Source organism: Pseudomonas sp. NFX98 (assembly GCF_047784845.1).
Classification (GTDB): domain Bacteria; phylum Pseudomonadota; class Gammaproteobacteria; order Pseudomonadales; family Pseudomonadaceae; genus Aquipseudomonas.
In genome coordinates this window covers 288,358-343,874 of the sequence record NZ_JBLNNF010000004.1, presented here as the reverse complement: position 1 = coordinate 343,874, position 55,517 = coordinate 288,358, and the positions used below count along the sequence as shown (strand labels likewise).

General features: G+C 60.0%; 55 protein-coding genes (2 of these 55 only partly in view). 22 read left to right on the top strand and 33 right to left on the bottom strand.

Going from position 1 to position 55,517, the window contains the following annotated elements:
- Positions 1–331, top strand: the final stretch of a protein-coding gene (locus tag ACM110_RS07645) for a glucarate dehydratase family protein (RefSeq protein ID WP_416127285.1). It extends 944 nt beyond the left edge of the window; 331 of the gene's 1,275 nt are visible here — the last part of the coding sequence; the start codon falls outside the window, past its left edge; it ends in the stop codon at positions 329–331.
- Between the two features lie 60 nt (positions 332–391).
- Here the strand turns inward: ACM110_RS07645 and ACM110_RS07640 are convergent, their stop codons facing one another.
- A complete protein-coding gene (locus ACM110_RS07640; RefSeq protein ID WP_416127284.1) occupies positions 392–1,180 on the bottom strand; it encodes an alpha/beta hydrolase in 789 nt (262 codons plus the stop codon).
- Positions 1,181–1,231: 51 nt separating this feature from the next.
- Between ACM110_RS07640 and ACM110_RS07635 the strand changes: the two genes are divergently transcribed.
- The 3 genes from ACM110_RS07635 (at position 1,232) to ACM110_RS07625 (ending at position 4,249) form a co-directional block, all read left to right on the top strand.
- A complete protein-coding gene (locus tag ACM110_RS07635) occupies positions 1,232–2,485 on the top strand; it encodes an NTP/NDP exchange transporter (protein ID WP_416127283.1) in 1,254 nt (417 codons plus the stop codon).
- Positions 2,486–2,506: 21 nt separating this feature from the next.
- Positions 2,507–3,451, top strand: a complete 945-nt coding sequence (locus ACM110_RS07630) for an aldo/keto reductase (protein ID WP_416127282.1) — start codon at positions 2,507–2,509, stop codon at positions 3,449–3,451.
- 144 nt (positions 3,452–3,595) lie between these two features.
- Positions 3,596–4,249, top strand: a complete 654-nt coding sequence (locus tag ACM110_RS07625) for a peroxiredoxin (RefSeq protein ID WP_416127281.1) — start codon at positions 3,596–3,598, stop codon at positions 4,247–4,249.
- 151 nt (positions 4,250–4,400) lie between these two features.
- Here ACM110_RS07625 and yghX read toward each other — a convergent pair whose 3' ends face one another.
- The 6 genes from yghX to ACM110_RS07595 form a co-directional block, all read right to left on the bottom strand.
- Entirely contained in the window at positions 4,401–5,288 is an 888-nt protein-coding gene (gene yghX / locus ACM110_RS07620; protein WP_416127280.1) for a YghX family hydrolase, read from the bottom strand.
- Positions 5,289–5,424: 136 nt separating this feature from the next.
- Complete coding sequence (locus ACM110_RS07615) at positions 5,425–5,826, bottom strand: heme-binding protein (RefSeq protein WP_416127279.1); 402 nt, start codon at positions 5,824–5,826, stop codon at positions 5,425–5,427.
- Between the two features lie 17 nt (positions 5,827–5,843).
- Entirely contained in the window at positions 5,844–7,064 is a 1,221-nt protein-coding gene (gene glcF / locus ACM110_RS07610; protein ID WP_416127278.1) for a glycolate oxidase subunit GlcF, read from the bottom strand.
- A 3-nt stretch (positions 7,065–7,067) separates the two neighbouring features.
- Positions 7,068–8,132 (bottom strand): glycolate oxidase subunit GlcE, encoded by a 1,065-nt coding sequence (gene glcE, locus ACM110_RS07605; RefSeq protein WP_416127277.1) that lies wholly within the window; start codon positions 8,130–8,132, stop codon positions 7,068–7,070.
- Complete coding sequence (glcD, locus tag ACM110_RS07600) at positions 8,132–9,631, bottom strand: glycolate oxidase subunit GlcD (RefSeq protein ID WP_416127276.1); 1,500 nt, start codon at positions 9,629–9,631, stop codon at positions 8,132–8,134. Before glcD ends, glcE begins: the two co-directional genes overlap by 1 nt.
- A 313-nt stretch (positions 9,632–9,944) precedes the next feature.
- Positions 9,945–11,708 (bottom strand): L-lactate permease, encoded by a 1,764-nt coding sequence (locus ACM110_RS07595; protein ID WP_416127275.1) that lies wholly within the window; start codon positions 11,706–11,708, stop codon positions 9,945–9,947.
- Positions 11,709–11,886: 178 nt separating this feature from the next.
- Here ACM110_RS07595 and ACM110_RS07590 point away from each other — a divergent pair, with 178 nt between their 5' ends.
- Positions 11,887–12,123: a hypothetical protein gene (locus ACM110_RS07590; protein ID WP_338586294.1), complete on the top strand. Its 237-nt coding sequence runs from the start codon at positions 11,887–11,889 to the stop codon at positions 12,121–12,123.
- Between the two features lie 123 nt (positions 12,124–12,246).
- Here ACM110_RS07590 and ACM110_RS07585 read toward each other — a convergent pair whose 3' ends face one another.
- The 8 genes from ACM110_RS07585 to ACM110_RS07550 all read right to left on the bottom strand — a co-directional run bounded on the left by ACM110_RS07585 (position 12,247) and on the right by ACM110_RS07550 (position 21,993).
- On the bottom strand, positions 12,247–13,671 hold the full coding sequence (locus ACM110_RS07585) for a gamma-aminobutyraldehyde dehydrogenase (protein ID WP_416127274.1): 1,425 nt from the start codon (positions 13,669–13,671) through the stop codon (positions 12,247–12,249).
- A gap of 148 nt (positions 13,672–13,819) precedes the next feature.
- The gene (locus tag ACM110_RS07580; RefSeq protein ID WP_338586296.1) at positions 13,820–15,343 is read right to left on the bottom strand and encodes an APC family permease; all 1,524 of its coding nucleotides are present in this window, start codon (positions 15,341–15,343) and stop codon (positions 13,820–13,822) included.
- Positions 15,344–15,520: 177 nt separating this feature from the next.
- Positions 15,521–16,561, bottom strand: a complete 1,041-nt coding sequence (locus ACM110_RS07575) for a heme-dependent oxidative N-demethylase family protein (RefSeq protein WP_416127273.1) — start codon at positions 16,559–16,561, stop codon at positions 15,521–15,523.
- A gap of 17 nt (positions 16,562–16,578) precedes the next feature.
- A complete protein-coding gene (locus tag ACM110_RS07570) occupies positions 16,579–17,547 on the bottom strand; it encodes a PDR/VanB family oxidoreductase (protein ID WP_416127272.1) in 969 nt (322 codons plus the stop codon).
- On the bottom strand, positions 17,544–18,149 hold the full coding sequence (locus ACM110_RS07565; protein WP_416127271.1) for a dimethylamine monooxygenase subunit DmmA family protein: 606 nt from the start codon (positions 18,147–18,149) through the stop codon (positions 17,544–17,546). The genes ACM110_RS07570 and ACM110_RS07565 overlap by 4 nt, the downstream gene beginning before the upstream one ends.
- Before the next feature lie 247 nt (positions 18,150–18,396).
- On the bottom strand, positions 18,397–19,833 hold the full coding sequence (locus tag ACM110_RS07560; RefSeq protein ID WP_416127270.1) for a sigma-54 interaction domain-containing protein: 1,437 nt from the start codon (positions 19,831–19,833) through the stop codon (positions 18,397–18,399).
- A complete protein-coding gene (locus ACM110_RS07555) occupies positions 19,830–20,960 on the bottom strand; it encodes a PAS domain-containing protein (protein ID WP_416127269.1) in 1,131 nt (376 codons plus the stop codon). Before ACM110_RS07555 ends, ACM110_RS07560 begins: the two co-directional genes overlap by 4 nt.
- A gap of 613 nt (positions 20,961–21,573) precedes the next feature.
- Positions 21,574–21,993, bottom strand: coding sequence for an organic hydroperoxide resistance protein (locus tag ACM110_RS07550; RefSeq protein ID WP_416127268.1), 420 nt, complete (start codon positions 21,991–21,993; stop codon positions 21,574–21,576).
- Between the two features lie 204 nt (positions 21,994–22,197).
- On the opposite strand from ACM110_RS07550, the gene ACM110_RS07545 reads away from it, so the two are divergent.
- Entirely contained in the window at positions 22,198–22,632 is a 435-nt protein-coding gene (locus ACM110_RS07545) for a GNAT family N-acetyltransferase (RefSeq protein ID WP_416127267.1), read from the top strand.
- 12 nt (positions 22,633–22,644) lie between these two features.
- Here the strand turns inward: ACM110_RS07545 and ACM110_RS07540 are convergent, their stop codons facing one another.
- From ACM110_RS07540 to ACM110_RS07530, 3 genes are all read right to left on the bottom strand, one after another.
- Positions 22,645–23,148, bottom strand: coding sequence for a cupin (locus ACM110_RS07540; protein WP_416127266.1), 504 nt, complete (start codon positions 23,146–23,148; stop codon positions 22,645–22,647).
- Between the two features lie 33 nt (positions 23,149–23,181).
- The gene (locus tag ACM110_RS07535; RefSeq protein WP_416127265.1) at positions 23,182–23,400 is read right to left on the bottom strand and encodes a PLD nuclease N-terminal domain-containing protein; all 219 of its coding nucleotides are present in this window, start codon (positions 23,398–23,400) and stop codon (positions 23,182–23,184) included.
- Between the two features lie 109 nt (positions 23,401–23,509).
- Positions 23,510–25,966 (bottom strand): TonB-dependent siderophore receptor, encoded by a 2,457-nt coding sequence (locus ACM110_RS07530; protein ID WP_416127264.1) that lies wholly within the window; start codon positions 25,964–25,966, stop codon positions 23,510–23,512.
- Positions 25,967–26,233: 267 nt separating this feature from the next.
- On the opposite strand from ACM110_RS07530, the gene ACM110_RS07525 reads away from it, so the two are divergent.
- On the top strand, positions 26,234–26,701 hold the full coding sequence (locus ACM110_RS07525) for a cupin domain-containing protein (RefSeq protein ID WP_416127263.1): 468 nt from the start codon (positions 26,234–26,236) through the stop codon (positions 26,699–26,701).
- A gap of 14 nt (positions 26,702–26,715) precedes the next feature.
- Here ACM110_RS07525 and ACM110_RS07520 read toward each other — a convergent pair whose 3' ends face one another.
- Positions 26,716–28,128, bottom strand: coding sequence for an MFS transporter (locus ACM110_RS07520; protein ID WP_416127262.1), 1,413 nt, complete (start codon positions 28,126–28,128; stop codon positions 26,716–26,718).
- Between the two features lie 133 nt (positions 28,129–28,261).
- On the opposite strand from ACM110_RS07520, the gene ACM110_RS07515 reads away from it, so the two are divergent.
- Positions 28,262–29,170, top strand: coding sequence for a LysR family transcriptional regulator (locus tag ACM110_RS07515; RefSeq protein WP_416127261.1), 909 nt, complete (start codon positions 28,262–28,264; stop codon positions 29,168–29,170).
- On the opposite strand, the gene ACM110_RS07510 is transcribed toward ACM110_RS07515, so the two are convergent.
- The gene (locus tag ACM110_RS07510) at positions 29,167–29,436 is read right to left on the bottom strand and encodes a hypothetical protein (protein ID WP_416127260.1); all 270 of its coding nucleotides are present in this window, start codon (positions 29,434–29,436) and stop codon (positions 29,167–29,169) included. The genes ACM110_RS07515 and ACM110_RS07510 overlap by 4 nt on opposite strands.
- A gap of 415 nt (positions 29,437–29,851) precedes the next feature.
- Between ACM110_RS07510 and ACM110_RS07505 the strand changes: the two genes are divergently transcribed.
- Both ACM110_RS07505 and ACM110_RS07500 read left to right on the top strand, forming a co-directional pair.
- The gene (locus ACM110_RS07505; protein ID WP_416127259.1) at positions 29,852–30,916 is read left to right on the top strand and encodes a hypothetical protein; all 1,065 of its coding nucleotides are present in this window, start codon (positions 29,852–29,854) and stop codon (positions 30,914–30,916) included.
- Positions 30,917–30,930: 14 nt separating this feature from the next.
- A complete protein-coding gene (locus ACM110_RS07500; protein ID WP_338586312.1) occupies positions 30,931–31,284 on the top strand; it encodes a DUF1428 domain-containing protein in 354 nt (117 codons plus the stop codon).
- 15 nt (positions 31,285–31,299) lie between these two features.
- Here ACM110_RS07500 and ACM110_RS07495 read toward each other — a convergent pair whose 3' ends face one another.
- Entirely contained in the window at positions 31,300–31,491 is a 192-nt protein-coding gene (locus tag ACM110_RS07495) for a hypothetical protein (RefSeq protein ID WP_416127258.1), read from the bottom strand.
- A gap of 108 nt (positions 31,492–31,599) precedes the next feature.
- Between ACM110_RS07495 and thpR the strand changes: the two genes are divergently transcribed.
- Complete coding sequence (gene thpR, locus ACM110_RS07490) at positions 31,600–32,139, top strand: RNA 2',3'-cyclic phosphodiesterase (RefSeq protein ID WP_416127257.1); 540 nt, start codon at positions 31,600–31,602, stop codon at positions 32,137–32,139.
- Between the two features lie 223 nt (positions 32,140–32,362).
- On the opposite strand, the gene ACM110_RS07485 is transcribed toward thpR, so the two are convergent.
- From ACM110_RS07485 to ACM110_RS07465, 5 genes are all read right to left on the bottom strand, one after another.
- Entirely contained in the window at positions 32,363–33,460 is a 1,098-nt protein-coding gene (locus ACM110_RS07485) for a polyamine ABC transporter substrate-binding protein (RefSeq protein ID WP_416127256.1), read from the bottom strand.
- A gap of 217 nt (positions 33,461–33,677) precedes the next feature.
- On the bottom strand, positions 33,678–34,562 hold the full coding sequence (locus ACM110_RS07480) for an ABC transporter permease subunit (protein WP_338586316.1): 885 nt from the start codon (positions 34,560–34,562) through the stop codon (positions 33,678–33,680).
- Positions 34,559–35,440 (bottom strand): ABC transporter permease subunit, encoded by an 882-nt coding sequence (locus ACM110_RS07475; protein ID WP_416127298.1) that lies wholly within the window; start codon positions 35,438–35,440, stop codon positions 34,559–34,561. Before ACM110_RS07475 ends, ACM110_RS07480 begins: the two co-directional genes overlap by 4 nt.
- A 29-nt stretch (positions 35,441–35,469) precedes the next feature.
- On the bottom strand, positions 35,470–36,612 hold the full coding sequence (gene potA, locus ACM110_RS07470) for a polyamine ABC transporter ATP-binding protein (RefSeq protein ID WP_416127255.1): 1,143 nt from the start codon (positions 36,610–36,612) through the stop codon (positions 35,470–35,472).
- A gap of 328 nt (positions 36,613–36,940) precedes the next feature.
- On the bottom strand, positions 36,941–37,702 hold the full coding sequence (locus ACM110_RS07465) for a gamma-glutamyl-gamma-aminobutyrate hydrolase family protein (RefSeq protein ID WP_416127254.1): 762 nt from the start codon (positions 37,700–37,702) through the stop codon (positions 36,941–36,943).
- Positions 37,703–37,983: 281 nt separating this feature from the next.
- On the opposite strand from ACM110_RS07465, the gene ACM110_RS07460 reads away from it, so the two are divergent.
- From ACM110_RS07460 to ACM110_RS07445, 4 genes are all read left to right on the top strand, one after another.
- Positions 37,984–39,360, top strand: a complete 1,377-nt coding sequence (locus ACM110_RS07460; protein ID WP_046042407.1) for a glutamine synthetase family protein — start codon at positions 37,984–37,986, stop codon at positions 39,358–39,360.
- Positions 39,361–39,448: 88 nt separating this feature from the next.
- On the top strand, positions 39,449–40,939 hold the full coding sequence (locus ACM110_RS07455; protein ID WP_416127253.1) for an aldehyde dehydrogenase: 1,491 nt from the start codon (positions 39,449–39,451) through the stop codon (positions 40,937–40,939).
- Positions 40,940–40,991: 52 nt separating this feature from the next.
- Positions 40,992–42,290 (top strand): NAD(P)/FAD-dependent oxidoreductase, encoded by a 1,299-nt coding sequence (locus ACM110_RS07450; protein ID WP_416127252.1) that lies wholly within the window; start codon positions 40,992–40,994, stop codon positions 42,288–42,290.
- Between the two features lie 269 nt (positions 42,291–42,559).
- Entirely contained in the window at positions 42,560–43,108 is a 549-nt protein-coding gene (locus ACM110_RS07445) for a cupin domain-containing protein (protein ID WP_150702563.1), read from the top strand.
- A gap of 30 nt (positions 43,109–43,138) precedes the next feature.
- Here the strand turns inward: ACM110_RS07445 and ACM110_RS07440 are convergent, their stop codons facing one another.
- A complete protein-coding gene (locus ACM110_RS07440; RefSeq protein WP_416127251.1) occupies positions 43,139–44,047 on the bottom strand; it encodes an alpha/beta fold hydrolase in 909 nt (302 codons plus the stop codon).
- A 129-nt stretch (positions 44,048–44,176) separates the two neighbouring features.
- Between ACM110_RS07440 and ACM110_RS07435 the strand changes: the two genes are divergently transcribed.
- On the top strand, positions 44,177–44,641 hold the full coding sequence (locus ACM110_RS07435) for an anti-virulence regulator CigR family protein (RefSeq protein WP_416127250.1): 465 nt from the start codon (positions 44,177–44,179) through the stop codon (positions 44,639–44,641).
- 51 nt (positions 44,642–44,692) lie between these two features.
- On the opposite strand, the gene ACM110_RS07430 is transcribed toward ACM110_RS07435, so the two are convergent.
- Positions 44,693–44,986 (bottom strand): fructose-bisphosphate aldolase, encoded by a 294-nt coding sequence (locus ACM110_RS07430; protein ID WP_416127249.1) that lies wholly within the window; start codon positions 44,984–44,986, stop codon positions 44,693–44,695.
- Between the two features lie 706 nt (positions 44,987–45,692).
- Between ACM110_RS07430 and ACM110_RS07425 the strand changes: the two genes are divergently transcribed.
- Positions 45,693–46,493 (top strand): hypothetical protein, encoded by an 801-nt coding sequence (locus tag ACM110_RS07425; protein WP_416127248.1) that lies wholly within the window; start codon positions 45,693–45,695, stop codon positions 46,491–46,493.
- Between the two features lie 34 nt (positions 46,494–46,527).
- Here ACM110_RS07425 and ACM110_RS07420 read toward each other — a convergent pair whose 3' ends face one another.
- Together ACM110_RS07420 and ACM110_RS07415 are read right to left on the bottom strand one after the other, a co-directional pair.
- Positions 46,528–47,265: a hypothetical protein gene (locus tag ACM110_RS07420; protein WP_416127247.1), complete on the bottom strand. Its 738-nt coding sequence runs from the start codon at positions 47,263–47,265 to the stop codon at positions 46,528–46,530.
- Between the two features lie 185 nt (positions 47,266–47,450).
- Positions 47,451–47,687, bottom strand: coding sequence for a hypothetical protein (locus tag ACM110_RS07415; protein ID WP_416127246.1), 237 nt, complete (start codon positions 47,685–47,687; stop codon positions 47,451–47,453).
- A 320-nt stretch (positions 47,688–48,007) separates the two neighbouring features.
- Here ACM110_RS07415 and ACM110_RS07410 point away from each other — a divergent pair, with 320 nt between their 5' ends.
- The 3 genes from ACM110_RS07410 (at position 48,008) to ACM110_RS07400 (ending at position 50,135) form a co-directional block, all read left to right on the top strand.
- A complete protein-coding gene (locus ACM110_RS07410) occupies positions 48,008–48,676 on the top strand; it encodes an ATPase (RefSeq protein ID WP_416127245.1) in 669 nt (222 codons plus the stop codon).
- Positions 48,677–48,803: 127 nt separating this feature from the next.
- Positions 48,804–49,172: a DUF3302 domain-containing protein gene (locus ACM110_RS07405; protein WP_416127244.1), complete on the top strand. Its 369-nt coding sequence runs from the start codon at positions 48,804–48,806 to the stop codon at positions 49,170–49,172.
- A gap of 3 nt (positions 49,173–49,175) precedes the next feature.
- Positions 49,176–50,135, top strand: coding sequence for an HlyD family secretion protein (locus ACM110_RS07400; RefSeq protein ID WP_416127243.1), 960 nt, complete (start codon positions 49,176–49,178; stop codon positions 50,133–50,135).
- Positions 50,136–50,145: 10 nt separating this feature from the next.
- Here the strand turns inward: ACM110_RS07400 and speF are convergent, their stop codons facing one another.
- Positions 50,146–52,329 (bottom strand): ornithine decarboxylase SpeF, encoded by a 2,184-nt coding sequence (gene speF / locus ACM110_RS07395; protein ID WP_416127242.1) that lies wholly within the window; start codon positions 52,327–52,329, stop codon positions 50,146–50,148.
- 148 nt (positions 52,330–52,477) lie between these two features.
- On the opposite strand from speF, the gene ACM110_RS07390 reads away from it, so the two are divergent.
- Together ACM110_RS07390 and ACM110_RS07385 are read left to right on the top strand one after the other, a co-directional pair.
- Positions 52,478–52,621 carry a hypothetical protein gene (locus ACM110_RS07390; RefSeq protein WP_416127241.1) on the top strand — a complete coding sequence of 48 codons (144 nt, stop codon included), beginning with the start codon at positions 52,478–52,480 and terminating at the stop codon, positions 52,619–52,621.
- A gap of 104 nt (positions 52,622–52,725) precedes the next feature.
- Entirely contained in the window at positions 52,726–53,511 is a 786-nt protein-coding gene (locus ACM110_RS07385; protein WP_416127240.1) for a DeoR/GlpR family DNA-binding transcription regulator, read from the top strand.
- Between the two features lie 120 nt (positions 53,512–53,631).
- Here ACM110_RS07385 and ACM110_RS07380 read toward each other — a convergent pair whose 3' ends face one another.
- Positions 53,632–54,918 carry an NAD(P)/FAD-dependent oxidoreductase gene (locus tag ACM110_RS07380; RefSeq protein ID WP_416127239.1) on the bottom strand — a complete coding sequence of 429 codons (1,287 nt, stop codon included), beginning with the start codon at positions 54,916–54,918 and terminating at the stop codon, positions 53,632–53,634.
- Positions 54,919–55,055: 137 nt separating this feature from the next.
- Positions 55,056–55,517, bottom strand: the 3' end of a protein-coding gene (locus ACM110_RS07375; protein ID WP_416127238.1) for a glutamine synthetase family protein. It continues 903 nt past the right edge of the window; only the last 462 of its 1,365 coding nucleotides appear in the window; its start codon lies off the right edge, out of view; its stop codon occupies positions 55,056–55,058.

Below are 55,517 nucleotides of genomic sequence, written 5' to 3'. Positions count from 1 at the left end.
CGGCGTGTCGATGCATTCCAACTCGCACCTGGGCATCAGCCTGATGGCCATGGCCCATGTCGCCGCCTCGGTGCCGAACCTCGATTACGCCTGCGACACCCATTATCCATGGCAGGAACCGGACGAAGAGGTGATCAAGGGCGGCAAGCTGCCGATCGTCGATGGCTGCGTGAAGATCACCCGGGCGCCGGGGCTGGGCCTGGAACTGGATCACGATCAACTGGGCAAGCTGCATGACCAATACCTGACCTGCGGCATTCGCCAGCGTGATGACGTGAAGCAGATGCAGCGTTACAAGCCGGAATGGAAAGCGGTTAAACCGAGATTCTGATTGCGTGTAGTCCTTTGGTCCGGGAAGCGTGGGCGCGCTGCCCGGACCGTTTTTTTGTCGCTACAACCCATCCCCCAGCGCCTTGAAATACTCAGGGCTGTCGCTGATTGAATTGTGTCCCGTGCCCTTGATCACCTGCATCGATGCCATGCCCTTGGCGAAATGGCCGTACAGCCGCTGCGTGCTTGAACCCGGAATCACCTCGTCATGTTCGGCAGCGATCAGCCGCGTCGGCACCGTGATATGCGAGGCGTAGCGCCAGGATTCGAATTTGTCCTTCAACAACCATTGCACCGGAAACCAGCGAAACTGGCGGGCGGCGAGTTCTTCGAGGCTGTTGTAAGGCGTGACCAGCAGCAGTCGCGTGGCCGGACGCGAGCTGGCCAGGCGCACGGCAACCCCTGAACCCAGACTGCGCCCGACCACGGTAATTTGCGGATGATCGGCGTAGACCTTGTCGAACAAGGTCATGGCATCACGGGCAATCGCCTCCTCGGAGGGCGAGCCGCTGCTGCCGCCATAGCCTCGGTAATGCATGAAGTACAGCGTATGATCAGGAAAGGCTTCGGCGAACCCCGGCAGGCTCCGCGAAACGTCCTCGGCATTGCCGCCAAAGTAAATCAGCGCCTTGGGGCCATCGTACGGTCTGACTGAAACCCGCACCTGCGCGTCATCGACGGGCAGCGTGAGCAACGTTTCGGCTGAGCCGATGGCGCGCGGTTGCGGGTAGTAGATGAGCGAACGCTGAAAGACGAACAGCGCAACGCAAAGCGCCAGGTACACCGCTGCGGGGATGACGACGAGTAACACCAGGATTCGAGACATTCGGCTAACGTTAGTGGGCGGCATTGACGGCTCCGGGTGCTGTCAGAGTGTAGCTGGCGGTATAGGAGGGCGCCGATGCCTAACGGTCTCAAGTGGCTCAATGTGTTGCCATCGGAAAGAGCGGCCCTGGCCTTGGGTTTTGCCTTCCATTTCTGTGTGCTCGCCAGTTATTACCTGGTACGACCGTTGCGCGATGCCCTGGGTCTTGAGGGCGGCGCCGACAAGTTGCAGTGGCTGTTTACCGCCACCTTCGTGGTGATGCTGCTGATGGTGCCGGTGTTTGGCGCGTTGGCCTCGCGGCTGCCGGCCACACGGTTTGTGCCGTTGATCTACCGCGTGATTGCCGTGTCGATGCTGGTGTTCGGCGTGCTGATCGCCAACCACGTCGCGCCGGTGACGGTCGGGCGAGTGTTCTTCGTCTGGATCAGCATCTACAACCTGTTCATCGTCTCGATTTTCTGGAGTGTGCTGGTCGACCGTTTTTCCAGCGAACAGGGCAGGCGCCTGTTCGGTTGCATCGCGGCGGGCGGCACCCTCGGCACGTTTATCGGGCCGTTGCTGGCGGCGACCATGGCCACCCGGCTGGGCCCAATGGCATTGACCGTCGCCGCAGCACTGTTGCTGGAAGTCGCCGTGCGTTGCTATCGGGCGTTGTTGCTGCGTACGCAATCGCAGTCGGGCAATCCACTACTCGACGAACGGCGCTTGGGCGGCGGCATGCTCGCCGGCATCACCCTGATCCTACGCTCTCCGTACCTGTTGGGGCTGGTGCTGTTCATGCTGCTGCACACCAGCGCCGCGACCTTGTTGTATTTCGAGCAGGGTCGGATTGTCGCTGGCAGCTACGCTGATACGGGTAGCCGGACGCAATTTTTCGCCGTCGTCGATTTGATCGTGTCGGCACTGACCTTGACGCTGCAACTGCTGCTGACGGCGCCGTTGATCCGTTTTGTGGGCATTGGCGGAGCCCTGATTGCGATGCCACTGGCGACCATCGTCGCGTTTGCCGCCATGGCACTGGCGCCGGTGCCGGCCACCGTGGCGCTGGCGCAAGGGCTGCGTCGCGCGGTGGAGTTCGCGATTGTGCGCCCGGCGCGGGAGGTGTTGTGGACGGTGGTCAGCCGCGAAGAGAAGTACAAGGCGAAGAACGTGATCGAGACCCTGGTCTATCGCGGAGGCGATGCCGCCAGTGGCTGGTTGTCCGCCGGTTTGACGACGATGGGCGCAGGGTTCGGCCTGGTGGCGCTGTTCATCGTGCCGTTTGCCGGGCTATGGGCCGGGTTATGTCTGTGGCTGGCCCGGCGACAGGCGCAACAAGTCGAAACCTGATTGGCGGGCGAGGGACGATTTATGAGCCATCCTGTGGGGTACACCCGTAGAGAAATACTCACGCTGGCTGCCGGTGTTTCGGCGGTCTTCACGTTCGGTCCGACCGGCGCGCAAACCCCGCCGTCGACGGGAACAGGAGGCAAGACCATGCAGACCCGCGTCATTCCTTCCAGCAAAGAGTCGCTGCCCATCGTCGGGCTGGGCACCTATCGCGGCTTTGATGTGGCCCCCGAAGATCCGGCCTACAAACAACTGCCCGCCGTGCTGCACGCGTTGTTCGAGAAGGGCGGGACGGTGATCGACAGCTCACCGATGTACGGCCGTGCCGAACAGACCACCGGTGAACTGCTGTCGATCCACGAGCCACGCTCGCCGGCGTTCCTGGCGACCAAGGTGTGGACCCGGGGCCGCGAAGAAGGCATCGCGCAGATGGAAGAGTCCTTCAGGCTGTTGCAGACCGACCGCATCGACCTGATGCAGATTCATAACCTGCTGGACTGGCAAATCCATTTGCCAACCCTGCGTCACTGGAAGGAAGAGGGCCGAATCCGCTACATCGGCATCACCCATTACACCGCGTCGGCGTATGAAGAAGTGGAAGCGGTACTCAAGGCCGAGCAACTGGACTTTCTGCAGATCAACTATGCGCTAGACGATCGCGGTGTCGAGAAACGCATCCTGCCGCTGTGCCGCGAGCGCGGCGTGGCGGTGATCTGCAACCGGCCATTCGGCGGCGGTGGCTTGCTCGGTCGATTGAAAGACAAACCGCTGCCGGGTTGGGCCGCGCAAGTCGGGGTCAAGAGCTGGCCGCAACTGGCGCTGAAATTCCTCTTATCGCATTCGGCGGTGACTTGCGTCATTCCCGGTACTGGCAACCCGCGCTACATGGCGGAAAACGCCGGGGCCGGTTTCGGCCCGATGCTCACCGATGCCCAGCGCCATCAGTTGATCGCATTGGTGGAGTAGCCCATCAATCCGGGGCTTTCATGCTGATTTCGCCGTTCGCCGGCGTGTCATGAAAGCTCTCCTATACTGTTTCGCGAAGATCAGTTCCTGACTGCCCGCAGCATGGCGCGGGCGCCCCTGTTCACTACTGCAAGGAGATCGATTATGGCAATTCGTATTGGCGACGAAGCTCCGGATTTCACCGCCGAGACCACCGAAGGCACACTCAATTTTCACCAGTGGATCGGTGATGGCTGGGCCATCCTGTTTTCCCATCCGAAGGATTTCACACCGGTTTGCACGACCGAACTCGGCTATCTGGCCAAACTCAAGCCAGAGTTCGACAAGCGCAACACCAAGATTCTCGGGCTGAGCATCGACCCGGTCAGCGACCACAACAAGTGGGTCGGTGACATCGAGGAAACCCAGGGCAACGCCGTGAATTATCCGCTGATCGGTGACGAAAACCTGGTGGTGGCCAAGCTCTACGACATGATTCACCCGAACGCCAGCGGCGGTTCGCGCACTGCCGTGGACAATGCCACGGTGCGTTCGGTGTTCCTGGTCGGCCCGGACAAGAAGATCAAGGCAATGCTGATCTACCCGATGAGCGCCGGGCGCAATTTCGATGAAGTGCTGCGTTTGCTTGACTCACTGCAACTCAATGCCAAGCACACCGTGGCCACGCCGGTGAACTGGCGTCCGGGTGAGGACGTGATTATTCCGACGTCGGTGTCGGATGAGGATGCGAAGAAGAAATATCCGGATGGGTTCAAGACTCACAAGCCGTATCTGCGCACCGTGGCGCAACCGAAGTAATCACCTTGTAGCAGCTGGCGCAGCCTGCGTTCGGCTGCGCAGCAGTCGCAAATTCGGACAATGCGGCCCTTCAGGAAAACCGCGTGCTCTGGTTTTACGACTGCTTCGCAGCCGAACGCAGGCTACGCCAGCTGCTACAACAGTCTCCCTCCTAAACCAGATACTTGCGAAACCACTCCACCGTCCGATCCCACGCCAGTTTCGCCGCCGCCTCGTCATAACGCGGTGTCGAATCATTATGAAAACCATGATTGGCGCCGGGGTAGATAAAGGCTTCATAGGTCTTGCCCCCGGCCTTCAACGCCTGCTCATAGGCCGGCCAGCCTTCGTTGATGCGCGTGTCCAGTTCGCCGTAGTGCAGCATCACCGGTGCCTTGATTCGCGGCACATCCTTGGCTTCTGGCTGACGCCCATAAAACGACACCGCTGCACCCAGCTCCGGATAGGCCACGGCGGCCGCGTTGGTGACGCCACCACCGTAGCAGAACCCGGTGATGCCCACTTTGCCGCTGCCGGCGGGGTGTTTCATCATGAATTCGACGGCGGCGAAGAAGTCATTCATGAGCTTTTGCGGGTCGACTTTTTCCTGAAGCGCGCGGCCCTTGTCGTCGTTGCCGGGATAGCCGCCGACCGAACTCAGCCCGTCCGGGGCGAGAGCGATGAAACCGGCCTTGGCCACGCGCCGGGCGACATCTTCGATGTATGGATTGAGCCCACGGTTTTCATGGACGACCACCACCGAGGCGACTTTGCCGGTGGTCTTGGCCGGACGCACCAGATAGGCACGAACCTCGCCGTGGCCCTTGGGCGAAGGGTAGGTGATGTACTCGGCGATGATGTCCGGGTCGGTGAACTCGACCTGCTCGGCGAGGGCATAGTTCGGGCCCAGGGAGGCCAGCAGCGCACTGGCCGTCAACCCGCCTAGCGTGAACAACGCCGCCCGGTCGAGAAACTCACGCCGGTTGATCAGGCCATGGGCGTAATAGTCGTAGAGCTCCAGCAATTCGGGGGCAAAGTCTTTCGCAGTGAGACGGGGCATCTGTGCGTTTCCTTTTCGACTGGTTTGACGCGGACCCTGTAGGAGTGAGCCTGCTCGCGATAGCGGCCTAAGATTCGAAATATCTTTACCTGATACACCGCCATCGCGAGCAGGCTCGCTCCTACAGGGGGTGATGTTAGTTCAAACCCTGCGCCCCGGCTTTCGCCACTTGCGCATCCTGCTCGGCCTTGACTCCGGACACCCCGACCGCACCAATCACCTGGCCGTCGACGATGATCGGTACGCCGCCTTCGAGCGACGTCAGCAACGGTGCCGAGACAAAAGCAGTGCGGCCGCTATTGATCATGTCCTCGTAACCTTTCGACTCGCGTCGTCCGAGGGCAGAGGTGCGCGCCTTTTCGGTGGCGATGTAGGCGCTGATGGGTGCGGCGCCGTCGAGGCGTTCGAGGGCCAGCGGGTGGCCGCCGTCATCGACGACTGCAATGGTCACCGGCCATTGGTTGTTTTGCGCTTCGGTCCGCGCCGCAGCGAGGATTTTGGTCACTTCGGTCTGGCTCAGCACGGCTTTGCTTTTCATGGGCGTTCTCCAGGGCGCTATTGCGACAATGCGGCTTCGACCACTTCGATCCAGTGCCGGACCGGCGTGCGGCCCGCGCCGTCGAGGTGGGACTGACAGCCAATGTTGGCCGTGACAATGACTTCGGGGTAACCGCTTTCCAGGGCATTCATCTTGTTGTCGCGTAGTTGCCGGGACAGTTCCGGCTGGGTCAGCGAGTAAGTGCCCGCCGAGCCACAGCACAGGTGACCGTCGGGCACGAAGGTCAGGTTGAAGCCCAGGCGCTCCAACACCGTTTCTACCGCGCCACCGAGTTTTTGCGCGTGCTGCAAGGTGCAGGGGCAGTGGAAGGCCAGACGCTGGGCACTGTGAATGCCGAGCTGTTCCAGCGGTTCAGCGCGCAACACTTCAACCAGATCCCTGGCCAGCGCACTGACTTTCCTGGCCTTCTCCGCGTAAGCCGGATCGCGTTCGAGCAGATGCCCGTAATCCTTGATGAAAGCCCCGCAACCACTGGCCGTCTGCACGATGGCTTCGGCGCCTTGTTCGATGCTCGGCCACCAGACATCGATGTTGTGGCGGGCGCGATCAAGGCCGGCGGCCTGGGCGTCCAGGTGATAATCCACGGCACCGCAGCAACCGGCTTCGCGGGCCGGGGTGACGCTGATCCCAAGGCGATCCAGCACCCGCGCGGCGGCTACGTTGGTATTGGGCGACAGGCCCGGTTGCACGCAGCCTTCAAGCATCAACACGTGCCGCGCATGGCGGGTGGCGGGGCGCGGCTTGGTCTGTGCTGCGCGGCGCGGCAGTTTGCTTTGCAGTGCGTCGGGCAGCAGTGCGCGGAATATCTGACCGCTGTTGACCAGGCCTTTGAACAGGTCCGGATGGGGGACTAGCGTACGCAAGCCTTCGCGCAATAAACGCTGGCCGATTGGCCGCGGTACCGCCGCATCGACCACCGCGCGGCCGATATCCAGCAAGTTGTGATAGTCGACGCCGGACGGGCAGGTGGTTTCGCAGTTGCGGCATGACAGGCAGCGGTCCAGATGCTGCTGGGTCTTTTGTGTGACCTCGTTGCCTTCCAGCACTTGCTTGATCAGGTAGATGCGCCCGCGCGGGCCATCCAGCTCATCGCCGAGAAGCTGATAGGTCGGGCACGTGGCGTTGCAGAAACCGCAGTGCACGCAGGTGCGCAGGATGCTGTCGGCTTCTTCGGCGCGGGGCAGTCGGCGGGCGCTTTCGCTCAAGGTGGTTTGCATGGTTCAAAGCTCCGCGTACAGGCGACCGGGGTTGAAGATGCCCCGGGGATCGAGTTGTTGCTTGAGGCTTTGGTGATAGCGCAGCAACGGGCCGGGCAACGGCTGGAAAGGGCAGTCGATCAGGCCGTGGCTGTAGCAGGTCACGTGGCCGCCGACTTCCTCGACCACCTGGCGAATGAACGTCGCTTCAGCGTCGGACTTGAGCCAGCGCTGGGCGCCGCCCCAGTCGATCAGTTGCCGACCGGGCAGGGACAGTTTTGGTGTGTTGTGCGGCAACGACAGACGCCATAGCGGCTGGTCCCCATCGAAGAAACTCAAGCGATGTTCGTTGAGGTCGGCCCAGTAGGCGTTGTCCAGCCATTGACCGCCCAAACGATCCTGGGCCGCCGACACCGAACCTTTGCCACCTTCAAGACGCAGGTGCAGGTTCTCGCCGTCGTGACAGGCGGCGCTGATCGGCAAGGGTTGCTGGCCCCATTGCGCCAGATGCTGCAAGGCGCGCTCGCTGTTCATCTCCAGGCTGATGCTCACCGATTGCCGGGGTTTGGGCAGGACCTTGAGCGAGACTTCTGTGATCAGTCCCAGCGTCCCGTAGCTGCCGGCCATCAGGCGCGACAGGTCATAACCGGCGACGTTCTTCATCACTTCGCCGCCGAATCGCAAATGCTTGCCGAGACCGGTGATGACCCGAGTGCCGAGGACAAAGTCGCGCACCGATCCCGACCACGGTCGGCGTGGCCCCGACAATCCGCAGGCAATCATGCCGCCCACGGTGGCGCCATCGCCGAATGACGGCGGTTCGCAGGGCAGCATCTGCTGCGCGGCGTCCAGCACTTGCATCAGCTCGGCCAGTGGCGTGCCGCAGCGCACGGTGACCACCAATTCCGTCGGGTCATAGCTGACGATGCCGCGGTGCGAACGGGTATCGAGTATTTCCCCCGCAGTCACGCGGCCAAGAAACGCCTTGCTGTTGGAGCCCTGGATGCGCAGCGGCGTGGCGTTTTCCAACGCCTGATTGACTTGCTCCAGCAGCGTGCCGCAGTCATCGAAATCGCCTGTGCCATGCATCAGAAACGCTCCAGGTCAGGGAAGGGCAACTGCCCGGCGTGTACATGCATCGCGCCGAATTCGGCACAGCGGTGCAGGGTCGGAATGTTCTTGCCGGGGTTGAGCAGACCGCTCGGATCGAACGCCGCCTTGACCGCATGAAACAGGGTCAGCTCGTCGCTGTTGAACTGCGCGCACATCTGATTGATCTTCTCGCGGCCCACGCCGTGTTCGCCGGTGATGCTGCCGCCGACCTTCACGCACAATTCCAGGATCTTGCCGCCCAGGGTTTCGGCGCGCTCAAGTTCTCCCGGCGTATTGGCGTCGAACAGAATCAGCGGGTGCATGTTGCCGTCACCGGCGTGGAACACGTTGGCCACCCGCAGGCCGTATTCGGCCGACAACTCTTTGATGGCGTGCAGTACGCCGGGCAAGGCGCGGCGTGGAATGGTGCCATCCATGCAGTAATAGTCCGGCGACAAACGGCCAACGGCCGGGAACGCATTCTTGCGCCCGGCCCAGAAACGCACGCGCTCGGCCTCATCTTTGGCCAAGCGTACTTCCGTGGCGCCGGCCTGTTCCAGCACTTGGCGCACACAGTCGCAATCGTCATGAACGTCAGCTTCGACGCCATCGAGTTCGCACAGCAAAATGGCCTCGGCGTCGACCGGGTAACCGGCGTGGATAAAGTCCTCGGCGGCGCGGATCGCCAGGTTGTCCATCATTTCCAGGCCACCGGGGATGATGCCGGCGGCAATGATGTCGCCGACGGCGCGTCCGGCCTTTTCCACGGAATCGAACGCCGCCAGCAGCACCTTGGCGGACTGCGGTTTGGGCAGCAGTTTGACCGTGACTTCGGTGATCACCCCGAGCATGCCTTCGGAGCCGGTGAACAAGGCCAGCAGATCGAGGCCGGGTGAATCGAGGGCGTTGGAGCCAAGCGTCAGGTGTTCGCCGTCGACGGTGAGAATGTCCACTTTGAGCACGTTGTGCACGGTCAGGCCGTACTTCAGGCAATGCACGCCGCCGGCGTTTTCCGCGACGTTGCCGCCGATGGAACAGGCGATTTGCGACGACGGGTCGGGCGCGTAGTACAAACCATGCGGCGCGGCGGCCTGGGAAATCGCCAGGTTGCGCACCCCCGGCTGGACCCGTGCGGTGCGGGCGGCGGGGTCGATGTGCAGAATCTGGTTGAAACGCGCCATCACCAGCAGCACGCCTTTTTCCAGGGGCAGGGCGCCACCGGACAAACCGGTCCCGGCCCCCCGGGCGACCACCGGCACTTGCCGCTCATGACACAGGCGCAGCACGCCTTGAACCTGCGCGATGTCCCGAGGCAGCACCACCAGCATCGGCGTGGTGCGATACGCCGACAGGCCATCGCATTCGTACGGCTTGAGTTCTTCCTGCTGATGCAGGATTTCCAGCTCCGGCCACTGCGTTTGCAGGGCTTGCAGCAATGCTTTTTTGTCGACGTCAGGCAGGGCGCCGTCAACGCGCTCATCGTAGAGAATGTTCATCGGCGCTCGACCCTCGTTTTGTTGTTATGTGAGGTCTGTTTTCGCGGTCCATTGTCTTAATCATTGGCCCGCCAGGCTCAGCTGTCCATGGGATCTTTGTCTGCTCGACGGACGATTCATTCAATAAAACCCTCATCCCCTGTGGGAGCGAGCTTGCTCGCGATGACTTCGTCACATCCGACAGAGATATTGACTGACCCACCGCTATCGCGAGCAAGCTCGCTCCCACAGGGAACTGGGCGTGTAGAACACCACGCCCGGGCAATGAGCCCGGGCGTGGATAAGATTTATGCAAGAAAACACTGCGCTGGAATCAATGCCCGCCCACCACCATATGGCTGAACGGCGCCACATACGCCTGCAACGTCACCAGCCCACCGACCAGGATCGCCAGGATGATCGAGTGGAAGAACACGTAGCGCAGGATTTCCCCTTCATGGCCATACCAACGCGTAGCGGTGGAGGCGACCACGATGGATTGGGCATCGACCATCTTGCCCATGACCCCGCCAGAACTGTTGGCGGCGGCCATCAGCACCGGGCTCAGGCCCAGTTGCTCGGCGGTGACCCTTTGCAAGCCGCCGAACAGTACGTTGGACGCGGTATCCGAACCGGTCAGCGCCACGCCCAGCCAGCCGAGCAACGTGCCGAACATGGGATAGAAAATCCCCGTCGCCGCAAAGGCCAGCCCCATGGTCGCGTCCAGCCCCGAGTAACGCGTGAGGAACCCGAGGGCGAGCATCGCGGTGATGGTGATCAAGGAGTAGCGCACCACCCACAACGTCCGTAGATACTGATGGATCAGTTGCGGGATGGAGTACCCCATCAGCAATCCGCCGACAATCGCTGCCAGCAGAATGCCGCTGCCGGTGGCAGTGAACCAGGTGAATTTGTACACCGCTTCTTCGACTTTCGGCGCCGGCACTACCGGTGGCACCTTCTCGATTTGCTGGTGAATGGTGGTGAAGGTCAGTACCGGGGCGAACACCGGGTTGGCTTCGCGCATTGGCTTGCCCTGCGGGTCGAGCTTGGCCGAATTGGTGGCCGGATCAATCGCCGGGCGGGTGTCGAACATGTTTTTGAAGCCCTGTGTGCCCCAGGCGAACACGAAGATGGTGAGGATGATCCAAGGCATCCACGCGCGCATCACAGCCTTTTTCGAGTCGCTGGAAAAGGCCGCGGTGGGCTCGGTTTTCGATTCATATTCAGCGTCGATCTTCGAATCGTCGACCCGTCCGGTCAGGGCCGCGGAGGTATGTATGGTGGCCGGTTTCCACACTTTCAGGAAACCGGTCAGGCAAGCCATGGAAATCAGCGCGGCGATCACGTCCACCAGCATCGGCCCGTGATAGTTGGAAACGAGGAATTGCGGGATGGCAAAACTGACCCCGGCCACCAGGATGGCCGGCCAGATTTCCAGCATCTTGCGCCAACCGGCAAACGCCCAGATCAGCCAGAATGGCACGATTACCGAGAAGAATGGCAGTTGCCGACCGACCATCATCGACAGCTCCATTTCATCCAGCCCAGTGACTTTGGCCAGGGTAATGATCGGCGTACCCAGCGCGCCGAATGCCACCGGCGCGGTGTTGGCGATCAGCGCCAGGCCCGAGGCGGCGAGCGGCGAGAAGCCCAGACCGATCAGAATCGCCCCGGTCACCGCCACCGGCGTACCGAAACCGGCCGCGCCCTCGAAGAAGGCACCGAAGCAGAAGGCGATCAGCAGCAGTTGCAGGCGCCGGTCGTCGGTGATCCGCGCCAGGGAATCCTGCAACACTTTGAATGAGCCATTCTCGGTGGTGAGACGGTGCAGAAAGATGATGTTCAACACGATCCAGCCAATCGGCAGGAGACCGTTAGCCGCGCCATAGAGTGCCGCGGACCCGGCCATATTGGCGGGCATGCCGAACGCGAAGATGGCGATCACCAGCGCCGAGGCCAGGGCGAGCAGTGCCGCCAGGTGTGCCTTGACATGGAAGAACGCCAGCGCGGCCAGCATTACCACCACCGGCACGGCGGCCATGAGGGTGGATATGACCGGGTTACTGAACGGATCGTAGATTTGCTGCCAAACCATGTTCCACCTCTGCTTTTTATTGTTGGAAATGCAGACCCCGGAGGGGCGGTGGCTTGTAGTATAGGTGGCATTTCGCCGCTGTCAGGTTGAGTGGTCAGACCTGCGTACCAGCGCAATTTCGGGGCTGAGCTAGCATTGCCAGTAAGGTCGAAAATCCTGCGACGGGAGGAAAATTGCCATGACTGAGCGCCATCTGGAGCACAAGGAGACGCTGTCGAACGGATGCAGCATTCGGGTCAAAGCCGAAATATTGAAGGACGGTTCGTTGGGGATGTTTATCGGTGTCTACTGGCCGGACGGCACGCCAATCGACGAAAACCATGATCCCAAACCGCACATGCTGGACATGGAAGCGGCGATGGATTGGGGCATCGATATTGCCAAGGGCATCGGCAATAGTCAGCGAACGTTGTAGTGATTGGCTGTGGATCTGTGTTGAAGCCATCGCGGGCAAGCCTTGCTCCTACAGGGGCGATGGTGTTCGCAAACAATGCGTACGCCGCAAAATCTGTAGGAGCAAAGCTTGCTCGCGATGCTTTTAGTGCTTGAACATCACATGCCGCACAACGGTGTAATCCTCCAGTCCATACATGGACATGTCCTTCCCGTACCCGGACAGTTTCTGACCACCGTGCGGCATTTCGCTGACGAGCATGAAGTGCGTGTTCACCCAGGTGCAGCCGTATTGCAACCGCGCCGACAGGCGATGGGCGCGGCCGACGTCGGCGGTCCACACGGAAGAGGCGAGGCCGTAATCCGAATCGTTGGCCCAGCCCAGCACCTGCGCTTCGTCGCTGAACCTGGTCACTGACACCACCGGCCCGAACACCTCGCGACGGACGATTTCGTCATCCTGCTGCGCGTCGGCCAGCACGGTGGGTTCGAAGAAGAAACCATTGCCGTCAACCGCCTTGCCACCGGTGATCAAGCGAATGTGCGGCTGCGCCACGGCGCGCTCGACGAAACCGGCCACGCGGTCGCGGTGTTGCGCGGTGATCAACGGGCCGAGTTCGGTGGCCGAATCATCCTGCAAACCGTACTTGATGCTGCTGACCGCTGCGCCGAGCTTCTCGACGAATTTGTCGTAGATGCCTTCCTGGGCATAGATGCGGCAGGCAGCGGTGCAGTCTTGCCCGGCGTTGTAGAAACCGAAGGTGCGAATGCCTTCGACAGCGGCGTCGATGTCGGCGTCGTCGAAGATGATCACCGGGGCCTTGCCGCCGAGTTCCATGTGCATGCGTTTGACGGTGTCGGCGGTGCTGGAAATGATGTTCGAACCGGTGGCGATCGAACCGGTCAGCGATACCATGCGCACTTTCGGGTGAGTGACCAGCGGACTACCCACGGATGGCCCACGACCGAACACCAGGTTGAGTACGCCGGCCGGGAAAATCTCCGACGCCAATTGCGCCAGACGCAGGGCGGTCAGCGGGGTTTGTTCCGATGGCTTGAGCACGACCGTGTTGCCGGCGGCGAGGGCCGGGGCGATTTTCCAGGCGACCATCATCAGCGGGTAGTTCCACGGCGCGATGGAGGCGATCACGCCCACGGGATCGCGGCGGATCATCGAGGTGTGGCCCGGCAGGTATTCGCCACCGGCCGACCCGCTCATGCAACGGCTGGCGCCGGCAAAGAAGCGGAACACGTCGGCAACCGCCGGGATCTCGTCGTTCAGCGCGGCGCTGTAGGGTTTGCCGCAGTTGTCCGATTCCAGTTTGGCCAGCTCTTCGCCATGGGCTTCAATGGCATCGGCGAGTTTGAGCAGCAGCAGCGAGCGTTCTTTCGGCGGGGTTTGCGACCAGCCGTCGAACGCGGCATCGGCGGCGCGTACGGCGGCATCGACCTGGGCTTCGCTGGCTTCGTTGATTTCCACCAGCACACGGCCCAGCGCCGGGTTGAATACGGGTTGGGCGGGGCCTTCGCCGTCGAGCAGTTGGCCGTTGATCAGGAGCTTGGTTTGCATGGTTCTGTCCTCTTCGAAGCTATTATTTTTCTCTATGGAAACCGGCCCCTGTAGGAGCTGCCGAAGGCTGCGATCTTTTGATCTTTATCTTCAAAAACAAAATCAAAAGATCGCAGCCTGCGGCAGCTCCTACAGGGGTAATGAGGTGTCAGTTACCGACAACGACTCTTTGCGACGCCTTGCTCTGCGGCTTGGAAAACTTCCACGCATCACCCGCCGGTGCCGTGCCTTTGTCGTAAGGTTTGCCCAGCAGCATGTAGACCAGGCCTGCACCCATCACCACCAGAGTGGTCAGGATCATTGAATAGTTGATGTACCACGGTGCATCCGGCGAGCGCGGCCAGACCATGTTGATGATGGCGCACACGCCGTAGATCAGCGCCGCCAGGTTGATCCACAGACCCCAGGCACCGAGGGTGAATTGACCGTTCGGGCGCCAGCCCTTGGCGCGGGCGATCAACGCGGCGACTACGATCAGCTGGAACGCCACGTAAATACCAATGGCCGCAAAGCCGACGATGGTGGCCACCGCGTCGGCCATGAACATGCCGAGGCAGACAATCGCCGCCGGAACCAGACCGCTGACCAGCAGCGCGAACGATGGCACATGGTTTGCGGACAGACGCTTGAACAGCGAACTGCCGACGATCATTTCGTCCCGTGCATAGGCGAACAGCAACCGGCTGGCGGCCGCTTGCAGGCTCAACACGCAGGAAATGAACGAGACCATCACCACCGCCATCACCAGGCGCGAACCCACGGGGCCAAACGCGTTGGCCAGGATGGTGGCAACCGGGTCGGTGTCTTCGCCGGCCAGCACCTTGGCCATGTCCGGGACCGAAAGGATCAGCGCCAGGCACGCGAACATTGCCGCAGCGCCGCCGATGTAAATGGTCATGCGCATGGCTTTGGGAATGCGTTTGCCCGGGTTTGGGGTTTCTTCGGCGACATCGCCGCAAGCCTCGAAGCCGTAGTACTGGAACAGACCGGCCAGGGATGCCGCGAGGAACGCCGGCAAGTACGAGCCATTGACCTCAAGGTTGAAGGTGTCGAACAGCACGCTGATCGGCTGGTGACGCTCGAAGATCAGCAGATAGCCACCGACGAGAATCGCCCCGACCAGTTCGCAGAGAAAGCCGAACATCGCCACCCGCGCCAACAACTTGGTGCCCACCAGGTTCAACGCGGTAGACAGCAGGATGATTGCCAGGGCGATGTAGATGTTTGCCTCGGGACCGGGGCTGAAGCCCATCATGATCGCCAGATACGGTCCGGCACCCACCGCGACCCCGGCGATGGTGGCGCACAAGGCCCACGCATACACCCAGCCGACCATCCACGCCCAGCGCTTGCCCACAAGGCGACGGGCCCAAGGGTAAACACCGCCGGAAATCGGGAACTGCGAAACCACTTCACCAAAAATCAGGCACACCAGCATCTGCCCGGCGCCGATCAACAGGTAAGACCAGAACATCGGCGGGCCGCCGGCAGCCAGGCACAAACCGAACAGGGTGTAGACGCCGACGACCGGCGACAAGTAGGTAAAGCCCAGGGAAAAGTTCTCCCACAGGCTCATGCTGCGATTGAAATCGGAGCTGTAGCCGAGGGCGCGCAGTTGTTCCGCATCCTGGTCGGCGCTGGTGCTTGCACGCGTGTCAGATGAGCCACTCATGTTATTTCCTCATTATCAATGGCAGTGGATTAGTGCTGGCGGGTTGGCCCGCCGATGCCCGGTTTGGGCTTGTTGTTTTGTTGAAACCCCCTGTAGGAGCATGGCTTGCCCGCGATAGCAATTTCATGGGCGCTATCGCGGGCAAGCCTTGCTCCTACAAAAAAGAGCGGGTCGGGTTCACGCCTGTTTTTTTGTTTCGCTGTCTCGCCCATCGTCGTAGTGCGACAGCCACTCCACAGCCGCGTCGCGGTAACGGCTGAAACCCTTGTAGTCGACCAGTTGCTGATTCAAGTCGCGCAACACGCGGTGCATGCGTCGGGCCCATGCCGGGTTAGTGGCGATATCTTCAAGGCTCAACAGGTAGGTGCGAATCGGAAAGACGATGGCGTTGCTGCGTGGCAGGCGATGCAACGGTTGCAGTTCGATACGCAGGTATACCAGCTTGCCGGCGTTTTCGGCGGTGACGATGGTCCGGTCCGGTGCCCATTCCGGCAGGCTTTCGGCCGACACTTCGAGGCGCGGCTTGACCGTCAGCGACCAGTTCAGACGCCGCACCGGGTGGCCGATCCGCAGACGCAGCAGGAACTTCAGGGCACGGTCGAGCATGCCGATTTCTTTCACCAGCGGTACCGGGCCGTGAAATTCTTCCCAGCTCATGCCGAGGTTGAAACGCAGCGAATAGTCGGCACGCTGAGTGGCGATGCCTGCTCCCCAATACAACGTTCCGTCGCGTTCTTCCTGCAAGACCCAGTCGCCCTGGGCCTGACGGGTCACGTATTCCATCGGCTCAAAGGGCAGAGTGGTCGGGTCGCCGAAGGTGAAGCGGTCGTCGATGTCCAGTAGCCGGTTGGTCCAGTGCCATTGGCGACCGTCTCGCTCCAGGCTGAAGTATTGCGGGTAATCCCGGGCGTAGGATTCCATGATCAATTCCAGCAGGTCCCATTGCGCCTCCATCATGTGCGGTGCCGAGACGTAGTGCATGCCCGGGTCTTTCTCCAGGGTGATGGCGCGATCGCGGCACTCGCTGATGTAGTGCTCGTCGATATCGAACGCGGCTCGGAACGCACCGTCGCCCACCGGGACATGAGGTTCGAGGTTCATCGAATACATGTAGTCGTCATCGGGAAACGGGAAGGGCGCGCGGGCGATGGTTTCCGGGCTGTTGGCGAAGGTGTAGTCGTCGCGGTAGGTTTCGTCGGGATTGAATTTTATGTTCATTGTTTTTTCTCCGTCGATCAGAGGTCGATGACCAGGCGATTGCATTTGGCGCGGGATACGCAGGGCATGATTTTCTTGCGGCTGGTCTTGTCGTCGTCGGACAGCCAGTCGTCGCTGTGCAGCAGCTCGCCGTCGAGTTCCAGCACTTCGGTTTCACAATGACCACAGGCCCCGCCACGACACAGGTAAGGCATGCTGAAGCCCGCGGCTTCGACCGCTTCGAGCATGGTCTGGTCGGGTGAGACTTCGATGGTTGCCCCGCTGCGGCCGAGGGTGAAGCTGAAGGCTTCGCCGCCGCTGCTTTGTTCCAGAAAACGTTCGAAGTGCACATGGCTGTCGGTCCAGCCAAGGTCGTGAGCGCACGCCAGGGTGGCATCGATCATGCTGTCCGGGCCGCACACGTAGACGTGACTCCCCAGCGCGCGGTTGGCCAGAATCTTGCCGATTTCCATGCGCGATTCGACTCCCTTGCGGTACAGATGAACCTGCTCGCCATAGATGGCCTGCAACTCTTCGCCCAATTGCGCGTGTTCTTCGCCACGCACTGCGTAATGCAGCTCGAACGGCACCTTGCTCAGGCGCAATTCTTCCAGTTGCGAAATCACCGGCGTAATGCCGACACCGCCGGCGATAAACAAATGCAGGCGCGCCTGTTTGATCAACGGGAAAAGGTTGACCGGCGGTGTTATCTCGATCATGTCCCCTTCGTTGACCGTGTCGTGCAGCGCGACCGAACCGCCGCGACCGCTTTCTACCCGGCACACGGCAATCTGGTAGCTGCTGGTGTCGTAGGGCGAGCTCAGGAGCGAGTAGGGGTTGCGCAAGGTGTTGCTTTGATTGGCGATCAACACCACGACATGACTGCCGCCGGAGAACGCCGGCAAGTGCGCGCCGGTCGGCGAGACCAGGGTGAAGCGCTTGATTTCCGGGGTCACCGCTTCGATGCGGGCCACGCGCAGATTCAAAGTCCCATTGTTCTGGCTCATGTATCGAGCTCCTCGGCAGGGGGTAATTCGCCCGGGACTTCGGCGTCAGCCTTGACCGCCTGAAACGCCGCCAGGCGCCGGGAATAGTGATCGCGCACCACCAGCGTCACGCCACAGCCGGGGCAGTCGTAAACGCGTTGGGTGACGTTTTCGGTGTAGGTGTCGCAGTGCACGCACCAGACCCGGCGCACGAGGGTGCCAGAGTGCTCGCGCAGGACTTCGTCGCGGTTCAGGTCGAAATGCGTGGCCACTTGCATGGCGCTGCCGAGGAAACTTTCGGAACCGGCCAAATAGAGGCGGGTGCCCATTCGAGCATCTGCGAGCAGCACCTTGAGCGCGTCGATCAACGCCTGATTCGTCTCAACGACCTGCAATGGCAGGTCGGGGTGTTGCTGCTGCAATGGTGCGAGGAAGTCCTGTCCGGAAAAGGATTCGCGGGAATACAGCAAGGTGATGGGGCACTCCAGCCCCTCCATCTCGTCCAGCAAACGCAACATGGCACGACCGCCGCTGCCTTGCCCGGCAACGATGTGCCGCCTGCCTCCCGGCAGTGGTTGCAACCGGTCATAGACGGGTCGGCTTTTGATCCCGGTGATCAACATTCTTATTATTCCTCCTGGCTAGCGAGCCGGCGGATGGAAGCCGGCTCCGATGCAAAGCCCAACGATGGTGGGTTGCGAGTAGCAGGAGCATAGGTCGTGCCAAGTATTTAACTTGTTGAATAATAAGGAAATAGTGTTCGTGATGGTCTGCAATGCAGGCAAAAGTAAACAGATGTGTAGGCGTTTTTGCAGCGCCTGGTTTGGTTCGGCTTGGCGCACAATCCGCTGTGCAACCGCCTGTCGGCGGTCAATCGCGCTGCAATTTGCGAATCAGCGTGCCGATGTCGATGCCCAGGTGCTGCGCAGCCTTGCGCTTGCTGCCGCACAGGTCCACGGCCTGGAGGATCACTTGGCGTTCGAACTGTTGAACCTGAAGCTTGAGGTTTTGCTCCGGGTTGTCTTGCGCCTCGTCCTCTACGATGGAAGGTCTCAAGTGCGACGGCGAGCGCTGTGGTTCTAGCAGTTCGGCCGGCAGGTGATGTTCCTGCGCTTCATCGTCGGCCAGCACTGCCAGCCGCTCGAAGATGTTCACCAGTTCCCGAATATTGCCCGGAAAGTCATAGCTCATCAGACGCTTGCGGCAGCCGGTCGACAGGCTCAGCGACGGCTCGCGGTCGCCATTGATGCGGCTCAGGAGAATATCGATCAGAAACGGCAAATCATCCCGATGCTGACGCAGCGGCGGAATTTCAACCGGCAGCACGGCGAGGCGATAGTAAAGGTCGGCACGAAACTCGCCGGTGCCCACCAAGTGGCGCAGGTCTTTGTTGGTGGCGGCGATGACCTGCACCTGTACGGTCTTGCTCAGGGGCGAGCCGACTGACTGGATGGTGCTGTCTTCAAGAAACTTCAATAACTTGGCCTGGACATGCAGGGGGATTTCGCCGATTTCGTCGAGAAACAATGTCCCGCCCGAGGCCGCCTCGATATAGCCTTGCTTGCCGCCCTGCAAGGCGCCGGTGAACGCGCCGCGCTCGTAACCGAACATCTCCGACTCGAACAGGCTCTCGGGAATGCTCCCGCAATTGACGTGAATGAACGGCCGGTCACCCCAACCGGCCGCCCGATGAATATGCCGGGCGATGGCGGTCTTGCCGACCCCCGGTTCACCCAGCAGCAACAACCGTGCGCGCCGGCGAAAAGCACGCACGCCGGTATCGGCGATGCTCGACAGTTGCGGGGAAAGATGCAGGGCATTGTCCTGAGGATCACGCAGTCCCTGGGGTTCTACCGGTCGGCTGCCAAGGGAGGTTCGACGCTGTGGCTGACTGCCGTCGAAGTCTTTCTGGGTCAACATGCGGAACGGTTTTTCGTAAGCCCCCGTGGGAATCGCATGCGTGCTGCTGAGCAGGACGCGACCTTCTCGCGAGCGGGTCAACGCGCTGTTGCCACCGCGATTCAATGCAGCCAGCAGATCGTCGTAATTCAAGGCCGAACGCTGGAAAAAATCACTTTCCGACAGCCCGACGGCTTGCTGTTTGGAGAGCCGGTTGACACGTTCGGCGGCCAGATTGAGAAAGCGCACCTGGCCTTCGCCGTCCGTCACGATCAGCGCTTCGCTGAAGCTGTCGAGCAAGGCGTGCAGCGCTGGAGTTTGCAGCAGTGCCCCCAGCACTTCAGTGCTGACATTGACCGAAGAACGCATGCCCATCTGCATGGTTGGGGGCAGGTTGGTATCGTTCATGGGTGCAACTCTTCGGTGCGGCGAACGCCCTGGCTTTGGCGGAACACCGCAACCCGCCAGGCCACGCCTTCACGGATCAGGATGCGCGAACAATGCACATTGAAGTGCCGTTCGCGCCCGCCAAGGCCCGGCAGGGGCAGGCTTTGCCAAGTGCGTTCGGGAAGAGCGTTGTCCAGCAACAGTCGAGCGATGCCGGTACCTTGGGTGATGCCAAAGGTTTCTTCGAAGGCTGCGTTGCGCCATTGCGGTTGCAGGTGTTCATCGATCACCAGCACCGCGTCGGGCACTGCATCGAACACCCGGCGCAGGGCATCGATGCGTTGCTCGGCGTCGTGCTGCATGCGCAGTTCCTGGCTGACGTCGCGAATACTGCCCCACATCCGCAACAACTGGCCGTTGACGATGGTCGCCCGTACGTCGTTTTCCACGTAGGCGGGCGAGCCGTCATGGCGACGGTCCACCGACAGTGCGCAATCGACGCTGAACCCGGCTTCGATCAAACGCCGCACGAACTCTTCGTTGGCCGGGCTGCGCGGCCAGTACAGTCGCACCGGTTGCTGGTTGAAATCGACATCAGACGGCATCTCGTAGACATCGGCCATTGCCCGGTTGCACAGGCGCCAATGGGAGTCGTTTTCGAACACCTGGCGGACGATTTCATCCGGTGAATTGTTGATGTCCACCGCCTCGGCGAACTCGATGCACCAGTAGGCGACCTTGGCGCTCTGCAGCATCTGGCTCATTACCTCATTGGCGTTGTGCATTTCCCGTAGCCGATGACCCAGAATCCCGAGCGGGACTTTCAATAGATGAAGATGTGCCGGTTGTACTGTCCGCCATTCCAGCAAGCCACTGGCAATTACGTGCAACAGCCCGCCGTTGTGGCGAATTAGGGTCAATTCCAGGCTGTGGATCTGTTCATCGGCAGGTGGATTGGCAAACAGTGATTGCACAGTACGCATCGAGTCGACGCTGAAGATGCGTTCGATCGGCTGGTCGAGCAGTTCTTCGGGTGCATAACCCAATTGATCGCTCAGGCTGGCGGAAAGGTTGAGCAGGTGCCCGTCGGCACTCAGGGTACTGGCCAGAGGCTGGGCTTTTCTGGCCAGCAAATTCAGGATGTCCATCGTTGGGTTGGCTCAATCTGGTTTATTGGGTTCCTGGATGAAAAACCACAGGCAACAAAAGGCGGGCATTTCGCATGCCAACTCAAAAGCCTGTGAACAGGGAGCAACACAAGACAGGCACTTCGTTGGATGCTGTGATATTGCAGCGAAATGTGCATTTATGCAGCGCTTGAGTCGAGCTTAATGCGGCGGAACCGGGGGCGGGCGGCATTCCGATGGGTGACCTGACGCGCATAGTATTTTTCAATCCAGCGATATTTGCGACAGGATGAAATCGGTCTAAAAACAGCGGCCCACACTTCGGGTGTTTTGCTACTCTGAAGGTGTAGGTGAAAACGCAGACTGATGCGCAAGCGGATAGCGAGGACGCGTGGGGCGCGCTCCGAAGGGTACACGGTTAGAAAGATCTCCGCGCTGAGATCCAGCCCTTATGCCGTGTGAAGCAGGACAGCACGTTGCTGTTGCTGTGAGAGTCCTGATAAACCTCGTAAGCCAGAGACCAGCGCTGGCCACCTACTAGGCTCTAGAAGCCTGCTTGTGCAGCTGTGCAAATGCAGCTCGCCAAGATCAAATGCCCCGCCTGCCGGGGCATTTGTTTGTCCGCGCTATGCCATCAAACCAGATTGATCGTCACGTCGATGTTGCCACGAGTCGCCTTGGAATACGGGCAGGTCTGGTGAGCAGCGTCCACCAGCGTGCGCGCCAGCACCGGGTCCACGCCCGGCAGGCTGACGTTCAGACGCGCCTGGAGAAAAAATGCGTTTTCGGTCTTGCCCAGGTCTATCTCGGTTGCAACGCTGGTGTCAGCCGGCAGGCTCACTTTCAACGCAACCGCTGCCTTGCCCAGCGCACCGATGAAACACGCCGACCAACCGGCACCCAGCAGTTGTTCGGGATTGGTGCCGCTGCCGGCAGAGCCAGGCGGGGACAGCTTGATTTCCAGACGCCCGTCATCACTGCGCGACTCGCCCTGGCGGCCGCCAGTGGTGACGGTCTTGCCGGTGTACAGCACGGTTTCGATTTGATTGATCATGAATGGCTCCAGCAAAGGTTGAACTGCGACCCGCGCACTTTTCCACCTTCATGTACGCCGTATGTGTCTTGAACCCGGCGTTGTGTATCGCTGTGTAATCTCACCGGTGCCAAATACAGATTGATACAAATCATCAGCTGTTCACACAACGCCCCAGCGGCTTTTGCTAGGCTGCGCTGCCCGCCATTCAGCAGGCCAAAACCCATGTTCAACATTCGCGTCATGACCCTGGACGATTACGAGGCGGTCATCGACCTCATGAAAAACACACCGGGCATCTCATTGCGCGATGCCGACTCCCGCGAATCGACTGCGCGATATCTGCAACGCAATTCCGGCATGAGCTTCGTGGCTGAAGTCGACGGCACATTGTGCGGCTGTGTGATGTGCGGGCATGACGGTCGCCGGGGCTATTTGCAGCACTTGCTGGTGCTGCCCGAGTTTCGTCGGCAGGGCATCGCCAACGCGCTGGTTGAGCGTTGTCTGTCGAGCCTTGAGCGCGAAGGCATCCTCAAGTGTCATCTTGATGTGTTCAAGACCAACGAGGCGGCGGCCCGGTATTGGCAAGGGCAGGGCTGGCAATTGCGCACGGATATTGACCGGTATTCGTTTATCCGCTCGGGGAATGCAAATGCGTAATGAGTTAAATGTTCAAGTGCATCGCCAGTATTGCGTCAACGCACCCTCCACTCCCTGCACCGGATCCTGATCGGGAAACGGCAGTTTCGTGATGTTCGCCAGTTGTTCAGCGTTCGGCGCTTCTCGGCAAATATCAGGACGCTGGCCCGGTGGGTAAGCCCCAACCACTAGAAAATCATCGCTGGCGCCAAGGTTGCAATGACCGGTGCCGGCAGGCAGCAACACCACATCGCCCGGACCGACCTCCAACACATGGCCCTCCGGGCCACCGAGTATCAACCGTGCATGACCGCTGGCGATGCCCAGCACTTCATGACCCTCGGTGTGATAGTGGTGATAGTTGTAAACCCCGTCGCGCCACTGCGGCGGCCAGCCATTGGCACTGAAGGTTTTCTCGAACAGCGCCGCCGGGTCGCTGCCTTCAATGACAATGGCCTTCGGGTAAACCAGCACCGGCAGACGCGGGTTATTGGGCACCCAGCCGTTGCGTTCAAGCAGCAAGATTTGAGCAGTCATGAGCGACCTCCTGAGCCTGGTGCATCTCTCGGGTTATTGTCGGGCCTGCGCCGACTGCGGGTTGTGCGCGATGTGCTTCGGCCCGGCCAAGGCCCAGGCGATCAAGCCCAGCAACGGCACGAACACGATCACCACCATCCAGACGCCTCGGGTGCTCGCCTTGCCGTCGCTCTTGCGCAGCCGATTGATCGCCCACAATTCAATCAGTAGAAGAACAGCCGCGAGCACGATCCACGTTGTTTCAAATTGCATGTGTCACCTCCTGATGGTCATTCAGTTAGGTGAGTGTGGGCGCGCAGGGTTCATTAAATTTGCGGATTGCTGTGGCCGATCATGTCCTTATGACCGGCGTAGCGAGCCCTTAGAAATCCACCGTCGCCGACAATTTCAGCGTCCGTGGTTCGCCCTGGGTCAGGTAGTTGTTGGACGTCGAGGCCGAGGACCAGTACGCCTTGTTCGCCACGTTTTCGACGTTGGCGCGCAGGGTGATGTATTTGTCATCGGCCTTGAAACCATAGCGAGCGCCGAGGTCGACGCGGGTCCAGGCCGGGATACTCAAGGTGTTGGCGGCGTTCACGTATTCGCCGCCGGTGCGCAGCATGCGTCCGCTGAGGGCCGCGCCCTGAATGCCCGGCACGTCCCAGTCGGCGCCGAGGTTGTACTGGAAGCGCGGCACCCCAGCGGCACGATTGCCGTCGTTGAGGCCGTTGGAGGTTTTCTTCTGTTCGGTGTCCATCCAGGTCGCCCCGGCCAGCACGCGCAGGCCATCGAGCGGCTCGCCGAATACGTTCAGCTCGACACCTTTGTTTATTTGCTCGCCGTCGACGCTGAAGGTCGGCAAGCGGTTGCCGGTGACGGTCGAGGTCGAGCTGTTGGGCATCTCGATGCGGTACACACCCAGCGTCGCGCCGAAGCTGTTCCAGTCCAGCTTTACTCCAGCCTCGGTCTGTTTGCTGCGGTTAGGCGCGAACATTTCGTTGGGGTTGGTGACGCCGGTGGACGGCGAGGTCGGGCCTTGTTGCAGGCCTTCGATGCGGTTGGCGTAGAAGGACACATGCTCCCACGGCTTGATCACCAAACCGTAGACCGGTGTGGTGATCGACTCTTCGTAGTTGGCGGTACGTGCACCGCTGGTGGTGTTCCAAGCATCGGCTTCGATGGTCTGGCGGCGCACGCCGAGGGTCAGCAGGACGCGGTCGTCGATGAAGCCCAGGGTGTCGGAAACGGCGGCACTCTTGACTCGGGTTTTGCCGACGATGCGCGGGTCATGGATATCGCTGCCGAAATAGGTATTGGTCGGGCGCGGTACTTGAACCGGGTTGTACAGATTGCCGTTGACGCGGTTGGCTACGAGGATCGCTTCGAATGCCGAACGCTGTTCACCCCAAGTGCCGGACAAACCGAAGTTCATCTGGTGCGTGATCGGGCCGGTATTGAAATGACCGTTCAAACCGGCGATCGCGCTTTTGTTGTCTTCATCATGGGGCGAGTAGAGGAAGCCGACTTTGCCGCTGCCGTCGTTGGCGACATACAGCGACGAATACTGGCCGTTTTCCCGGGTGTGCTTGGCGCCACCGCCGGCGTAGGCGGTCCAGTTGTCGTTGAGATCGTACTCGGCGTTGACCATGCCATAGGTGTCTTCGAGCTCCGACCAGGTCCAGTCCTGGGCGTAGTTGTCTTTGGCCGACGGCGCGTGCGGGACTTTGGTGCCGGTGGGGTAGACCACTGAGCGACCGTTGTTTATGCGTTGTTTTTGGTAGCCGAGGTCGGTGGAGACGCGCAGGCGCTCACCGCGATAATCGAGGCCGACGGCGATTAGCTGTGAGTGTTCGCTTTCATCATCCACAGCAGTATCGCCACCGTGCTGGGCGAGATTGACCCGTGCGCCGAAGCGGTTGTCTTCACCGAAGCGCTGGCCGAGGTCGATGTGCCCGCCAACCTGACTGTCACTGGCGTAATCGAGGGTCACGCTGCGGGTCGGGGTGTCCTGTGCGCGCTTGGGCACCAGGTTGACGCTACCGCCGATGCCGCTGCCGCCCGGCGCGACACCGTTGATGAACGCGTTCGGGCCCTTGAACAGCTCGACCCGCTCCAGCGCTTCGGTGGTGATGATCTGCCGTGGCAGCACGCCGTACAGGCCATTGAACGAAATGTCGTCGGTGGTCAGTGGCAAACCGCGAATGGTGAACACTTGCGAGAAGTTGCCGAAGCCCGCGGACTGGCGCACTGACGAGTCGTTGAGCAACACATCACCGACGGTGCGCGCCTGCTGATCCTCGATGGTCTTGGCGGTGTAGCTGACCACGCTGAACGGCACATCATTGATATCGCGATTGCCCAGCACACCCAGGCGCGCCGAACGGGCGACCTGACCGCCGGCATAGGTATCGGCTTCGGTGGCGATGCCGCTGACCGTGGTGGCGCCCAGCTCCAGCGCCGCGCCGCTGTTGACCTGGGGCGCCACGGTGTAGCTGTCGGCGCCGGTGGCGATCAGCGAATTGCCGCTGCCTTGCAGCAACCGGGCGAAACCGGACTGCACGGTGAAATTGCCTTGCAGGCCCTGGCTGTTCTGATCCTTCAGCAAGTCGGCATCGAAAGACAACAAGACCCCTGACTGCGCCGCGAACTGCGCCAGCACACTGGACAGCGAACCGGCGCCGATGGCGTAAGTGCGCGAAGCAGTATTTTGAGTAGGGTCGGCAGCCCAGACGCTGTGCGCGGGGGCCATGGCGGACAGGGCGATGGCCAGGCTCAGCGCATTCATGGGGATGCGGGCCGGACGGAGTTTGCTGCGGTTCGGGAGCGATCGGGAAGTCATTCGGCAATGCCTGTGGGTGCAAAGGAAAAAGGAGAATTTCCCTACACACCGAACGACCGCGAAAAAGGTATCAGCAAAAGTTGAAAATATTTTCGAGCGTCGTTCACCGGTCCGTGTATCTGAACGTATCTCCCTCGCCAACCGCTACTTGCGCATACAAAAACAGCCCCGGCGGGACACGAACGCGATACACGCCGGCCGCGTAATGGGGCTGCCGCACAACGGCATCCCGCGCATTTTTTACCCCGCGCTCATTGGAGAATTGCGATGTCCCGAAATAACAAAACCAACGCCGCCAGCCTGCTCGGCGTCGCCATCGTCGCCGCGGCACTCACCGCTTTCGCTGGTTTGTCTCAGGCCCAAGAGACCAAACCAGCCGCCGATGCCGGCCAGGCTCCCGCCAAGAGTTGGCAGACCGGCATCAAGCGTACCGATCTGGTGCGGCACGACCTCGATGTAGAAGGGCGTGAAGTGATTCAGGTGCTGGTCGATTTCGATCCGGGTGTCGTGTCGCCGAAACACTCGCATCCGGGTGTCGAAGTCGCCCACGTGATTTCCGGGACGTTCGAGTACGAACTTGAGGGCCAGCCAAACGTCACGCTCAAGGCTGGTGACTCCCTGTACATCCCGGCCGGCACCGTGCATAAGGCGAAGAACGTCGGCACCGTCAAGGCTTCGGAACTGGCCACCTATATCGTCAAGAAAGACACGCCGCTGTTGAAAATCGAGCAATAAGCGCTCGGGACTGCTTAGCGCTGATCACGCCCCGTGGTCAGCGCGTGGCTGCCCATCGCAATCAGGCAGGCAATGCCAATCAACCCCAACGCGACGGTAAACGTCATGCGCATGCCGCTGGCAATCGCGTCGGGTTGTGCGGTACTCAGGTCGACCGTCGCCGAGGCCATGGCGAACACCGCGCCCAGCACCGAAGCCCCGGTGATCAACCCCAGATTGCGTGACAGATTGAGCAAGCCCGACACCACGCCCCGTTGCTCCGCCTGGACATCGGCCATGACCGCCGTATTGTTGGCGGTCTGGAACACGGCATAGCCCAACGTGATCACCACCATCGGCGCGATGTAGCCGCCAATGCCGTAGCTGCTCGGCAGCATCGACAACAGGAAACAGCCAAGCGCGATGGCGATCAGGCCAGCGAAGGTCATGCGTCGGGCGCCGAAACGGTCGGCAGTGCGCCCGGCAGGTACGCCGGTCAACGCGGCAACCAATGGCCCGACCGACATCACCAGCCCGACCCCGATGGCGTTCAACCCAAGCGCCTGGGACAAATAGAACGGCCCGACCACCAGGGTCGTCATCAATACCGTTGTCACCAACAGGCTCATGACCAGGCTGCCACTGAGTTGCGGATCGCGGAACATCGCCAGGCGAATCAGCGGCGCAGCCACGCGCTCTTCAACCCACACAAACACACCGACGCCGACGCAAGCTGCCAACAGCAGGGCGATATTCAACGTGCCGAAATGGCCGCGCCCGAGGGTCATGGCCAGCGCGTAGGCGCCGAGCGTCAGGGCCAGCACCAAAGTACCCAGCGGATCGAAAACGGCGCGTTTTGATGTCTGCCGATCAACGGGCAAGTAGCGGTGGGCGAGCAGTAGGGTCAGCAGGCCCAAGGGCACGCTGATCAGGAAAATCGCCTGCCAGCCGAACGTGGCAATCAGCACACCTCCGAGCGAAGGCCCCATCGCCGTGCCGATGGCCGACATGGTGCCGAGCAGGCCCATGGCGCTGCCGGTCTTTTCTTTGCTCACCGTCTCGCCGACGAACGCCAGCGTCAGCGCCATCATGATCGCCGCGCCGAGGCCTTGCAGCGCTCGGGCGCCGATCAGCAGATCAAGGGTCGGCGCCAGACCGCACAGGGCGGAAGCGAGCGTGAACAAACCGATCCCGGATAACAGCAGGCGACGCCGTCCGATGAGATCACCGAGGCGACCAACACTGACGATCAGGGTGGTAATGGCCAGCAGGTAGGCGAGGACGATCCACTGCACCTGTTGAAACGACGCATCGAACACCTCGGCCAGTGTCGGCAAACCCACGTTGGCGATACTGGTGCCGAGCGATGACAGAAGCATCGACAGCGACAGGCTGACCAGTGCCCATCTGACTGACAACGCAGGTGTGACGGCTGTTGTGGATTGCATGCGGACTCTCTTTTGTGGCCACTCCCGATTGGAGCTACCGCAAATCTACGCCCGGGCCTAACATGGCGGAAGACGCACTGGTTGCACTTAATACGTGCGTACAACGCCACTTCACTCAAGCACGGTGCGATCCATGTCCGCTCCCGATTTCAACTTGTTGATCACCCTGGATGTCCTTTTGACCGAAGGCAGCGTGGCGGGGGCTGCCAAGCGCTTGCGCCTCAGTCCGTCGGCGATGAGCCGGGCGCTGGCGCGTCTGCGCGAAACCACGGGCGATCCGCTGCTGGTCCGGGCCGGGCGCGGTCTGGTGCCGACGCCGCGAGCACTGGAGCTGCGTGAGCGTGTCAGTCAGTTGGTTCAAGACGCCGAAGCGGTGCTGCGCCCGGCCGAGCAACCTGACCTCAAGCACTTGGAACGCACCTTCACCTTGCGCACCAGTGAAGGCTTTGTTGAAAACTTCGGTGCTGCGCTGATCGCGCTCGTCACTACACAGGCACCTGGCGTGCGCCTGCGTTTCGTGCACAAACCCGACAAGGACAGCACATCACTGCGCGACGGCACGGTCGATCTGGAAACCGGTGTAGTAGGGAAGTCCGCCAGCCCGGAGCTGCGGACTCAAGGCCTGTTCCGCGACCGCTTCATCGGCGTGGTGCGCCTGGGACATTCGCTGGGTGATGACGCGATCACGCCCGCGCGCTATGCGGCGGGCAGCCATATCAGCGTGTCACGACGGGGATTGGAAAAAGGGCCGATTGATGAGGCGCTGGAGCCGCTCGGATTGAAGCGTCAGATCGCGACCATCGTCGGCGGTTTTTCAACGGCGCTGGCATTGGCTCGCGGCAGTGACCTGATCGCCAGCGTGCCCGAACGTCATACCGCTAACCTGCGCACCGGCATGCGCAGCTTCGAGCTGCCGTTGTCCATGGAGGAATTTACCGTGGCGATGCTCTGGCACCCAAGGCTGGATGCCGACCCGGTGCATCGCTGGTTGCGGAGCTGCTTGCGTGAGGTCTGCGGGCAAGCAGCAAACGGAGTGCTCTAGAAGGTAAACGAGCGTGCCGAACGTGGGGCGTTCTGGGTCATCTCGATTTCAAGCAAATGCTCGGTCAGCACATCATTCAAGAAGCGGAACTGATCGTTGAGCCCGACCACTTCGTTGTTGAAGTGATGACCGGCTGACGGAATCAGCAATGCTTCGAATTTTTCGTCGAACATCAGGGTCAACACCTTACGAGACTCGAATTGCTGCGAGTAGTAGTTGTTGCCGAATACCGGGAATCTCACGGCCAGGGTGACTTCAGTGATCATGACGTGCGCTCCTCGGACAGGAGGAACCAGGCAAATACGCTCAACGTGAAGGCCGTCAGGGCCAGGCAGGTCAGGAGATGGATCAGCATGGTTCGACCCTCCGTTACAGGGTTTCGTGTTGGGTTGAAATTGATCCTACGCTGACGGTTTTGGAGCGGAAGGCATTCGTGGCGATGGTGAATATCGATGGGAGTGATGGTCGGGTTTTCGGGTGTTCTCACGGGCCTCATCGCTGGCAAGCCAGCTCCCACAATGGGCCGGGTTGGCCAATAACCTGTGGGAGCGGGCTTGCCCGCGATGGCGGCATCAGCGGCAACATCAACGTTGGGTCGGTAGAGACTGCCACCTATACTCAAATCAGGACCTTTTAAGCGCCGGGCACTCGGTCCGGCGCAGACTTTTGGGAACCGCGATCTTGAACCTGCGTTCGCTGATCGTCGCCGTGCTTTTGGTGTTGGCGGGATGCGTCACGGCACCGCGCGCGCCGGTGGAAGTGCCGCAGGTGATGATTTCGCCAAGCACCTGGCAGCAAGTCGATCAGGAAATTGTCGCAGCGTCGCAATCGGCCACCGAGCAGACCAAAATCTATGCCCGTGGCGCCATGGATTACTGGCGTACCCGGGTCTACCAATTGACCGAAGAGAACTTCATCCCCTGGTTCAGCAGTTACTGGACCCAGGAATGGCTGTCGATGAAAGTCAGTTGGTACACCATCAGCGCCAAGGGCGAACAGGACACCTCGGAAAAACGCCTGGCCGCTTATTTGCTGGAGCAATACCAGGAGAAGGTGTTGGCACCTGTGGCGGTGGAGATTGATCCGGACGCGATACTCAGCCTGGCGGCCGCGTTCTACGTGGACATTCTCAAAGAGGAACTGCAAAAAATCTCGCAACGCCACGGCGTGCCGATGGCCCAACTCAACGGCCGCATCCAGAAAGTCCCGGCCATCGCCCTCGGACCACCCTCAGCGCGGGATGCTTCGCTGTACACGGTCGTCCACGCCGAGCCTCTGAACTCGTTACCGGCCTACGCCGCGTTGGTCGATAAAGTGCACAAGGCCGGTGGCGAGAAAGGCGTCGACTCCACCGACACCGCCATGGCTCCCGTGGCCAGGCGCGCCAGCCAACGCATGGAAGCCGAAATGGCCCCGCGCGGTGCGGCCAGTGCAGTGGCGGCGGCAGCGGGCAAACTGGCTGGCGGATTGATTACCGTGGGGGTCGCGGGCATTCGTGCATTGATTCAGGCCGCTGATCGCCCGGACAGCGAGGCGCTGATCCGCAGCAGCCTGGGCAACACTTTCGACAAGGCCTGGACGAAGCTGGTGCAGAACCCGACCAGCGGTGTAATGGCCGGTACGCTGTACATGGCGGGACAGATCGAAGGCAGCCTGGCTGGCAGTGCGCAACCGCCGGTCGGCCAGGATGTCGGCAATGTCGAATGGAGCCCCAGTCAATCGACTAACCAGCAGATCAACCCATGAAAAGGAGAACACTCATGTCTTATGTCGATGGCTTTGTTGCTGCTGTACCCACCGCCAACCGCGAAAAGTTCAAGAAGCACGCGGAGATGGCCGCCGCCATTTTCATCGAGAACGGCGCGCTCAGCCTCGCCGAGTGCTGGGGCGACGATGTCCCCGACGGCAAGGTGACCTCGCTGCCCATGGCGGTGAAACTCAAAGAGGACGAAACCGTGGTGTTTTCCTGGATTGTCTGGCCGGACAAGCCTACCCGTGATGCCGGGATGGCGAAGCTGATGACCGATCCGAGGGTCCAGCCAGACGTCAATCCAATGCCGTTCGATGGTCAAAGGATGATTTTCGGCGGTTTTGAAATGATCGTGAAAGCTTGAACCGAAATTGCAGGATTACTCCGCCGGGGTGATCCTGCAGCTCTTGCGGTTGCGAATCTCGTTGTCTGTCGGCCGCACGCGGATGAATTCGAAACGTGGTTCGCCTTCGCTGTAATGCACCAGCCAACCCCATTCCAGCTCGAACTCATTCTGCCCGGGCTTGGGCGGGGCGGCCCACCATGGCTCTTTGCTGAGTATCTGGCGCATGGTCACCTCCGGTTGATTGGTTTGCTTGAACTATAACGCGCATGCCGCAAGGCGCCAGAAACGCCTTGTCGGTTGTAGACTCAAGTGATCCGGCAAGAGATCCCCCGCATGACTGACGAATCCCGTGAACCGTTCAAACGACTGTTCTTCGCACTGGACTGCGCCCCGGCGCAACGCAAGGCCATCGCCCAATGGCGCAGCGCGTTGCAGCTGAGGAGCGGACGCCCGGTGCCAGTGGAGAATTTTCATCTGACCCTGAAGTTTCTGGGGTCGGTCGCCATAGCGCAGATTACTGATATCTGTGAGGCGGCTGCGGCTATTCGCACGCCGGGCGAGCGATTGACTGTTGTGCTGGATCGGCTGGAGGTGTGGCGCAGGGCAGGGGCATTGGTTCTTGCGCCGGAGCAGGCACCGCCGGCGTTGTTGCGGCTGGTGTATGACCTGGAACAGGCGTTGTTGCCGTTTGCGCTGGAGGATGCGCCACGGGAGTTTCGACCGCACCTGACGCTGGCCCGCGACTATCGCGCGCCGGTCCCGGAATCCGCCACGCCACCGGAATTTTTCCTGCGTGCCGATCGCTTCATCCTGTTCGAATCGCACAAGGGCCGTTATCGGGCGCTGGCCGAATGGCCGCTGGGCAACGCGTAAAAAACCAAACAAAAAAAGGCGCCCGAGGGCGCCAAACTTCACCTTAACCGAGGAGCCAGGTGAGTGATGCAGCGGTGGTAAGGCGCTGCATGATTGGAAAACATTTCAAGATCCCCTGTAGGAGCTGCCGCTGGCTGCGATCTTTTGACTTTGTTTTTCAAAATCAAGATCAAAAGATCGCAGCCTGCGGCAGCTCCTACAAATGCGGCATTGTGTGTATCAGTTACTTACCGAGCTTCACCTTGGTCCAACCCCGAGTCATGATCCGCTGCACGCCAATCGGCTGATCAGGAATGGCATACAACGTGGCCATCACCGCTTCCGGCGGATACGAACCCGGATCGTTGCGAATCGCTTCATCCACCAGTGGCGTCGCCGCCGCGTTGGCGTTGCTGTAGCCGATGTTGTTGGTGATCTCGGCGATGATGTCCGGGCGCATCAGGAAGTTCATGAACAGGTAGGCGTTCTCGACATTTGCTGCATCACGCGGGATGGCGACCATGTCGTAGAAACTGCCGGCGCCTTCTTTCGGGATGCTGTAGTCGATCTTCACTTTGTCGCCGGCTTCCTCGGCGCGGGCCTTGGCTTGCAGTACGTCGCCGGAGTAACCGACGGCTACGCAGATGTTGCCGTTGGCCAGGTCGGAGATGTACTTCGACGAATGGAAGTACGACACCGACGGACGAATCTTCATGAACAGCGCTTCGGCTTCGGCGATGTGCGCCTTGTCCTGGTCGTTCACCGGGTAGCCCAGATAGTGCAGGGCAGCCGGGATCATTTCAGTCGGCGAATCGAGGAAGCTGATACCGCAGGCTTTGAGTTTTTCCGCGTTTTCCGGTTTGAACAGCAAGTCCCAGGAATTGGTCGGGGCGTTGGCGCCGAGCACTTCCTTGACCTTCTGCGGGTTGAAACCGATGCCGATCGAGCCCCACATGTACGGGAAGGCATGAGCGTTATCCGGGTCGCTGGCAGAGGCGTTTTTCAGCAGCACCGGATTGAGGTTTTTCCAGTTCGACAGCTTCGACTTGTCCAGTTCCTGATACACGCCGGCCTTGACCTGCTTGGCCAGGAAACTGTTGGACGGCACGACGATGTCGTAACCGGACTTGCCCGCCAGCAGGCGCGCTTCAAGGGTTTCATTACTGTCGAAGACATCGTAGGTCACTTGGATCCCGGTCTCGTCTTCGAACTTCTTGACGGTGTCCGGGGCAATGTAATCCGACCAGTTGTAGACGCGCAGAACCTTGTCATTGGCCTGGGCGCCCGAGGCGATCGCGCCCAATAAGGACAGTGTCAGCAGAGTCCTGCCAAACATTTTCATCGGTACAACTCCATTCTTTTTTATTCAAATACGCAAAACAAAATTGCAGTCTCGGTGCACCCTTCGTAGCAGCTGGCGAAGCCTGCGTTCGGCTGCGCAGCAGTCGTAAACCCTGTGAATTCAATCGTCCTGAAAGAACCGCAGTGTCTGAACTCACGACTGCTTCGCAGCCGAACGCAGGCTTCGCCAGCTGCTACAAAGGTGTGTGCCGCAGGCCTTAGGCCGTCGCTTCTACCATTTGCTTTTTAGGTTGTTGCCACGATTCGCTGGCGGTCTGGTCCATCGCTTCCTGGATCGCGCGTTTACGGCTGGCTTCGGCTCGGCGGCTGAAGTACCAGACCATGAAGGTCACGATCGATACGGCCAACAGGATCAAACTGGCCACGGCGTTGATCTCGGGTTTCACGCCCAGACGTACCGCCGAGAACACTTCCATCGGCAACGTCGTGGAGCCTGGGCCCGACACAAAGCTGGCCAACACCAGGTCATCCAGCGACAGGGCAAACGACATCATGCCGCCCGCTGCCAGTGACGGCGCGATCATTGGGATGGTGATCAGGAAAAACACCTTGAACGGCTTCGCACCGAGGTCCATGGCCGCTTCTTCGATGGACAGGTCCAGCTCGCGAAGGCGGGCGGAGACTACCACTGCGACGTAGGCGGCACAAAACGTGGTGTGGGCGATCCAGATCGTGACGATGCCACGCTCCATCGGCCAACCGATCAGCTGCGCCATGGCCACGAACAGCAGCAACAGCGACAGACCGGTGATCACCTCAGGCATTACCAGCGGCGCGGTCACCAGACCACCGAACAGCGTGCGGCCCTTGAAGCGAGTGACGCGGGTCAGGACGAACGCGGCTAATGTCCCTAGTGCGACGGCTGCAATCGCCGTGTAGCAGGCAATTTCCAGCGAGCGCACCACCGAACCCATCAGTTGCGAGTTGTCGAGCAGGCCGGCGTACCACTTGAACGACCAGCCACCCCACACCGTCACCAGCTTCGAGGCGTTGAACGAGTAGATCACCAGAATCAGCATCGGCAGGTAGATGAACGACAGGCCGAAAATCAGCATGAACTTTGAAAATCCGAAGCGTTTCATCCCCGTGCCTCCATCTCTTTGGCCTGACTGCGGTTAAACAGCAGAATCGGCACAATCAGGATCAACAGCATCACCACCGCCAGGGCGGATGCCACCGGCCAGTCGCGGTTATTGAAGAACTCTTGCCACAGCACGCGACCGATCATCAGGGTCTCCGGGCCGCCCAGCAGTTCCGGAATCACGAACTCGCCGACCACCGGAATGAACACCAGCATGCAACCGGCAATGATCCCGTTCTTGGCCAGCGGCACAGTGATTTTCCAGAAGCTGTTGAAGGTGCTCGAACCCAGGTCCGACGCGGCTTCCAGCAGGCTCTGATCGTGCTTCACCAGGTTGGCGTAGAGCGGCAGGATCATGAACGGCAGATACGCATACACCACGCCGATATATACGGCGGTGTTGGTGTTGAGGATCTCGATCGGGTGCGAAGTCAGGCCGGTCCACATCAGGAAACCGTTGAGCAAGCCGTTGTTGCTGAGAATGCCCATCCACGCATAGACGCGGATCAGGATCGCGGTCCAGGTTGGCATCATGATCAGCAGCATCAGGACGTTTTGAGCTTCCTTGCTGGCCTTGGTAATGGCGTAGGCCATCGGGAAACCGATCACCAGGCATGCCAGCGTGCTGAACAACGCAACCTTCAACGAACCAAGATAAGCCGAGAGATACAACTCATCTTCGCCCAGCAACGTGTAGTTGCCGATGTTGAGCAGCAGATTGAATTTCTGCTCGGCGAACGTATAGATCTCCGAGTAGGGCGGGATGGCCAGCGCAGCTTCCGAGAAGCTGATCTTCATCACCAGGAAGAACGGCAGCATGAAGAACAGGCACAGCCATATGAACGGAATGCCGATGACCAGGTTTCGCCCACTGGGCACCAGGCGCAGGAATTGCTGATTGAAGGTTCTCATGCGCGCAGTACCACGCCGCTGTCATCTTCCCACCACACGTAGACCTGATCGTCCCAGGTCGGACGCGCGCCACGGCGTTCGGCGTTGGCCATGAACGACTGCACGACTTTGCCGCCAGGCAGTTCGACGTAGAACACCGAGTGGCCGCCGAGGTAAGCGATGTCATGCACCTTGCCGCTGGACCAGTTGTAGCGGGCATCCGGCTTGGTGGTGCTGACCAGCAGTTTTTCCGGGCGGATCGCGTAGGTGATCGACTTATCCTGCACCGAAGTGCTGACGCCGTGACCGACGTAGATTTTCTGTTCCAGGTCCGGGCTGTGGATGATCGCGTGACCTTCCAGATCTTCCACCACGGTGCCGTCGAAGGCGTTCACGTTGCCGATGAATTCGCAGACCATGCGGCTGACAGGTGCTTCATAAATGTCGACCGGGCTGCCGATCTGGGCGATCCAGCCCAGGTGCATGATCGCAATGCGCTGGGCCATGGTCATGGCCTCTTCCTGGTCGTGGGTCACCATCACGCAGGTCACGCCGACGCGCTCAATGATTTCCACCAGCTCCAGTTGCATCTGCGAACGCAGCTTTTTATCCAGTGCGCCCATTGGTTCGTCGAGCAACAGCAGTTTCGGACGCTTGGCCAGGGAGCGGGCCAACGCTACACGTTGACGCTGACCGCCGGACAACTGGTGGGGTTTGCGCTTGGCGTATTGGGTCATGTGCACCAGACGCAGCATCTCTTCGACGCGGGCGTCGATTTCGCTGGCGGACAAACGATCCTGCTTGAGGCCGAAGGCGATGTTCTGCGCCACCGTCATGTGCGGGAACAGGGCGTAGGACTGGAACATCATGTTGATCGGACGTTCGTACGGCGGCATGTCGGTGATGTCGACACCGTCGAGCAGGATCCGGCCTTCGGTCGGGCGTTCGAAGCCGGCGAGCATGCGCAGCAGCGTCGATTTACCGGAACCGGAACCACCGAGCAGGGCAAAGATTTCGCCCTGATGGATTTCCAGGGACACATCGTCCACAGCGGTGGTTTCGTCGAACTTCTTGGTGACGCGGTCGACTTTCACCAACACCTTTTTCGGTGCCTGGTGACCTTCAAGAGCCTTCCTGTAGATGCTGGAGGCGTTTGCCATGTGAAACTCCCAACAGGTTTCAGTCGTCGGGCCAACGCGGCCTGACTTAATAGTTGATTGCAAACCCTGCCGGTTGCGGTCTCTTGTAGGAGCTGCCGAAGGCTGCGATCTTTTGATCTTGATGTTGAAGAACAAAATCAAGAGATCGCAGCCTTCGGCAGCTCCTACAGGAAATACCCCATACCGATCGGGTTTATTCGGCGCCGCCATCCTGGCTGCCTGGTAGTACTTGTTGTTATTGCAGTGTGTTGTTGTCGTGAATGGCGGGCGCGCAAAGGCACGCCCGTCTTGTTCACGGGGGCAGTAAATCGAGTGCTAGTGGTTTGAGTCAGCGCAAATTACGCAGCGCCGCCCGTTGCCGGCACGCTTCGCCGAACGCCCGGAAAATCCTCAGGTAAGGAGGGTTGTCCAGCACTTGCCATTCCGGGTGCCATTGCACGCCGAGGGCGAAGGCTTTGCTGTGTTCGACCGAGACCGCTTCGATCAAGCCATCGGGTGCGACGGCTTCGGCGCGCAGGCCAGGAGCGAGGCGGTCGATGCCTTGACTGTGAATCGAGTTGACCTGGAACACCGCAGGCAGATCCAGCGCTTCGAACACACCGCCGGGCTGCACATTCACCGCATGGGCCGGGGCGTATTGCACCGCCAGGTCCGGGTGATTGGCTTCGCGATGATCGAGGAAACCGGGGAGCTCATGGACTTTCTGATGCAGGCTGCCACCGAACGCCACGTTCATCTCCTGAAAGCCACGACAGATGCCAAGCACCGGCACGCCAGCGGCGATCGCCGCGCGAATCAGGGGAAGGGTGGTGCGATCCCGCTGGGGATCATGTTCTGTGCCGGGGGCGCTGTCGGGGCCTTGATAGTGGAAGGGTTCCACGTTCGATGGCGAGCCGGTCAGCAACAGACCGTCGAGCTGCGGCAGCAGGTCCTCGATTTCGGTCAGTTCAGCCAGGGAAGGAATAACGACAGGCAGCCCCAGCGCCGCAACGCTGACAGCACGCAAGTACTTGTCGCCGCTGACATGGTAGGGGTGCAGGCCAATCTGTTTGACGCATGCAGTAACGCCGATCAATGGCTTGAATGCCATTTTTATCACCTCGAAGTTTCACACTTGAACGAGCTTTTCTGGAGCTTAGCCTTGTTGATTTTAATTAACAACTCCCATGTAAAAAATTCTAAACGCCGCACGTCCGATCCTCAGGATTTACGCGTGTTTCAAGGCTGTTCTGGGACTCTCGTGCCTCTGAGAGGCCCGAAAATAAACGTTGAAAGGCTGAGTGTTCGCTATTGACTTCACTTTGCCTTTCGGATTGACTGGGCTCGTGAAAGGGCAGTGAACATAATAATTAACAGCTAAATAGGTGCAACATGTCGGTCCCTCTGCGTACCGTTCAACTCAACGAAGCAAACGCATTCCTTAAGAAATATCCTGAGGTTTTGTACGTCGACCTTCTGATTGCGGATATGAACGGTGTGGTGCGCGGCAAGCGCATCGAGCGCACCAGTCTTCATAAGGTTTACGAGAAAGGCATTAACCTGCCGGCGTCACTCTTTGCTCTGGACATCAATGGCTCCACGGTGGAAAGCACCGGCCTGGGTCTGGACATCGGCGACTCCGACCGGATCTGCTACCCGATCCCCGGAACCCTGAGCATCGAGCCATGGCAAAAGCGCCCGACCGCGCAACTGCTGATGACCATGCACGAACTCGAAGGCCAGCCATTCTTCGCCGACCCGCGTGAAGTGCTGGCCAATGTCGTGCGCAAGTTCGACGACATGGGCCTGACCATCTGCGCCGCGTTCGAACTCGAGTTCTACCTGATCGACCAGGACAACGTGAACGGTCGTCCGCAATCGCCACGTTCGCCGGTATCCGGCAAGCGTCCGATGTCGACCCAGGTTTACCTGATCGACGACCTCGACGAATACGTCGACTGCCTGCAAGACATCCTCGAAGGCGCGAAAGAGCAGGGCATCCCGGCTGACGCCATCGTCAAGGAAAGCGCCCCGGCGCAATTCGAAGTCAACCTGCATCACGTGGCCGACCCTATAAAGGCTTGCGACTACGCCGTCCTGCTCAAGCGTCTGGTGAAGAACATCGCCTACGACCACGAGATGGACACCACCTTCATGGCCAAGCCGTATCCAGGCCAGGCGGGCAACGGTCTGCACGTGCACATTTCGATTCTCGACAAAGAAGGCAACAACATCTTTGCCAGCGAGGATCCCGAGCAGAACGCCGCGCTGCGACACGCGATCGGCGGTGTGCTCGAGACCCTGCCGGCGCAGATGGCGTTCCTTTGCCCGAACGTCAACTCGTACCGTCGTTTCGGCGCACAGTTCTACGTGCCGAACTCGCCGAGCTGGGGCATCGACAACCGTACCGTAGCGGTACGCGTGCCGACCGGTTCGCCAGACTCGGTGCGCATCGAACACCGCGTAGCGGGCGCCGATGCCAACCCGTACCTGCTGATGGCGTCGGTATTGGCCGGTGTTCACCACGGCCTGACCAACCAGATCGAACCGGGCGCCCCGGTCGAAGGCAACAGCTACGAGCAGAATGAACAAAGCCTGCCGAACAACCTGCGCGATGCACTGCGCGAGCTGGACGACAGCGAAGTCATGGCCAAGTACATCGACCCGCTGTACATCGACGTGTTCGTGGCGTGCAAGGAAAGCGAGCTGGCCGAGTTCGAGAACTCCATCTCCGACCTTGAGTACAACTGGTACTTGCACACCGTTTGATGGGCAGCTCCTACAGGGACCGGGTTTCAAGTTTGAATTGTGAGCGTCAGTCCGGCGATCACTCATTCCCCTGCGTCGAGTCACAACCATGACAATCACCCGCAGCGATTGGGAGCACCGCTTCCAGTCCCTCTCTATTGAAGGCCGTGCGTTCATTGACGGTCAATACTGCGCAGCCGCCAGCGGCGCGACGTTTGAATGCATCAGCCCGGTGGATGGCCGCTTCCTGGCGAACGTCGCCAGCACCGATGAAGCCGATGCCAACGCCGCCGTCGCCGTCGCTCGCCGCGCCTTCGAATCCGGCGTCTGGGCCAATCTGGCCCCGGCCGAGCGCAAGCGCATCCTGATTCGTTTCGCCGATCTGATCCTGGCTAACCAGGAAGAACTGGCGCTGCTCGAAACCCTCGACATGGGCAAGCCGATCAGCGACGCCATGAGCATCGACATTCCGGCGGCCGCCAACGCGATCCGCTGGACCGCCGAAGCCATCGACAAGATCTACGACGAAGTCGCTGCCACGCCTCAGGATCAACTGGGCCTGGTGACGCGCGAAGCGGCCGGCGTGGTGGCGGCCATTGTGCCGTGGAACTTCCCGTTGATCATGGCCAGCTGGAAATTCGCCCCGGCCCTGGCGATGGGCAACTCGTTCATTCTCAAGCCTTCGGAAAAATCGCCGTTGACCGCGATCCGCATCGCGCAACTGGCACTGGATGCGGGCATTCCGAAAGGCGTGTTCAACGTTCTGCCGGGCTTCGGTCACACCGTCGGCAAGGCGCTGGCGCTGCACATGGACGTCGACGTGCTGGCCTTCACCGGCTCCACGGCGATTGCCAAGCAACTGATGATTTACGCCGGGCAAAGCAACATGAAACGCGTGTGGGCTGAAGCGGGCGGCAAGAGCGCCAACGTGGTGTTCGCCGATGCGCCGGATTTGCGCGCAGCAGCACAGGCTGCGGCCGGCGCCATCGCGTTCAACCAGGGCGAAGTCTGCACCGCTGGTTCGCGTTTGCTGGTCGAGCGTTCGATCCGCGAGCAGTTCATTCCGCTGTTGGTGGAAGCGTTGCAAGCGTGGAAACCGGGTCATGCGCTCGATCCTGCGACCACGGTCGGCGCGGTCGTCGATCAGCGTCAACTGGACAACGTGTTGCGCTACATCAACATTGGCAAGGAGCAGGGCGCTCAGTTGATCGCCGGTGGCAGCCGCACCCTCGAAGACACCGGTGGCCAGTACGTGGAACCGACGATTTTCGATGGCGTGACCAATGCCATGACCATCGCCCAGGAAGAAATTTTCGGCCCGGTACTTTCGGTCATTACCTTCGATACCGCTGAAGAAGCCTTGGCGATTGCCAACGACAGCATCTACGGCCTGGCCGCCGGCGTGTGGACCAGCAATCTGAGCAAGGCCCACACCTTCGCCCGCGGTCTGCGTGCCGGCAGCGTCTGGGTCAACCAGTACGACGGCGGCGACATGACCGCGCCGTTCGGCGGGTTCAAGCAGTCGGGTAACGGTCGCGACAAATCGCTGCACGCGTTCGACAAGTACACCGAGCTCAAAGCGACCTGGATCAAGCTCTAACAACAATAAAGCGGCGGTCGCCTGCGTTCTGCGGCGGCCATCGGAGAAACGTATGAAACAGAACTCTTCAACCCAACAGCATGTAAACAGCTACTACGCCGCCACTCGTAACTTCACCGGTGATTTCCCGGTACTGGAAGGCGCAGTGGACTGCGACGTCTGCGTGATCGGCGCCGGTTACACCGGCCTGTCCTCGGCGCTGTTCCTCGCCGAGGCGGGCTACAGCGTGACCGTGCTTGAAGCGGCCAAAGTCGGCTTCGGCGCCAGCGGTCGCAACGGCGGGCAACTGGTCAATTCCTATAGCCGCGACGTCGATGTCATCGAAGAGCGCTATGGCGACAAGACCGCCGAAGTCCTCGGCAGCATGATTTTCGAAGGCGCCGACATCATCCGTCAGCGCATACAGCACTACGACATCCAGTGCGACTACCGCCCGGGCGGTATTTTCGCGGCGATGAACAAGAAGCAACTCAAAGGCCTGGCCGAGCAGAAAAAGAGCTGGGAACGCTACGGCAACAAGAACCTGACGCTGCTCGGCGAAGCTGACATCAAGCGTGAAGTCGGTTCCGATGCTTACGTTGGCGGCTTGCTGGACATGCAGGGCGGCCACATTCACCCGCTGAACCTGGCCCTCGGTGAAGCCTCGGCGATCATCGGCCTGGGCGGCAAGATCTACGAACAGTCGGCGGCGGTGGAAATCACTTACGGCGAACCGATCACCGTGCGCACCGCCAAAGGCATGGTGAAGGCCAAGTACCTGCTGATCGCCGGTAACGCCTACCTGCCGCAAGGTCTCGACAACCGCGTGACCAGCAAGAGCATGCCGTGCGGTTCGCAGATCGTGGTCACCGAGCCGTTGTCGGAGCAACAAGCGCGTAGCCTGATCAAGAACAACTACTGCGTCGAAGACTGCAACTACCTGCTCGACTATTACCGCCTGACTGCCGACAACCGTTTGCTGTACGGCGGCGGCGTGGTCTACGGCGCCCGTGAACCGGACGACATCGAGCAACTGATCAAGCCGAAAATCCTCAAGACCTTCCCGCAACTGAAGGACGTGAAGATCGACTACCGCTGGACCGGCAACTTCCTGCTGACCATGTCGCGCATGCCGCAATTCGGTCGCATCGAGAAAAACGCCTACTACATGCAAGGCTACAGTGGCCACGGCGTGACCTGCTCGCACCTGGCCGGCAAATTGATCTCGGAAATGATCCGTGGCGATGCCGAGCGTTTTGACGCGTTTGCATCCTTGCCGCACATGCCGATGATCGGCGGGCGCACATTCTCGGCGCCGCTCACCGCCATGGGCGCCGTGTACTACTCGCTGCGCGACCGTTTCGGCATCTAAGCGTTACCTCACCGGCGGCCACCCCATAAGGTGTCGCCGGTTTTTTACCTGAAACACCACGTTCCCCTGTAGGAGCTGCCGAAGGCTGCGATCTTTGGATCCTGCTTTTCAAGATCAAGATCAAGATCGCAGCCTTCGGCAGCTCCTACAGCAACACCCACAAACGTGATTTAATAGCCGCCTTTCACGTTTCCGGGACCGGAAAACGGCGTGATCCGCGCCTGCTCTCCACCCCCATTACCCTTACGCGGTACGCACATAAGGCTGTCATGGACACGGGCTCACGACTCAAATTAGTACGCGAAAGCTACAAACTGTCCCAGCGCGAGCTGGCCCGGCGTAGCGGCGTCACCAATGCCACCATTTCCCTGATCGAACAGAATCGCGTCAGTCCTTCCGTCAGCTCCCTGAAAAAGCTGCTCGAAGGCATCCCAATGTCCCTGGCCGACTTCTTCACCTTCGACCAGCCTCCGCGCGAACACCAATACGTCTTCCGCGCCAGCGAACAACCCGATCTGGGCCGCCACGGCCTGCGTCTGCTGCTGATCGGCGCCTCCGTACCGAGCCGGCAGATGCGTTTGCTGCGCGAGCAATACGCACCGGGCGCCAGCTCCGGGGAAGAGCCGATCGTGCATTCCGAAGGCGAGGAGTGCGGGTTGGTGACACGGGGTACGGTTGAGCTGACCGTCGATGGGCAGATCAGTGTGTTGAATGCCGGGGATGGCTATTACTTCCCGACGACACTGCCGCACCGGTTTCGCAATATCGGCGCCGATGAGGCGGAAATCATCAGTGCCAACACGCCGGCGAATTTCTGACCGGACAGGGCCCGGTTCGGCACCGGGCCGTCAACGGCTGATAAAGCCCCGAATCGCCTCAATTGTCTGCGTCGGCGCTTCCTCCATCAACCAATGCCCGGCCCCCGGAATCACCACTTCCGTGACTTTGTCCGCCGCATTGCGCATCACGATCGCCTCATTGGCGCCGAAGGATTTTTCACCGCCAACGGCCAGCACCGGCATGTTCAGTTTCTTTGCCATCGACGCTTCGTTGTCCACGGCATCCTGACGAATGCTGCGGAACTGCGCGAAGGCGGCGCGCATGTTGCCGGGGCGGGCGTAGAGTTTGGCGTAGTGCTGGCGGATCTCTTCATCGACCTTGGCGGGATCGCCTGCAAACTCGTTCCAGAAGCGATCCAGGTAAATGCGTTCACGCCCGGCCACCAGGCGTTCCATGTCCGGCCCGCCGAAATCGAAGTGCCACAGCATTGGCGAACGAACGATGTCGTTCCACGGTGGAATGCCCGGCACCGGCGCATCCATCACCACCAAGCGATCGGTCAGTTGCGGGTAGCGCGAGGCATAAGCGAACGCGACCATGGTGCCGATGTCGTGGCCGATCACCACTGAATGCTCGATGCCCAACGCGGCCAATACCCCGCGAATGTCACCGGCCTGGGTTTTCTTGTCGTAGCCACCTTCGGGAATCGACGACAAGCCCATGCCGCGCAGGTCTGGCACCACGACGGTGTGATCCTTCGCCAAATCGGCAGCCAGCGGCGACCACATGTCGCCGGTATCACCAAAACCATGCAACAGCACCACGGCCGGGCCTTTGCCATCCACACGAACATGCATTGTGACGCCGTCGACGGGGATGTCCTGAATGCGGAAGGCTTCGGGAAATGGCATGACGGCGGCATGTGCCGGCAGGTTCAGGGCGAGTAGCGTGAAAGCGGTGAGCAGGGTGCGAATCATGGCACTGTCTCCAGACAGGGTCGTGGAAGAGCTGAGCGTAGCCGCTTTCGCAGCGGATGATCGAATGGAACCAAGTTCTTCAACAGCGTCTAAATTTCAGGGAATACTCCCGGCACGAAGGAACGACTCATGATCAGGTCTCGATCGTTGATTGCGGCGGTGACAAGCGTGGCGCTGGTATGCGGTTCGATGACTGCGCTGGCCGACTCCGGTAATGGAAAGGGTCAGGGGAAAGGCAACCCGCAAAATGCCCAGGACCATGGCAACCAGGGCGGGCAAGGCAACAAGGGTAAAAAGTCCGGGGGCGGCGATTGGGACAATGGCCCGAGCATCAATCGCTCAAGCGTCATTGGCATTGTTGACGGTTACCGCGATTACTGGAGTCCGGGGCCTGCATTGCCACCGGGCATCCAAAAGAACCTCGCTCGCGGCAAGCCGCTTCCGCCAGGCATTGCCAAAAAGCTCGATGGCCGGTTGATCGGTAGATTGCCGCATTACGACGGGTATGAGTGGCAGCAAGTCGGCACGGATTTGATCCTGGTTGCGTTGGCCACCGGGCTTATCTATGAAGTGCTCAACGGTGCGTTTGATTAACGATCGCGCGAAAACCCGCAATGATGCGGGTTTTTTTCGTCTTGAATTTGGTCACTGGCCCTTCGGCACCTCAAACCCCCGCTGCTCAATCACCGCAAACACATCGCGCACATCCTGAAGCAGAATCCGCGAAATGTTGGTGACGGTGTTGATGTCGTTTTCGGCGTAGTCGGGGAGGCTGGTGCAGGCCATGAGATTGAGGTATTGCAGGACGGCGTTGAGGCGTTCGCTGACGCAGTTGTGGAGTTCGCGGATCGGGGCCTGGTTGTCGATCAGGAGGACGGGGTAGTCGGTGGCGATTTGTTTCATGGGGATGAAGCGGCGGGGTGGATTGTTCATTGTCATAAGTAAATCTTCCTCGTATCTGTAAGAAGAGCTACTCCCGGTCGCTGCGAGTCGAATGGGGTGGTAGCCATGTGCGGGTTCGCAGACCGAGGATACGAGGAACCCGGCAGACCAAATGGTCTCCCACACACAGCCACCATAAAACGGATTACGAGCGCCGAGGCGACCGTCGGTGGTTTTGTGGACTGCAAGGTTACTACACGTATCGGTAGGGCTGCGAAACCCCAATCGCCAGCTAATGCCAGCGACGGATCGAATATAGGTGGCGGTTTTGACGTCTGCAAACGGGGGTGTAGGACGGTTTTGCGCCTCAAGATCAAAAGATCGCAGCCTTCGGCAGCTCCTACATTGGCCGGTGTAGATGCGGTTTTTTTGGTGAAGGTAGCGGTTTTGTTGGGCGATGCGGCTTCAGATGCCGGTTGCCGTGGTGCGTCTGAGGAAATGAGCCAATAGAACCTACGCCCACATCGCATCCCAGTAGCACCGTTCCCCCTCATCACAAGGCGATAATTCCTACGTGTTTTTCAGCCCTCAAATCTAACGTTCGTCGGATGTCACGTTGCTATCACCGCATTCGCCAGCCCATTCCAGCACGGCTGCTAAGCTTCGTCGTTGCAACGCCCGAGGCCGTTTTTTGCTTCACGTTGCGCGTGTACCCACGGAGTACGACTTCTATTCCTGTCGACAACCTGCACGGAGGCAGGCGATGGTGATCAAACGCATGGAATCAAGTGCGGACGGGGTTCCCAAACCGCCCGATCGAGAAGAAATGGAGCGGGTGCTGGCGTCGTTGCTGGCCAGTCCGTTGTTTGCCAAGTCGCGGCGCATGGGCAGTTTGTTGCGCTTTCTGGTCGAGCACGACCTGCAATCCTCAAGCACACCACTGACCGAGCACGCCATTGGCATCGCGGTGTTTCGTCGCGACCCGGCGGTGTATTGCACGGGTGATGATCCGGTGGTGCGGGTGCAGGTGGGCCGGTTGCGGCGCAAGCTTGCCGCGCATTACGCCAGCAATGGCCAACAGGATCCGGTGCGGCTGAGCATTCCACCCGGTTGTTATCGCCTCCTGTATCAGCGCCTGCGGCATAAAAGCATCAGCGCGCGCCATCCAGTGTTGCAGATCCAGCCGTTCACCTGCATCACCCGCGATGGCGATGACTTTGCCCGGGGGTTGTGCGAGGAGTTGAGCTGTCGCTTGTTCGAGTCATTTGAGCGGGCGCAGACCGGGGCCAATCATGTGTTGATGAAGGTGCCGCGTAGCATTGTCAAAGCACCCGAAATCGGACGTGGCGGGCGCTACTGCTTTTGCCTGGAGGGCAGCGTGCGGGTCGAACCGGCGCGGGTGCGGGCGTCGTTGCGACTGGTGGATGTGGCGCAGGGGCGGATTCGCTGGTCGGCGCAGTTTGATCGCAACCAGCCTTATGGCATCGCCACCCAGGAGGATCTGGCGGAGTCGATCTGTCTGTCGCTGACGGGGTATTTTGCCAACGGCGCTATGGACGAGTAAAAGGGGCAACCGCGAGGTTGCCCCGATACGACGGTTAAACGGTTTTCCATTCACCGCCTTCGTAAAGGCGACCGGCGGTGTTATCGAACGTCAGGTCTATTTCGATCGCCTTGGAGCGTGAAGTACTGAACATGGTACTCGTCTGCACGTTTTGTTCGAACCACACGAGGATGGTTTCGACGGGGGTCAATACAGTGTTGCCGGTGACCACCTGGTTAACGGCCACGTAGATCGGCGTGCTGACCTGGTTGCCGTCGATGCCGGTGGACAACTGGTTGATACCCGGATGGATGGGTGCATAACTGTTCACAAAGGTCATGGAAACAGCCGGACCACCTGTTACCGCAGGGCTCAGCAGACCGTTTACATCGAGTGTCGAGGTTTGCCCCAAACCTATATTGACGATGTTGGTCGAGACTTTGACTTGCACGTTTTCCTTGAACACGTTGGAGGCGAACAGCTGGTATTGCGGCGTCCAGCTGAATTCGTTGTTGCTCAGGTAAGCGTCATAGGACTGCCAGACCACGTTGTAGTCTTCGTCACCCACTTTTTTGGCAAAGCACAGCTTGTAGCCGGACTTCTTGAGCAGAGTCAGGTCGCCGGGGGCAATTTCGATGGTGACGACTTTTTGTGAAGCCGCCAGGGCCGACCTCAATACCCTGCCGTAGTCCTCGGCCTTCAGTTGCGTCGCACCCATGATCGATTTGACGGCTTCTTGCACATCATTGTGAAGCTGCTGGCTTTGTTGGCTGACAGCAATTGATTTGCTCATGGTTTCCCTCTTCCTTGGTGGTGTGTTGGGCAATCAATGGGCGGCGGGCAGTGATCCCGGTCAGTCCATTGAGGGCTTCACTCTAGGGTCGAGGGGCGTGGAGGCTAAGTGTCTTGAAGTTACAGGCGGGTAACGGGGTTGTATCAAAAACAGCGGGGCGACCGTCGGGCCGCCCCACCGCATCTTCAGGCGGCCTGCGCGTCGGCCCAGACGAAGTTCCAGCTGGTGCGTTTGCCCTTGGCCACCTCGATCAGCTTGTTCTCATACACCGTGTGATTGACCACGCCGGTGTAGGTCAGTGTGCGGGCGGCGTTGGTGCCGGAGCACTCGACGGGTTTGCCGCCAGCCTCGGTCATGGCTTTTTTCATGTCGGCTTCCGACGGGGCGCTGCTCTGGTTTTTTTCGACTTTTACAAAACTCATGATTTCACCTCTTCCGTGATGGGGGATCGGTGCAGGGCAGGGCCGACAGGCTGCTAACCCCGAATACTCACCGAAGGCCATACTCTATTGGCCTGCCCGGCGGTGCAGAAGTGACAACTGGAGCGTTAAGGTAACAAGCGGGAAACAGTGCATTCGAGAGAAGTATCGGAGACGTATCAAGTGGGTTTTACATTCGGCGGCTGAGCTCATAGCTATCATTCATTTGCTCGATACTCATCATTAAAGAATGCAAGTTCTGTTTTTCTGTCATCAGAGGAGGATAGCGTTATACCGATCTCGCCTTTGAAGGAATCAGCGCGATGAGAATCTCGACCTTGCTGGCTTTTGTTGCCGTGTTCAGCGGCAGCGTCGCTGTTGCTGTTCCGGCCGTTGCCGCCGATCCGTCCTGCCGTTTCCTGCCGATTGCCGACAGTGCTGCCAGTTTGCAGCAGGCGAAAACGGTGGCGGTGCTGTACAGCGAAAACACCCTCAATACCCAGCAATACCTTGAGCGCTACCACGCCGTGGCGGTGAACGGTGCGAAGAATCCTGAGCTGGACTCGCGGATCAGCAAGGCATTCGTCGACAGCTCCGATCCGCAGCGGGCCATTAACTGGTTGATGGGTTCGTTGCAGAAAGAATTCGCTTCGGTGACGGTGTACGACAGCCTTGATGCGGCGGTGCAGGCGCACCCGGATGTGGTGGTGATGCTCGACACCTACAGCCGCCTCGTATCGAAGCGCAATAATCAGGTCGAGGCGCGGTTCGTGGCCAAGTTCTACGATGCGAATCTGCAATACATCGGCCAGGCCGAAGGCTCTCGCTCTCAGCAAATGCCGTCAGTGTGGGTGCACGGTAAAGCCGCGCCACAGATTGCCGCGCAGATCGATAAGCAGACCGATCTCCAGGTGAATGCGCTGAAACAGTTCGATGCCTCGTTGAAGGCGCTGGTGACGTCCGGCACTGCGGGTCATGTCGCCAGTAACTGACCTGTGAAAAAGCCACCCGACCTCACAGGCGGGTGGCTTTTTTTCGCCTTCAAAACGGCCCAGGCTGGACGATTCACCGTGAACTACACTGACTCTTCTGAGCACACGAGGCTGCAAGGAAGAAATCATGCTCGATTACATCGCGTTGGGTCTGTTGATCTTTGTCGGATTGGTTCTGTTCTACGGCATCATCGTGTTGCACGACATTCCTTATGAGATTGCCGTGCACCGCAATCACCCGCACCAGGACGCGATCCACGCCACCGGTTGGGTGAGCCTGTTCACGCTGCATGCGCTGTGGCCATTTTTGTGGATCTGGGCGATGTCCTATCGCGAGGATCGGGGCTGGGGTTTTGGCGATGGCAAGTCGGCGACCAGCCATATCGTTCATCTTGAAGAGCAGGTGCGCGAACTTCAGCTGCGGATCGCACGCATCGAAGGGGCCAACGGAATTCCCGATGCGCCGGTGTCCATCGAACCCGGCAAAGGTAATTGAGCCATGGATCTTCTGCTCGTTCTGACCTATGCCGCCTTCTGCATTGCCCTGTTCAAGATTTTCCGGATACCGCTGAACAAATGGACGGTGCCCACGGCGGTGCTCGGCGGGATCGTGTTGATCGGTTCGTTGATCTTCACCATGAACTACAACCACCCGTATTCCGAAGTGGCACGCTCGTATTTCGTCTCGGTTCCGGTGATCCCCATTGTCAGCGGTCAAGTAATCGACGTGCCGGTCAAGTCCAACCAGCTACTGGAGAAGGGTGATGTGCTGTTCCGGATCGACCCCACGCCGTTCGAGAACCGGATCAAGTCGCTCAAGGCGCAGCTGGTTTCGGCCAAAGGCGATCTTTTTCGAATCACCGAGCTGATGAAACGTAATTTCGGCACCCAGCGTGAACTGGATATCGCCGTTGCGCGAAGCGACGATTTGCAGGCGCAGTTGGCCAACGCCCAGTACGAACTCGACAACACGACCATTCGTGCGCCGAGCAAAGGCTTCGTGACCCACGTTTCCTTGCGTCCAGGCATGATGGCAACCAAGTTACCGTTGCGCCCATCCATGGTGTTCATTCCCGATGAAGGCAAATACTTTGCCGCATGGATGCGCCAGAACAGCCTGTTGCGTTTGTCCGAGGGCGATGAGGCCGAGGTGGCCTTCGACGGTATTCCGGGCAAGGTTTTCGAAGGCAAGGTCAAGAGTGTCTATGGCGTGATTGGCGAAGGGCAGGTCCAGCCTTCCGGTACGCTGATCAGCTTTACCGGCTCACCACCGGCCGGTCGCGTACCGGTCATCATCGAAATCACCGACCCGGCGTTCGCTCCGTACAAAGACAAGATGCCGGGCGGCGCTTACGGGCAGGCTGCGCTGTACAGCCAGCACTTTCATCACATCGCAGCCATGCGCAAGATTTTGCTACGCATGGCCGCCTGGATGAACTACATCTTCCCGTTCCATTGAGGCACGGACATTACGCCTTGATCACATAGCCGTAAGCGCGAATGCGCCCGGCGTCTTCCTTCAGGTACACGCCCTGCAGTTCCGGAGTAAATCCGGGCAGGGCGTTGATACCTTCTTCCAGCGCGAGGAAGTACTTCAGCACCGCGCCACCCCAGATTTCACCCGGCACCACGCAAAGCACTCCCGGCGGATAAGGCAGCGCACCTTCGGCGGCGATGCGTCCGTCGGCGTCGGCCAGCGCCACCAGTTCGACGTTGCCGCGGATGTACTCGAATTGCGCTTGCTGCGGGTTCATGGCTTTTTTCGGGAAGTGTTCCTTGCGGAACATCGCCTTCTGCAACTGCTGAACGTTGTGATTGCGGTAGAGGTCGTGCATCTCCTGGCACAGCTGGCGAATGGTGTAGTTGCGATAGCGTTCCTGATGCTGCGCGTAGATCGCCGGCAACACCCGGCTCATCGGCGCGTCATCGCTGATGAAGCGTTCGAAGCGGGCGATCTGCGAGGCGAGGTGGGTCATCTTCGCCCAGTCTTCGGCCGGGGTCAGCAGGAACAGGATTGAGTTGAGGTCGCATTTCTCCGGCACGATGCCGTTCTCGCGCAGGAAGTTGGCGAGGATCCCGGCGTGAATGCCGAAGTCGGTGTAGCTGCCGTCCACCGGGTCGATGCCCGGCGTGGTGAACAGCAACTTGCACGGGTCGATGAAATACTGCTTGTCGGCGTAACCGCTGAAGGCGTGCCAGCGATCCTTGGGGTGGAATTCGAAGAAGCGCACGTCGGCGGCGATTTCTTCGGTGGGGTAATCCTCCCACTGGCGTCCGTCGATGGTGTCCGGCACGAACGGGCGGATCATGGTGCAGGCTTCGAGGATCAACTTGCGTGCATCGATGCCGAACTTCACGCAGTCTTCCCACAGGCGCAGGCCACTGCGGCCGGAGTGAATCCGCGCGTTGACGTCCAGTGAGGCGAAGAGCGGATAAAACGGGCTGGTCGAGGCCTGGGCCATGAACGCGTTGTTCAGCCGGTGATGGTTGCAGTAACGGGCCTGGCCCTTGATGTGCCGATCCTTTTTGTGGACCTGCGAAGCCTGGGAAAACCCTGCCTGCTGTTTGTGCACCGATTGGGTGACGAAAATGCCAGGGTCGTTTTCGTTGAGGTCCAGCAACAGCGGCGAGCAGTCTTTCATCATCGGGATGAACTGCTCGTAACCGACCCACGCCGAGTCGAACAGGATGTAGTCGCACAGCTTGCCGATGCGATCGACCACTTGCCGGGCGTTGTACACGGTGCCGTCGTAAGTGCCCAGTTGAATGATCGCCAGACGGAAGGGCCGGGGCAATTCGGCCTTGTCCGGCGCGACTTCGCTGATCAGTTTGCGCAGGTATTTTTCTTCGAAGCAATGGGCGTCGATCCCGCCGATAAAGCCGTAAGGGTTACGCGCGGTTTCCAGGTACACCGGCGTAGCGCCAGCCTGGATCAACGCGCCCTGATGATTGGATTTATGGTTGTTACGGTCAAACAGCACCAGGTCCCCGGGAGTGAGCAGGGCATTGGTGACGACTTTGTTCGAGGCCGAGGTGCCGTTGAGCACGAAGTAAGTCTTGTCGGCATTGAACACCTTGGCCGCGTGCATTTGCGCTTGAAGCGCCGGGCCTTCGTGGATCAGTAGATCGCCGAGTCTCACGTCGGCGTTGCACATGTCGGCGCGAAACAGCGTCTCGCCGAAGAAATCGAAAAACTGCCGGCCCGCCGGATGCTTGCGGAAGAACTGCCCGCCCTGGTGACCGGGGCAGGCGAAGGTGGCGTTGGCCGATTCGGTGTAGTGCTTGAGCGAGTCGAAGAAAGGCGGCAGAAGGCTTTCTTCATAGGCCTTGGCTGCGGTTTCCAGCTGATGACCATGGTATTGGGCGTTGTTGCTGGAAGGGTCGAATATGCCGTTGACCTGCAGCAGCACATCTTCCAGATGCTTGTACACATCGCGGGCGCGAGTGCCGGTGCCAGGGGCGGTGACCAGGAAAATCGGGATGTCGAAGCCGGTGCGTTGCAAGGCTTCCAGGGCGCCGGCCATCACATCCTCGACGGAGAACACGGCGACGGCAACGTCGGTGTAGTCGGTCCGGGTGATCGGAATGACTTCGCGGGTGGTTTGAAAGCTGTCGTGTACGGTGTCGCTCGCGGCTATTTTCAATGCGTTCATGCGGGTAAATCTCCAGGCAGACGTCCATGGGTCCACCGCTGTTCAAGAGATCAACTGCCTTGGAGGCGCCTTCCAGCGCCTTGGCCCAAAACATGCCAGCATTAGTTATAGTTCATGTACCGCAAGTTGTTGTTGGCTGAGGTCAAGCATGGACCAGCGCGATGGTAAAAGAGACGACGATCATGCACGCAAAAGCAAAATTGATATTCATGAAGTTTCCATCCAAAGCATGAGTGACGGCGCCATTCTGAACAGGCCGGGGGAAAATAAAAAATTCGGCTTCGTGATTTGAAAGATCGAAACAATTGATAGCTGGTGCTTTTGCCTGGCTGGGCAGTTTGTGTTTGTTCTGCGGTTAGTCTAATCTCGCACAAACACGCAGAAACAGGCATAACCATGCACGATCATTCCGCAGCCGAGCTTCCCCATCTACGCCGACAAAAAATCCTGCTGATCCTTGAGCGGGACGGCAAGGTCATGGCTTCGGAGTTGAGCCAGCATTTCGCCGTGTCCGAAGACACCATTCGCCGCGATCTGTCGGAGCTGGCCACGGCGGGCCTGGTGCAGCGGGTGCACGGCGGAGCGCTGCCGCGACCCAAGGACACCGGCAAGGATTACTTCACCCGCATCAGCGAAACCGACGAGGTGAAAACCGAATTGGCGCAGATGGCGGCCAGTCGGGTTGAGAACGGGCAGATCGTAGTGTTCGACTCCGGCACCACCACGTTGCAGATCGCGCGTTCATTGCCGGCGGATATCTGCATCACGGCGGTCACTGTCTCGCCGATGACAGCGATCACCTTGTCCGAGTACAAAGGCATCAAGGTGATTCTGGCGGGCGGTCAGATCAACCCGGCGACGATGTCGGCCAGCGGGCATGAAACCCTGCGCTTGCTGGAGAGTATCAAGGCTGATTTGTTGTTCACCGGGGTGTGTGCGATTCACCCGGAAGTCGGCATCAGCTCGCTGCATTTTGATGAAGTGCCGGTGAAACAGGCGATGCTCGACAGTGCGTCTCATGTGATTGCGGTGACTACGGCGGACAAGCTCGGTGCGGTGGAGCCGTTTGTGGTGGCGCCGTGTTCGCGGTTGCATACGTTGTTCACCGAACGGCATGTGGCGTCGGGGAGTGTCGAGGATTACCGCCGGTTGGGGATTGAGGTGGTGCAGGCTGAGGCATGATCGTTGAATGTTCCGGCCTCATCGCGAGCAGGCTCGCTCCCACAATTGATTTTCAGTGAACGCCAAACCTGTGGGAGCCAGCCTGCTCGCGATGGGGCCATCACAAACAACATCAATCTATCAGCGCAACCGCTCCAGCATCTGGTAATACCACATCCCCGCCGCCAGCATCGGGTTGCCGAGCAGATCACCCATCGGCACGCGAATGTGCTGGCACGCCGCAAAGGTGTCGTACTGCTCAAGCTGTCCGGTGATCGCACGGCCCATGATTTCGCCCATGATGTGGGTGGTGGCGATGCCGTGGCCGGAGTAGCCCTGGCAATACCAGACGTTGTCCGAAAGCTTGCCCAGTTGCGGAATACGGTTGATCACGATGCCCATTGCGCAGCTCCACTGATAGTCAATGGCCACGCCTTTGAGCGCTGGGAACGTCTGCTCGATGCACGGGCGTAGTTCGGCAGCGATGTCGCGCGAATCCTTGCCGCTGTAGTTGGCGCCGCCGCCGAACAGCAGGCGTCCATCGGCAGTCAGGCGGTAGTAATCGAGTACGAAACGGCAGTCGTACACGGCCAGGTCTTCGGGGTTGATCTGTTTGGCCAGATCACCCAGCGGCGCAGTGGTAACGATGCCGCCCATGGCCGGGAAGATCTTGCCCTTGAGCTTGCCCGGTTCCAGTTTGTGATAGACGTCGCCCGCCAGCAGCACCTGATTGGCATCGATGCGGCCGTGAGCGGTACGCACCCCAGGCGTATCGCCATGGATGATTTCCAGCACTTCGCTGTTTTCGAAGATCAACGCGCCGAGACTTTCTGCTGCTCGCGCTTCGCCGATGCACAGGTTGAGCGGGTGCAGGTGCATGTTGCGAGTGTTCTTGATCGCACCGTGGTAGAGGTCGCTTTGCAGCAGGTCGCGCACCTGGCTGCGGTCGAGCAGGCTGACCTCATCGCCCATGCCGCGCCGCACGGCTTCGTCGTAATCCTTGCGCAAACCCTCCATGTGGCTCGGCTTGTACGCAGCATGCAGATGCCCGTGCTTGAGGTCGCAGGCGATGCCGTATTTCTCGACCCGTTGCTTGATGATCTGGTGCCCGCGCCAGCGCAGGTGCCAGATGAAATCGTCGACTTCCTCGCCGATGGTGCGGCGCATCTGCTTGCGCATGGCTTCATCGCCCGAGAGGCTGCCGGTGACCTGGCCACCGTTGCGCCCGGTGGCGCCCCAGCCGATTTTATTGCTTTCGACGATGGCGACTTTCAGGCCTTTTTCCGCCAGCTCGACGGCGGTGGCGACGCCGGTGAAACCGCCGCCGATGATCACCACGTCGACGCGGTGCTGGCCTTGCAGGGTCGGGTAATCGGTGTCGTGGTTGAGGGTGGCGGTGTAGTAGGAATTGCAGCGTTGTTGGGTCATGTCAGGATCCAGGCAAAAAGATGGGGGCTGCCTCTGTAGGAGCAAGGCTTGCCCGCGATGGCGTCGGTACATTCAGCACATGTGGTGCCTGACACTGCGCTATCGCGGGCAAGCCTTGCTCCTACAGGGGACTGCATTCACGCCTCAGTCAAATACCAACGCCAATCCTGCTCCCCCACTTCAGCCATGAACTGCCGATACTCGGCACGCTTGACCGCCAGATACACCCCAAGAAATTCCTGCCCTAACGCATCCCGCGCCCACACCGAGTTTTCCAGTGCCGTCAGCGACGTCAGCCAGTCGGTCGGCAGCAATTGCGTGGCTTGCGCGTAGCCGTTGCCTTCCACCGGTTCGCCCGGATCGAGGTTTTCGCTGATGCCGCGATGGATGCCGGCCAGGATCGCCGCTGCCGCCAGATACGGGTTGGCGTCGGCGCCGCAGATGCGGTGTTCGATGTGACGGCTGTTGGCCGGGCCGCCCGGAACGCGCAGGCTGACGGTGCGGTTATCGACGCCCCAGGTCGGGGCCAGCGGCGCGTAGCTGTTGGCCTGGAAACGCCGGTAGGAGTTGGCGTTGGGGCAGAATAACAGCAGCGACTC

What these genes read in the sequence shown, in the direction of transcription:
- glcD (WP_416127276.1), bottom strand. Translation starts at nt 9,631, where the DNA reads ATGAACATTCTCTACGATGAGCGCGTTGACGGCGCCCTGCCTGACGTC.
- ACM110_RS07575 (WP_416127273.1), bottom strand. Translation starts at nt 16,561, where the DNA reads ATGAACATAAAATTCAATCCCGACGAAACCTACCGCGACGACTACACC.
- ACM110_RS07430 (WP_416127249.1), bottom strand. Translation starts at nt 44,986, where the DNA reads ATGACAATGAACAATCCACCCCGCCGCTTCATCCCCATGAAACAAATC.
- ACM110_RS07460 (WP_046042407.1), top strand. Translation starts at nt 37,984, where the DNA reads ATGTCGGTCCCTCTGCGTACCGTTCAACTCAACGAAGCAAACGCATTC.
- ACM110_RS07495 (WP_416127258.1), bottom strand. Translation starts at nt 31,491, where the DNA reads ATGCGCCAGATACTCAGCAAAGAGCCATGGTGGGCCGCCCCGCCCAAG.
- ACM110_RS07560 (WP_416127270.1), bottom strand. Translation starts at nt 19,833, where the DNA reads ATGAACGATACCAACCTGCCCCCAACCATGCAGATGGGCATGCGTTCT.
- ACM110_RS07625 (WP_416127281.1), top strand. Translation starts at nt 3,596, where the DNA reads ATGGCAATTCGTATTGGCGACGAAGCTCCGGATTTCACCGCCGAGACC.
- ACM110_RS07590 (WP_338586294.1), top strand. Translation starts at nt 11,887, where the DNA reads ATGACTGAGCGCCATCTGGAGCACAAGGAGACGCTGTCGAACGGATGC.
- ACM110_RS07385 (WP_416127240.1), top strand. Translation starts at nt 52,726, where the DNA reads ATGCACGATCATTCCGCAGCCGAGCTTCCCCATCTACGCCGACAAAAA.
- ACM110_RS07570 (WP_416127272.1), bottom strand. Translation starts at nt 17,547, where the DNA reads ATGAGCCAGAACAATGGGACTTTGAATCTGCGCGTGGCCCGCATCGAA.
- ACM110_RS07530 (WP_416127264.1), bottom strand. Translation starts at nt 25,966, where the DNA reads ATGACTTCCCGATCGCTCCCGAACCGCAGCAAACTCCGTCCGGCCCGC.
- ACM110_RS07615 (WP_416127279.1), bottom strand. Translation starts at nt 5,826, where the DNA reads ATGAAAAGCAAAGCCGTGCTGAGCCAGACCGAAGTGACCAAAATCCTC.
- thpR (WP_416127257.1), top strand. Translation starts at nt 31,600, where the DNA reads ATGACTGACGAATCCCGTGAACCGTTCAAACGACTGTTCTTCGCACTG.
- ACM110_RS07640 (WP_416127284.1), bottom strand. Translation starts at nt 1,180, where the DNA reads ATGCCGCCCACTAACGTTAGCCGAATGTCTCGAATCCTGGTGTTACTC.
- ACM110_RS07410 (WP_416127245.1), top strand. Translation starts at nt 48,008, where the DNA reads ATGAGAATCTCGACCTTGCTGGCTTTTGTTGCCGTGTTCAGCGGCAGC.
- ACM110_RS07635 (WP_416127283.1), top strand. Translation starts at nt 1,232, where the DNA reads ATGCCTAACGGTCTCAAGTGGCTCAATGTGTTGCCATCGGAAAGAGCG.
- ACM110_RS07420 (WP_416127247.1), bottom strand. Translation starts at nt 47,265, where the DNA reads ATGAGCAAATCAATTGCTGTCAGCCAACAAAGCCAGCAGCTTCACAAT.
- ACM110_RS07555 (WP_416127269.1), bottom strand. Translation starts at nt 20,960, where the DNA reads ATGGACATCCTGAATTTGCTGGCCAGAAAAGCCCAGCCTCTGGCCAGT.
- ACM110_RS07500 (WP_338586312.1), top strand. Translation starts at nt 30,931, where the DNA reads ATGTCTTATGTCGATGGCTTTGTTGCTGCTGTACCCACCGCCAACCGC.
- glcF (WP_416127278.1), bottom strand. Translation starts at nt 7,064, where the DNA reads ATGCAAACCACCTTGAGCGAAAGCGCCCGCCGACTGCCCCGCGCCGAA.
- ACM110_RS07435 (WP_416127250.1), top strand. Translation starts at nt 44,177, where the DNA reads ATGATCAGGTCTCGATCGTTGATTGCGGCGGTGACAAGCGTGGCGCTG.
- speF (WP_416127242.1), bottom strand. Translation starts at nt 52,329, where the DNA reads ATGAACGCATTGAAAATAGCCGCGAGCGACACCGTACACGACAGCTTT.
- ACM110_RS07515 (WP_416127261.1), top strand. Translation starts at nt 28,262, where the DNA reads ATGTCCGCTCCCGATTTCAACTTGTTGATCACCCTGGATGTCCTTTTG.
- ACM110_RS07510 (WP_416127260.1), bottom strand. Translation starts at nt 29,436, where the DNA reads ATGATCACTGAAGTCACCCTGGCCGTGAGATTCCCGGTATTCGGCAAC.
- ACM110_RS07565 (WP_416127271.1), bottom strand. Translation starts at nt 18,149, where the DNA reads ATGTTGATCACCGGGATCAAAAGCCGACCCGTCTATGACCGGTTGCAA.
- ACM110_RS07585 (WP_416127274.1), bottom strand. Translation starts at nt 13,671, where the DNA reads ATGCAAACCAAGCTCCTGATCAACGGCCAACTGCTCGACGGCGAAGGC.
- ACM110_RS07425 (WP_416127248.1), top strand. Translation starts at nt 45,693, where the DNA reads ATGGTGATCAAACGCATGGAATCAAGTGCGGACGGGGTTCCCAAACCG.
- ACM110_RS07535 (WP_416127265.1), bottom strand. Translation starts at nt 23,400, where the DNA reads ATGCAATTTGAAACAACGTGGATCGTGCTCGCGGCTGTTCTTCTACTG.
- ACM110_RS07440 (WP_416127251.1), bottom strand. Translation starts at nt 44,047, where the DNA reads ATGATTCGCACCCTGCTCACCGCTTTCACGCTACTCGCCCTGAACCTG.
- ACM110_RS07465 (WP_416127254.1), bottom strand. Translation starts at nt 37,702, where the DNA reads ATGGCATTCAAGCCATTGATCGGCGTTACTGCATGCGTCAAACAGATT.
- ACM110_RS07485 (WP_416127256.1), bottom strand. Translation starts at nt 33,460, where the DNA reads ATGAAAATGTTTGGCAGGACTCTGCTGACACTGTCCTTATTGGGCGCG.
- ACM110_RS07630 (WP_416127282.1), top strand. Translation starts at nt 2,507, where the DNA reads ATGAGCCATCCTGTGGGGTACACCCGTAGAGAAATACTCACGCTGGCT.
- ACM110_RS07525 (WP_416127263.1), top strand. Translation starts at nt 26,234, where the DNA reads ATGTCCCGAAATAACAAAACCAACGCCGCCAGCCTGCTCGGCGTCGCC.
- glcE (WP_416127277.1), bottom strand. Translation starts at nt 8,132, where the DNA reads ATGCATGGCACAGGCGATTTCGATGACTGCGGCACGCTGCTGGAGCAA.
- ACM110_RS07540 (WP_416127266.1), bottom strand. Translation starts at nt 23,148, where the DNA reads ATGACTGCTCAAATCTTGCTGCTTGAACGCAACGGCTGGGTGCCCAAT.
- potA (WP_416127255.1), bottom strand. Translation starts at nt 36,612, where the DNA reads ATGGCAAACGCCTCCAGCATCTACAGGAAGGCTCTTGAAGGTCACCAG.
- ACM110_RS07450 (WP_416127252.1), top strand. Translation starts at nt 40,992, where the DNA reads ATGAAACAGAACTCTTCAACCCAACAGCATGTAAACAGCTACTACGCC.
- ACM110_RS07550 (WP_416127268.1), bottom strand. Translation starts at nt 21,993, where the DNA reads ATGATCAATCAAATCGAAACCGTGCTGTACACCGGCAAGACCGTCACC.
- ACM110_RS07520 (WP_416127262.1), bottom strand. Translation starts at nt 28,128, where the DNA reads ATGCAATCCACAACAGCCGTCACACCTGCGTTGTCAGTCAGATGGGCA.
- ACM110_RS07455 (WP_416127253.1), top strand. Translation starts at nt 39,449, where the DNA reads ATGACAATCACCCGCAGCGATTGGGAGCACCGCTTCCAGTCCCTCTCT.
- ACM110_RS07545 (WP_416127267.1), top strand. Translation starts at nt 22,198, where the DNA reads ATGTTCAACATTCGCGTCATGACCCTGGACGATTACGAGGCGGTCATC.
- ACM110_RS07445 (WP_150702563.1), top strand. Translation starts at nt 42,560, where the DNA reads ATGGACACGGGCTCACGACTCAAATTAGTACGCGAAAGCTACAAACTG.
- ACM110_RS07580 (WP_338586296.1), bottom strand. Translation starts at nt 15,343, where the DNA reads ATGAGTGGCTCATCTGACACGCGTGCAAGCACCAGCGCCGACCAGGAT.
- ACM110_RS07390 (WP_416127241.1), top strand. Translation starts at nt 52,478, where the DNA reads ATGGACCAGCGCGATGGTAAAAGAGACGACGATCATGCACGCAAAAGC.
- ACM110_RS07380 (WP_416127239.1), bottom strand. Translation starts at nt 54,918, where the DNA reads ATGACCCAACAACGCTGCAATTCCTACTACACCGCCACCCTCAACCAC.
- ACM110_RS07400 (WP_416127243.1), top strand. Translation starts at nt 49,176, where the DNA reads ATGGATCTTCTGCTCGTTCTGACCTATGCCGCCTTCTGCATTGCCCTG.
- yghX (WP_416127280.1), bottom strand. Translation starts at nt 5,288, where the DNA reads ATGCCCCGTCTCACTGCGAAAGACTTTGCCCCCGAATTGCTGGAGCTC.
- ACM110_RS07405 (WP_416127244.1), top strand. Translation starts at nt 48,804, where the DNA reads ATGCTCGATTACATCGCGTTGGGTCTGTTGATCTTTGTCGGATTGGTT.
- ACM110_RS07415 (WP_416127246.1), bottom strand. Translation starts at nt 47,687, where the DNA reads ATGAGTTTTGTAAAAGTCGAAAAAAACCAGAGCAGCGCCCCGTCGGAA.
- ACM110_RS07480 (WP_338586316.1), bottom strand. Translation starts at nt 34,562, where the DNA reads ATGAAACGCTTCGGATTTTCAAAGTTCATGCTGATTTTCGGCCTGTCG.
- ACM110_RS07595 (WP_416127275.1), bottom strand. Translation starts at nt 11,708, where the DNA reads ATGGTTTGGCAGCAAATCTACGATCCGTTCAGTAACCCGGTCATATCC.